We start from the raw sequence: 57671 nt of genomic DNA, 5'->3' as shown, positions 1-57671 counted from the left end.
ACCGTTTCATTCCACCGCAGGCACCCGCTTTTGAGCTGGCGGTCCGTGTGCCTCATCGGCGCCATTCGCGCCCGGTATGTCTCCCTTGGACTCTCTTTTCCGCAAGAGTCCTGTACCTTCCTTTCCAATCAACAGAGTTTTAGTAATTAGGCAGAACTCCATGTGCCAACAGTCTTTCTGCAACTTTTATTGAAACGCTTTCCATCCTATCTTAAGTAAAAGTTTCATTTAACGAATGAGTGCAGGGCATGTATTTGTTGATTCCATACATTCGTTTCATGCATCAGCAGACCGTAACAGATTTGTGTTGTAGACGATAGTAACACCGATTGAGAAAGTTGTTAATCTTGAAGCTGTTGCAGATGCAGCTTACAAAACCAGTACGCCTGATTATGTGTATGATGGAACTTATGATTGTTATTTCTTCCCCCACCGGGTGAGCTTTTAAATCCATTTCCCATCTTATAATCATTCAAAAAGGGTTTCGGAATGGAGGCCTTCTTTATTTTATAGTCCCTTTTATTCCTTATTTTTTAAAAACGGCCACCAATTCGCGTTTCCAAACGATGCAACCATCACCGGAATAAACAATGGCAAGATGACAAACGCATATAAAGCAAGCCCCACCAATATTAAAGTGGCTATTTCCAAGAGCGATAAAACTCCTGCTGGCATCATGGCAGCAAAGGTTCCGCCCAGTATGACAGCCGCCGAGATGATCACCGTTCCCATTTTTCTCATGGACAGTAACATCGCTTCCTTGACCGGCTTATCTTTCCACTCGTTAAAGCGATCCATCAAGAAAATGCTATAGTCAATGCCCAGAGCAATCAAGATGACGAAGGCAAAGAAAGGAACTGCCCAGCCGATGCCGGCATACCCGAGAATATTAACAAAAATCAATTCTGTAATGGCTGCCGCTGTATAATAAGTCAAAACGAGCGACACTATCAAATAGACAGGCATGATCAAGGATCGCAGCATGAAAAAGAGAATGATTGCAATACCCGACAGCATCAAAACGACCGTCCTTGAGAAATCCTCACCAGACATCATGCCCAAGTCATGATGTGTACTTGTGATTCCCCCTATCGCCACCTGCGCGTTTTCAAGCTTTGTATCTTTCGTTACTCTTTCAACGGTTTCCTCAATCGAATCGATTTGCTCGATTGCTTCATTGGAATAAGGATTCGCCTTGAATACCACATCCATGGTCATGATTTTACCGTCTTCAGATAAATACGCGTTCAAAGCTTCCCCGAATTCTTCGCTTTCCACTACTTCTTTGGGAATGTACATGCCTGTTACCGTTTTATCCGTTTTTGCCAGCCCTGATAAATAACCCTGTGCGGACGATAGTCCATCATGGACTTCATTCAGACCATCAGCACTTTCATTTAAGCCATCAGTCAAATCAGTAAGCTGCCCGCCGAGGCTTGAAAAACCATTTAGGAGTTCTTGCTGCCCATTACTTAAGCTAGTAAGGCCTCCTTTAAATCCTGACAGATTATTTATGACTTCCCCCTGACCATTAGCCATGGTGCTTAGACCCTTTTGTAAAGTGTCAACGCCTGAAACCAATTGGTTCAGGCCCTCCCCAAGAGAATTTTGACCCTTTACGATTTCTTCCATATTTTCATTCGCCGTATTCAAACCGCCGGACACTGAACCAAGATTCCTATTGAGCTCTGAAAGGCCTGCTGCCATGGGCTCCAAGCCACCCTGTGCCCCTTGCACTGTTTGCTTGATCGTTTGATAGGACTGATCAGCCTGTAATTCTGGATGAGTGGATTCCATTTGCTCAAAGGAAGGATTTAAACCGGCAAGGCTTTGTGATACACCCGTAAGGTTAGTTTGAATTTCTTTATATCGACCTGTGAGCTCACTTAACCCATTAGCTGATTGTTTATAGCCTTCGAGAAGCTGTCCGCTTCCGGCGGCGAGCTTATCCAAGTTTGCCTTGACCTCATTCAATCCGTTTTTTATGTCCCCGGTCCCTGAAGACCCATCACGGATGCCTGCTTCAATGCTTGTTAATGCCTTCTCCACCTGACCTACGCCGCTCTTTAATTCATTGGTCCCGGATATGAGCCCCCCTATTCCGTCCGTCGCTTGCTTCAATCGCGGTCCTGAATCGGAAAGCTCACTGCCTGCCGTTTTCAATCCATCGCTTATTTGTTTAATGCCTTCATTTCCTTCCCCGATTCCCTTTTCCAAGGTTTCGGCCTGGTTCGCTACAAATAAATCCTTAATCGGTTCACCTGTCGGGCGGGTCATGGATCGAACTACATCGACTTCATCCACCTTTACTACTTCCTGGCTGATTTTTTCAGCAAGTGCGACGTACTCTTCCGAATCCATGCGTTCGTCATTCTTTATGACAATCTGTGTTGGCATCGATTGTCCCGGTCCGAATTCATCGGAAATGATATTAAATGCCATGATGGAAGGGACATCATCACCCGCTTCTTCAAGGGAGTTATATGAAATCTTCCCATCATATATAAACAAAAAGGGAACACAGACGACTGCAACAATCATCAGCGCCAACAATGGACGGTTCAAGGAGAAGTTACCGAGAATTCCCCATAGTTTACTTTCACTATGCTCAAGTTTCCCTTTTGCCGGCCAGAATAGCTTTTTGCCAAGAACCGCCATGAAAAATGGAACGATCGTATAAAGGGCGATCATTAAAATGAAAACCCCTATGGCAACGGCCGCCGCAGATTGATAGAGCTTAAAAGTGGAAAAGCCAATTGCCGCAAAACCAATCATTACGGTCAGCCCGCTGAAGAAAACAGTCTTACCGGAGGTTCGGTACGTCTCAACGATCGCTTCATGCAAGGACTCCTGTGACGATAGCTCTTCCTTGAAACGACTAAGCAGCAGGATGCAATAATCAGTCCCGATTCCAAATAAAATACCTACCAGGAATATTTGGGTGTAAGATGAAATCGGAAAGTCCCATTTATCCACCAGGAATGAGACGATGGATTGTGAGCATAAATAAGTGAAACCTACCGTTACCAACGGAATGATCGGTGCCACCACTGAACGGAAGACTATCAGCAATACAGCCAGAATGAAGACCACCGTGATGCCTTCAGTTTTCTTCAGCCCTTCTTGGGAATTGGCATTAAGATCTTCATCGATCATCCAGCTGCTTGTGTAATAATGCTCGACATCCACTTGCTCCAGCTCTTTATAAAGGGCATCGATCACTTCCTTAGCTTCCCGGTCCCCCTTGACCATCGTGATGGATGTCAAAACCGTTGTTTCGTTCTCCGAGACCAACTGACCTTTTAGCGAGGGCTCTTTAAAATGGGTCATGACCTCTTTGATGCCAAGCTCTGCTTTATTCTTTTCAAGCTTTTGGATCGCTATCTCAATCTCTTTCAATTCCGGGGAAGACAGCTTCTTATCACCATGAAATACGAGAGCCACTTGTGACTCATCCTTATCCTGAATCTCTTTCATTAGCTCATTGGCCATCCCAGAGGAATACTCTGCCGGTACATCCAGCTGGCCCTTATTCCGGACAAGCTCCGCCATATCCGGTGCCGCAAGCAATAAACCTGCCGTAATGGCAACCCACGCGATAATGACCAGCCATCTTCCCTTTATGATCCCCCTCATTTATATTCCTCCCATTCCTCATTCTTCATTTGAATGAAAATTTGTGAAAGCTTCTCATATGTATCAAGGAATTTAACAATCTCTTCATAATCGAATTTCGTCATGATGCTCTCTACCAATTTATGAATCTTATTTTCCGTTTCCTGTAACAACGCTTCCCCCTCTTTGGAAAGCTTCAAATGAAAGACCCTTCGGTCAACCTGGTCCTGTTCCCGTTCTATCAATCCTTTGCCTTCCAGCCTGTTGATGTTGGACGTGACGGCACTCTTATTAATATAAAAGGCTTCACTGATTTCCGTCGATGTACACAACCGCTGTTGTTGAATGAACCGCAAAGTATAGTATTGTTCGTTCGTCAGCACATCACAAATCTGATCTTTTATTAAAAGCTCCCCCATCTTATTTACATAGAAAGAAACCTTCATATATCGATCAATCAATCCAGAAACTTTTTCATTAGACATCGTTGCACCTCCCAAAAAGTAGTTCAGTCATTTAACTATATGTAGAGTACTATTGTTTTATTTATCATGTCAATCCCATGATAGTTTATTATTTCCAGTTTAACTTATGGTAAATAAGGGAAAACCCAAAGTAAGCAAACAATCTACTATTCTAAAGGAGGAAATATAAATGACTCAAACAACTATCGAAACTCAAACGAATAGCAAACTTTTAAAAGGGATTTTAATCGGAGGGCTTGTCGGCGGTGCATTGACCTTGCTCGACTCCAACACGAGAAATAAAGTAAAGCGATCTGCCATCCTTTTAAAAGACAACTCCATGAATATGATTGAACAGGTCAAGGAAAATCCCGGCGAAATGAAGGAACAGGTGGTATCAGGAGTCAAAGGGGCAACGGAGACGATTAAAGAGGCAATCAATGACGTTGAAACACTATATGAAACCGTCAATGAAGACGTGGTGGGTAAAGTATCCGAAGTAAAGGATATCTCCACTGATGCCCTTGGTACAGCGAAGGACGCAACAAGTGAATTAAAAGACATCAGTTCAAAAGTGGTCGTTGCCGGTAAACAGCTGAAGGAAACGCCAGCATTGAAATCCGATAATGTTAAAGATGAAAAAGAGAGTGATGAAATCGTTAAAAAATCAGGATTATCCAATCAAAAGTCCATCTCATCCAACTTCTAATATATAAAAAAGCTGAGGCATTATGCCTCAGCTTTTATTATGGCTTGTACAATTTGGATGTTGATTTCCACTCCAGGCACTCGCTTTCCGCGGGCGGTCGTGGAGCCTCCTCGGCTTGGGCCTGCGGAGTCTCCCCTAGACGCGCTTTCCCCGCAGGAGTCTCGTACCTTCCGCTCCAATCAACTCTGTATAAAATTTAGACAGAACCATACCTATGGAGTTGAAGGTGTTGCTTTGGGCCAATTGGATTGGGGACATCATTCGATGAAAGGTACACCATTACCCTTTTGTTTTTTCATATATCCTTCACTTGATACCTTAGTTAGAGTCTTCCAATTTATTCGTTATATCATGGTCTTTTTTCACTTCGGCTAACCAAACTGGATATTCCTCTTGTAATCTTTCAGAAAGAAGCGTTTCTTTAATTACTTCTTTACTGTCTTCTAAATTAGCTTTTTTTGCTTCCTTCTTACCGGTTACTTTTATGATATGGTACCCATATTCGGTTTTGACTGGATCACTGACTTTATTTTTATCAAGATTAAAGGCAACATCTTCAAACTCTTCCACCATATCGCCTTTCCCAAAATACCCTAGGCTTCCACCGTTATCCGCCGTTTCAGTATCAGTGGAATATTCAGCTGCCAACTTAGCGAAATCACCGCCTGCTGCAAGTTCTTTCGCAACCTTTTTAGCCGTTTTTTCGTCTTCGACTAAAATATGACTAGCTTCCACTTGTTCCGCTTGAGCAAATGTATCTTTATTATCTTCAAAATACGTACTGATTTCATCGTCCGTAACGGTAATTCTCGGTTCGACCAGTTTTTTCGTTTGCAGGTAAACCACGATGTCCTTTTTTAAGGCATCCATTGAAGAACCGCTTGCTTCCAATTGTTCTTTTAACGACTTTTCATCACCATAGGACTCAACCATAACATCGATTTCTTTCTGGATTTCTTCATCCTTAATTTTGATTCCTGCTTTTTCCGCTTCCAATTCCACCAATTTATTCGTAATTAACAGGTCTAAAGTATCTGCTCCGTATCCCGCAACAAGCGCGTCATACAGCTCATCCTCATTGATTTTCTCGCCATCGATACTCGCAATTGTCTTATCCATGGACGAAATCATCGCAAATGCCATGATCCCGGCAATGATTAAAATGCTTCCTGCCCAAATATATGCCTTCGTGCTTTTTAATAGTTTCATGAATAATCTCCCTTAAGTTTTCTATTATGATAGCTTGGAAATATTAATTAATCCTTAAGATTTTAACTCAACCTTCAGTATGCACTAACTCAATCATTATACTAACATACTTATATCCCAACAGATATTTTAGAGTATCTCATTCTGCTACAGATTTTACATTTAAATTTTGGTTGATCATTATAAAAAACGGTATTATACCGTTATATCAACTTTTGATATATAGGTAACAGAGTGTAATTCGGCCTTTACTCGTGAGTTTCGAGCAAACGAAAAAGCATGGTGTACGGAGGGAATTCCTACACCATGCTTTATTTATTTTGTTATTTACGATGCATCTTGAATTCAAGGAAGAGTTCATTGTAACGGGCCAAGTTTTTCTTCCCAAGGTTTTCGTACACTTCCAGTTTCTTCGTGAGTTCAGGTGATGGATAGAACCGTTCATCCTTCACCACTTCTTCAGGCATATATTTAAGTGCTTCTTTATTAGGTGTCGAGTAACTTACATATTCAGCATTTTGAGCTGCAACTTTCGGGTCCAGCATGAAGTTGATGAACTGGTGGGCCGCATCTACATTTTTCGTTGTTTTCGGGATGACCATATTATCAAACCATAAATTGGACCCCTCTTTTGGAACAACGTATTCGAGATCTTCATTTTCAGCCATGATTTCAGAAGCAACTCCCGACCAAACAAGGCCAATCGCCGCCTCCTGGGCTTCCAATAGCATGCGGCTTTCATCTCCCACTATCGCTTTAATATTCGGGGTGAGGGCATCAAGTTTGGTTTTTGCCTCTTGAAGGTGTTCTTCATCTGTATCATTCAATGAATAATTCAAAGAGTTCAGACCCATGCCCATCACTTCTCTAGCGCCATCCGTCAAAAGGATTTCATTTTTTAAATCTTTATCCCATAAATCCGCCCAGGCCGTTATTTCTTTGCCACCGAGCATCTCGGAATTGTAAACAATTCCAACCGTTCCCCAGAAGTACGGGACGGAATATTTATTCTCCGGATCGAATGGCAGATCGATGAATCGCTCATCGATATTTTTCAAATTCGGAAGCTTGGAATGATCCAAGGGAACCAGCAAGTCTTCTTGCCTCATCTTATCGATCATATACTCAGACGGAATGGCAATATCATAAGTGGTACCGCCCTGTTCAATTTTAGTCATCATGGCCTCATTCGAATCGAACGTCTCATAAATGACCTTTATACCTGTTTCTTCTTCAAAACGATCGATTAGATCCGTATCGATGTAATCGCCCCAATTATAGATGGTAAGCGTATTGCTGCTCGTAAATCCCTGCGCTGAATTCAATCTTGAAATCGCATAAAGCAGCAAAGCGGATACGAGGGAAATGAGCAAAAACATTTGGAGAAGCCTTTTCATCGTTTCCCCCCCATTCCCGTTTGCCTAACACGTTGAGTTATAAAGTAATAGACGACAACCAACAGCAGTGTCACGACGAACAGCAGTGTCGATAGTGCATTGATATTCAATGATATTCCACGGCGGGCCAATGAATAGATTTCCACGGAAAGAGTGGAGAAACCATTACCGGTCACAAAGAACGTTACCGCAAAATCATCAAGTGAATAAGTCAATGCCATAAAAAAACCAGCAAAGACACCTGGCAAGATGTATGGAAGGATGACCTTCGTCAATACATCCCACCGGCTTGCCCCTAAATCCCGGGCCGCATCAATTAAAGTAGGGCTCATTTCCTGAAGTTTCGGAAGGACCAGCAGCACAACGATCGGGATACTGAAGGCGATATGTGACAACAGTACCGAGTAGAATCCAAGCTTGATCCCGGCCATTGTGAATAATATCAGGAAGGAAGCACCGATGATCACATCGGGACTGACAATCAATACATTATTCAATGACAATACCGTATTCTTAGCTTTACTGCTCGTAAAGGAGCGAATTCCAATTGCCCCTATCACCCCGATGATCGTTGCGATCAGTGCAGATAATAAAGCTATCACAAGTGTATTCAATACAATGATCAACAGCCTCGTATCTTGGAACAGCTCCTTGTACCACTCCATCGTGAACCCTTTAAAGTCATACATCGTTCCACCGCTGTTAAAAGAGTAAAAGACTAAAAAGAAAATCGGTGCATAGAGAATGAGAAAAATCAAAACGAGAAACGCTTTTGATATTGGTGATAATTTATTGCCCAATTTACACACCCTGCTTTCGGTTACCCGTTACAAACATAATCAGGAACATTATAATAATCAAAAATACCGCGATCGTGGAACCCATTCCCCAATCCTGTGTTACAAGGAAGTGCTGCTCGATAGCCGTACCAAGCGTAATGACTCGGTTACCGGCAATCAATCTTGTAAGCATGAACAATGAAAGTGCCGGGATGAAGACTACTTGGCATCCCGTCTTTACCCCATCTAACGTCAACGGAAAAATGACACGGCGGAATGTCATCCATCGGGACGCTCCCAAGTCATTGGCCGCATCCAAAAGGGTTGGATTCATTTCATCAAGCGCATTGAATATCGGTAAAATCATAAACGGTATGAAAATATAAACCGAGACGAATATGAAGCTGAAATCCGTAAAGAGAATCTGCTGCTTTCCGATTCCTACTGCCTCCAGAAAACCATTCGCCACACCATACGTGCCAAAAATTCCAATGAAGGCATAAGCCTTCAAAAGTAAATTGATCCAGGAAGGCACGATAATCAGCAAAAGCCACAACTGCTTATGCTTGGTTTTCGTTAACAAATAGGCTGTCGGGTAAGCGACTAAAAGGGATATTACCGTAATCAGGAATGCATACCAAAATGAGCTTAATGTCATTTTTAAATATACTGGCGTAAAGAACTTTTGATAGTTAATCAATGATAAATTGCCTTCAATGTCAAAGAAGGAATAGTAAAGGATTAACAAAATGGGTGCGATCACGAATAAAGCAATCCATAAGACATAGGGTATGAAGTAAATATTACGGGATATTTTATTCTTCATGACTTTCCCCGTCATGATACGCTTCCAGTCGCTTATCGAATTCTTCTTCAGTTTCACCCAATCGCATGACATGGATCGATTCCGGTTCGAAATAAAGACCTATTTCATCTCCGACTGCCACTTTTTTCGTTGATTGGACAAGCCATTCATTTCCATCATGGTCATAACAGCTGATTTCATAATGAACACCGCGAAATAGCTGGGAGTCCACCCGAACTTGCAGTTTTCCGCGATCGACGGAAGTAATCTCCAAATCTTCCGGGCGGATGACAATATCGACAGCTTCATTACTGTTCAATCCTTGGTCAACACACTCGAACTGTCTGCCGACGAATTCCACGAGGTAATCTTCAATCATTTTTCCTTTTACAATATTGGACTCACCGATGAAATCGGCAACGAATCGATTCAGCGGTTCATCATAAATATCCGTAGGGGTCCCGCTTTGCTGGATTTTCCCTTTGTTAAGGACAAAAATCTCATCTGACATCGCTAATGCTTCCTCTTGGTCATGAGTGACGAAGATAAACGTGATTCCCAGCCTCTGTTGCAGCTCCCGCAATTCATATTGCATTTCTGTACGCAATTTCAAATCGAGGGCAGATAGCGGTTCATCCAGGAGGATGACTTCTGGTTCATTAACAATAGCCCTCGCAATCGCTACCCGTTGCCGCTGACCGCCTGACATTTCCCTGATCTCCCGTTTTTCATACCCCTCCAAATTAACAAAGCTGAGGGCTTCCTTCACCTTGATTTCCACTTCCGAATTCTTCATTTTTTTGATCCGAAGACCAAATGCTACATTTTCAAACACATTTAAATGCGGAAACAGTGCATAATCTTGAAATACCGTATTCACTTGCCTTTTATTGGCTGGCACATCATTGATCTTTTTCCCTTCAAAGTAAATATCACCTTTGGAAGCTTCCGTAAATCCGGCAATCAAACGAAGGATCGTGGTCTTCCCACACCCGGAAGGACCCAATAGCGTATAGAACTTCCCTCTCTCGATTTCAAAACTAACATTATCGAGAACCACCGTTTCATCATCAAATTGCTTCGTAACCTGATCGAAGCGTATTATATTCCCATTTGCCATAGCTTCTTCCCTCTCTCCATTCCCTTACTCATCAATCTTCAACGATTGCATTTTTTTGAATTCTATAAGTATGATTCCGTCACCACGAGTAATAACTCGGACGGACCTTCAAAATCATTGATGATTTGATGTTCATCTGAAGCATGAAAATAAATCGATTCCCCTGCCTTGACGAAATACGTATGTGTACCCAGCTTTACAATGACTCTTCCGCTTAATACATAACCGAATGTTTCCGACAAGGATGGTTCAAATTGTTTGAACTCCCCTTTTTCCTGGAGAGTCAGGCGAATAGGTTCCATTTCCTTTTCATTCGATTCAGGCACGAGCCACTGAATTTGGTATCCCCGTTCTTCATCGATGAAAAATGTTTGTGCTTCTTCTTCATACACTACTTTTTGGACTTGATCCTCATCATCGAAGAACTGTTTCGGCTTGCAGCCGAGTACTTCTAAAATATTGAAAAGAGTTTCAATCGAAGGGGAACTAAGATCCCTTTCCAACTGTGAAATATATCCTTTGCTTAAATCCGTTCTTTCGCCCAATTCTTCCTGGGTCAATCCTTTTTTCAAGCGAAGGTTCTTTATTTTTTTCCCAATTTGCATTCCATAACCCTCAATCGGTTTACTTATAGTAAACACACAGTAGATAAAGTTTTATATAAGTAAACTTTCAGTTTAATTTTACGAATATCATTATACAGGAAATGCCGGAAACTTCAAACGGAATTTCCGGCATTCATTAAAAAAGGACTGCCGCCTGGCAGTCCCCTTTTTACAACTTCAGACATATCTCTTGCGCTTTCTTTTCCCCATCAGCAATACAATCCGGGATTCCGACTCCATTGTATGAACAGCCCGCAAGTAAAACATTCGGATAATTCTCGGAGATTTTCGCCTCCAGTGATTGAACGATTTGAGGATGCTTAATATGGTAGTTCGGCATATTTTCATGCCATTTCGTCACTTCACTTGTAATTGGATTCCCAGAAATGCTTAGACTGTTCATAATGTCGTGTAAAGCCACAGAGATCAATTCCTGTTTTGCAAGGGACTGTAATCGTTCATAGTCCGGACTAGAGCTTTTATAAAAAAGCCTTACCAAAAGCTGACTGTTTTCAGAAGTATGCTCCCATTTCCGGCTTGTCCAGGTGCATGCATTACAGATCAAATCACTATTATCGCCTGTAATGAAACCTGTCCCGTCTTTAGGAAGCATGCTGTCCGGGATATCGAATCCAAGATAAACGCTAATCATCGAACTATTGATCAAGCCGTCGAAATCTTCATCCAACTCCCGATCCCCCAATAATTTCTGGGCAATTGTATGCGGTGTACTCAATACGATAAAGTCCGTTTCCAGCGTTTCACCGTTTGCCAATGTAATGATGTACGCCTCATCATTTCTTCCGATTTCATCTACACTGACCCCTTTTAATATCTCGACCATATCGAGGCTTTCCTCTATTCTTTCCACCAATGTTGATAAGCCATTTTTAAACGAAAGGAACTTCTTATTCCCCTTGCTTTTATATTTCTGCTTATTTTCCGATAGGCCTCGTATTATACTGCCATATTCGTTTTTATAATCCAGCATCTCCGGCAGTGTTTTGGCAATGGTCAATTCATTTAATTTTCCTGAGTAAACACCTGATAGGACTGGCGATATCTGCTTTTGCACCAATTCCTTGCCTAAGAAACTTTCAAGAAATAAACCGATGGAGTCATTCTTCGTAAATGTCTCATTTTTTGTGTAGAAATCCTTTAAGGCGTCGACCTTACCTTGGGCGGAAACCAGATCACTTTTGGCCAGTGACTCCAGGCTCATTGGTATTCCGAATAGGGCATCTTCGGGGATTCCCTTCAGCATCCCATCAGTATGGATGAATGATTTTCCCGTCGCATTATAGACGACTTGATCCTCCAGGTTCAATTCTTTAAGAAATGGCTGTATATTCTGTTTCCTGGCAACGATCGAATCGGCACCCGCTTCAATTTTAAAAGGACCATCGTGCACAGTCCTTATTTTACCGCCTAGTTCCTCATTTCCTTCTATTAATATTAATCGTACGGAGAGACTCCTCGCTTTAACTGCCTTTTGTAAATAAAACATGGTTGATAAACCGGTAATGCCTCCACCTACGACTACGACTGTTTTCATTAGGACTACACCTCGATTAAGATTTTGCAATAAGTAAAGTGTACCATAAGGCAGCAGCATTATTAAAAGCAGCCCTTCTAAAATCATCGGATACATAACGAAACCTGTAACAAATTGGACAAAAAAGACCTCCCCTTTTGGAAAAGTCCATTAGCCAATTTTATTTGTTATTCCTCCCCTTATTCGATATCCTTGTTCACCATATCCAATCTATATTCCATTATCTCCATCAACCCGCTTCTGCCTTCCTTCTGAATGCCTGTATCCTGAAACCCCGATTTCGCATAAAGCGTTTTTGCGTTCACGTTCATGACGTCCACTGCCAGAATGATCGAATCCTTGTTTGGAAAAATCCCTTTTGCGAATTCCGGAAGGCTTTGCAAGGCTTTCTTTCCAATCCCTTTTCCCTGATGTTTTTGATCAACAAGGAATCCCCGGAGTAATATCGCTTTTTTATCGCTGGTGAAAGGGGGGATGTTTTCGCCAATGTGTAAAACGAAAAAGCCAACTGGGATACCCTTAGCCAATATTACGACTGGGTGCCTGTCGCAATCTTCCCGGCAATATTTCAGTTACTCATCCGGCAGAGCTGAAAAAGGGGTTTGTGTATTCGGTAAATAAAACTGGGAAAGCTGGTTAAGGTGTTCCGGTAAATAAGGCATTAAAGTTATGGTCTCGATTTCCTTTTCCATTAAGCACACTCTCTTTCATCAATTATTGGATACAATAATGATTCGATGCCCCGTCGGATATTCCCTTTCCAAACCGGAAGGAGCACTGTCGAATATATCGACAGTGCTCCTTCTGTATAATCAATGGGTATTTTCATTGATAGTCAGTGCTTCTCGTAAATTTATTTGCTGGCGGAGTATGTTGGCAACATCACGGGAGATTTGTCGTTTTTCAAACATATCCTGCACTTCGTCCCTTTCTGCCTGGATCGCTTTATAGAACAGCTCTCTTTCATACTCGGCCATTTTACTCGGGGTACGGCCTCTGTTCTCACGCTTGCATTTTAAAATTAACACTTTATACTCGTCTATGATCATCGAGGATGTCTTATGATTATCGGCTGTAATTCCGGCCTGTATCTCTTGGATGGCGGCTTTATACATCCTGATTTTAAGATCCCTGACCTTTTCCAATCTCTTAAGATTGATTTTTCTTATTTCACTTTTATTAGGGAAAAATAATTTTAAAACCCTCAGCATACTTCTCCTGAACAGCGTTACAGACCTAAAAAAACGGAACTTCAGTCGATTTGTTACGGCACCTTCCATACGCTGGATGTATTCCTTGCATATATACGCCGTCTCCCGGTCCACTTTTTCATCCTTAATGAGTTTATCCAGGAATCTTTGCTCTGCTTCAAGGGCCTTGAAGCGAAGATCCTTTTCTTCTTCCCTTAATGCAGCCGGTTCTTTCTCCTGTTCTACATAGGACAGTTCATTGATCTTGGTACAATACCTGGAAATGATCGACAAAGCCGCTTCCCGGTTTTCATCTGTCATTTGGGACTCAATCACCCGAATAGCGGCTTGATGTGATTGGATGGCAGCAGCTTTCGTTTTGTCAGCCTGCTTATCCACCACTTCCTCTTCTTCCGATCGTGCCACGATTGGCAGAAATACACTCGCAACAATCAGTGTCAGCAATATGACACCTGCTGCAATGAAAATGATTAACGAACGCTCAGGAAAAGGACTTCCATCTGCCAACACATATGGAATCGAGAACGAACCCGCTAACGTTACAGCTCCGCGAACACCGGAAATGGTAATGATCCCGGCCGCTTTGAAGTCCGGTTTTTGGGCTCCAGCTTTTTTCGTCATCCAGCCAATCGACCAGGCAGCCGTAAGCCAAATGAATCGTAAAGCGAAAAGGAAAAGTGTAATGATCACGATATAAAGGATCACTTTTCCATTATTGAAGGCTGGATCTTGAAAGATCGTTTTCGCAACGCTTGGGATTTGCAAGCCAAGCAAAACGAATACAAGACCATTCAATACATATAAAATGACGGACCAGGTACTCTTTGAAACGACTTGAAGTTCCACTGTTGGTGAAATTTCCCGATCTCGTTCAATGGCATGGACAATTCCCCCAGCCACGACTGCCAAAATCCCAGAAAGGTGGAAATGTTCCACAGCGAGGAAAATAATAAAAGGAGTCAGGATTTGGATAAGCATATGCATCGTGACATCTTCCATCCCTAAACGGCGAAGAAATACGCGAAGCCTGATAATGATGAAAGCTAGTACCGCTCCACCTACAAACCCACCAATTGCAATCCATATGAAACTGAAGGTTGCGTCGACTAAGGAGAAAACACCTGTGACTGTAGCTGCAACGGCAAACTTAAAGGCAACTAAACCTGAGGCATCATTCATCAGCCCTTCGCCTTCGAGAAGGTGCATGATGCTCTTCGGCAATTTGACCCGACTCGCCAAAGCGCTTACTGCCACTACATCCGTAGGTGACAAAATGGCCGCCAAAGCGAACGCTGCCGGCAATGGGATCGAAGGGATCATCCAATTAATTAAATATCCGCCTGCCCAAACCGTTATGAATACGAGGCCCAGTGCAAGCATCAGAATGGGCGCTCTCAACTTCCACAGTGCTGTTCGGGGTACATTTTTGCCATCATTGAACAATAGGGGTGCGATGAATAATAGCAAAAATAATTCCGTCTCCATCTCAACATGCATACCCAGGGGTAAAAGTGCCAATATGACACCGAGTGCTATTTGTATTAATGGTACAGGTATAAAGGGTATAAAATGGTTAATTACATTAGACACTCCAATCAATATAAGAAGCGCTAATATAACAAGAAAAAACTCCATACAAACATCTAACTTCCTCTCTCATCTATAATCATAACTATAAGCGTAACATATTTATACCCAGTCAATCATGCATTAACTATTCTAACCTGGAATCACTCTGAATAATGATACCTTTTATCAAAAGCGAAGGAGCTTACGATGAACACCCGCAAAGAAAAAAGCTGATTGGCTAAACCATGATCAGCTTTTCCACATGATGAATGAAATGGGGACTAAGCGACTCATTTAGTTCCCGGGACGAATAGACGAAGATGTTTATGCAGTACATTTGCCTGGAAAGGAAGAAGAATGCCTTCATCGCCATCGATATTGACTGCAAGTTCCTCTGACGTGCTTAAATGGAGCTTGGATGTTTTAATATATTCAACTTCGTCATTCCCCATGATCTCCCCCCTGATCAAACTGGGAATGATCTTGACGATGAGAGGAAGAGATAAATCCTTAATGATGAATGTGTGCAGCTTTCCATCATTCACTTCCGCCTCTGGTGCAAGTTGTTCAAAACCGCCGACAGAGTTAGTCATGGTTGCAATTAGTAAATGAGCCTCCCCCATCCACTTCCCGTGATCATGTTCAACCGTTAAAGGAAACGGAGTCTTTTTAATGATCGCTTTTGCTCCTTCAATGAAATAGGCAAAAGACCCAAGACGGGTTTTTTGTTCAACGGTAACATTATAGGGTGCCTCCGCGATTGCCCCTACCGCCAGCACATTCATGAAGTAACGGTCATTGATCTTCCCTATGTCCGATTCCTTAATATGCATATCCTTCAATATCTCGATGGCTGCATTGGGATTCAGTGGTATTCCCAAAGACCTGGCGAAATCATTGATGGTTCCTAGTGGAATGATCCCGAAGATAGGCCGATGCTGCTGCTCGCCCAAGCCATTCACTATCTCGTTCACCGTTCCATCACCACCCATGGAAATGACAGCATCGAATCTATCTGCACAGGCCTCCTTTGCAAAACCCGTCGCATCCCCCTCTCCTCCCGTTTTACGAACGCATACCTCATCAAAAAGTTCCCCTAGTGCCTTTTCCGCTTTCGGCAAAATCTTCCCTGCCTTTTCCTTGCCTGAAGATGGATTGACGATAATCATCGCTTTCGACATATGCTACCTCCCATTATTGTACTTCTACTAGCAAGTTACCTCTTTACTGAAGTATTAAAACCATACTGACAGGAACTTACATATAATCGCTGCCGTTTGGATTTGGCTGACACTTTAGAACAAGCTCTTTTATATTACATCGACTGTGAAACAGGCATTCAATAATCACTCAACTTCCTGTTTCCCATCTGTTATATTAATGCCCCACTCAACACATTGAAAATTGTTTGTCCGTTTCACTCCCTGATTGTTTTTTCGTTTTATAAAAAGCATTATTTCTTTCATTTCCTACTTGCCGCGGAGAAAAATAAAAATATATATAGATGATAAATCCCTTTCCAATAGGTTTTTCACACTACGGGTGAAAAAAATTTCAAATTTTCTGTAAAATACCTATACATTTTCCAGATTCGGGTATATACTGTATTATAACAACAAGCAAACAATAAAAACTGTACTATAAAGAGGGGGAGCGAGACATGCAAGCAAATCAATCAGATTTACTCATAATCGATTCATTTAAACATTGCCCGGAATGTGGTGAAACACAGGTGGACCATTCAAATTCCTATCTGATGGAATGCGATCGCTGCCTTTCCAAACGTGAAGAATAAAGCGACCGGAAAATATATCTAACATTAAAAGGAGGAAATCATCATGCAAATGAAAAAATCCATTGAGTTTTTTAACAATATCCCTGCTAAACATTGCCCTGAGTGCGGTGACCATATTATCGAGCATGCTGAATCCTACTTAATGGAATGTGACCGCTGCCTTTCCAGACGCGAAGACTGATTAAACCAAAATCAAAAAGGAGGAACCATCATGCAAACTATAAATCCACTGGAATTCTTCAGGACACTGCCGCCTAAACAATGTACGGAGTGCGGAACCCATATCGCTGAACAAGCTGAATCTTACTTGATGGAATGTGACCACTGCCTTTCCAAACGCGAAGACTGATTAAAACCAAATCATAAGGAGGAATCATCATGCAAACCAAAAATCCACTGGAATTCTTCAGGACACTGCCGCCTAAACAATGTACGGAATGCGGGACCCATATCATTGAACAAGCTGAATCCTATCTCTTGGAATGTGACCGCTGCCTTTCCAAACACGAAGACTGATTAAACCAAATCATAAGGAGGAATCATCATGCAAACCAAAAACCCATTGGAATTCTTCAGGACACTGCCGCCTAAACAATGTACGGAGTGCGGGACCCATATCATTGAACAAGCTGAATCCTACCTCTTGGAATGTGACCGCTGCCTTTCCAAAAAAGATGAATATTAATAAAAGATGCTGACATCAAGGAGCTATATAGGCCATTTTGATGTCAGCATTAACCTTGTTATCTGCCTCCCTTTCCTTGCATTCAAAAAAGGATGTCCCTTGGACACCCTTCAGTCTTACTATCTTTTCATCTCCCAATATATTTATCTACATACTTCCCGCTTATCTTCCTGCTGCTGTATTGTAAGAAGTCCAATGCAAAAATCATGAATTCAAGGGCCAGACGCTTATCGGAACGCATAAAATCAGAACCTAGCAGTTTCTCCAATTTTTCAAGCCTATGATATAACGTTTGCCGGACAATGAATAATTGTTTTGATGTCTCCTGTTTAGAACCGTTACAGGCAAGGTATGTCTTCAGGGTAGGCATTAGCTCTCCATTGTTTTGCTTGTCGTATTCAATGACAGGACCTAAATATTCATATACCGTTTCCTCCAGATTGCCATGTTTATTTATGAGTGAAATCATGCGATGCATATGTAAGTCCTGATAAAAGAAGCTCCTGTTATCCTCTGGTAATGTATCCTGAAGCAGCAACGTCTCACGGGCCGTTTCATAACTTTTATAAATCTCACTTAACCTTTGAACATGCTTACCAAAACCAATGGAAAGCAGCCCCATACGATTACGCCCGCTTACATCCATTTTCATGATTCGATCCACCGCGCTTGTAACCCTTGATTTCCAATCTTCGGATGAACGGTTATCACCTAAAATAAAAACAAGATGCTGATGTATTTCCATGGAAAATATCTGAAAGCCGTACTGTTCAAAAACAGTTCTAAACATTATCTTAAAATAGGTTCCATCTAATTTTGCAGAATTTTTATTATACTTTGGGTGTTGTTTGCAAATGCAAACAATTCCGCCATCCAACTGCATTTTCGGATCAATATAGGAAAGCCTTTCCCGGATTGCTTCGTCACTATATTCACCTTCAATCCAATTTGTAAGCCATATACTTTCTTCCGACATTTTCTTTTCTTCTATATATAACTCCCTTAATAGATGCTGTGCCAATGCGGTAGCCGTTCGATCCAAGATCAATGAATCAAAATCAGTCAACTCCCTGCCGTTGCTGCAAATGAGCAGTTCAGCATAATTTTCACCAAGCACTTGAATCGGCTGTCCAAGAACGGTTTTATCCAATTTCCGCTTCTCTTCATATATGTCCGCTACCATTTGATAGGTTGTTTTTTTCTTTATTTTTGGAATGCTGGCTATATCATTTTCATTAAAGATAAGAATAACCTGTACATTTAAATAGCTGTGGAGAAATTTTAGGATTGGTTCATAATGGTCAATTTCGAGGAGATTTTTATTTAACTGCTGTGAGTAGTTTTCTAAGTTGGAGATCATCTGATATTGTTTATTGATGATAAGGGAATGTATATCCTGCGTGATTTCCACGAAAGGGACTTCTTCATGAAATAGGATGATAGGGAATTGCCGTTCATTAGCGAGATCGATGGCACATTGCGGCACTGCCATGGTGTTGGCGCCGATCTCTATACAGAGTCCAGCTGCATCGCATTCTATTAATTGTCTTAAGCAGGATAGAAATGTGTCATCGCAGTCTTTCCACCCTAAACCGGTAGTCAGTATCAGTTCGTTTCCATTTAACAAATGGCTGATTTGGGTGACTTCCATGCAGTGGACCCACTTCACTTGACGCTTTATCCCACTGCTGCCTGCAATTATATCCGTCAGATTAAAATGCTTGCGTGTTAGAATTTCCTCGATTGTAATCGATGTATTCATCCAGCCACATCCTTTTATAAAACTGCTTTAAAATCTATTATAAACGGACAACCCTTAAATCTCCAGACACTTGTCAGAAAATCTAACGTCAAAATTCTACAAAAAACTCGAACAAAAAGGACCCATTCATGAGGAATAGGCCCGGTCCGCAACTATTTCAATTCAATTTTTTTTTGAAAAGCAATGTAGAGAAGTATTTCCTTCCTTCCGCGGTTTTGATGTTCAATTGCTTCCATTCCTGCTTCGTTCCTTCAATCAGTTCAAAATCGAGAAAGGCTCCACTTAAACTTTCGGAAACCCGGGTGATTCGATATCCTCTTTCAAGCAAAAAATCGATTTGTTCCCTTTCTAAGCGATACTCTTGATATTCGGACATTTCCATTCCCCCTTTTTCAAACGTTCTCCTTGCCGGTCGAAGCCGTAAAAACCATCTCTTCCTCAAGTTCTGGACCTTTTTCAATTATCCAATCCCTTCCAACTGAAATGCCTAAATATTTCTCATCGCTCGGATCGATGATTTCAGCTTGTTCATATCGCTTGAACCACCAATACTTAGCTAATATAAAATAACTAGCACCGCCGAGAAGAAAACCGATAATAAACGAATAATTTGAAAAAATCGTGGCACCGATTCCTCCAATCACCCAAGAAATGATTCCTGCCCAATTGACTCCATTCAAGTACTTATACTGGCCTTCACTTTCATAGAGTTCTTGTACATTCACTCTCCGTTTACGAAGGAAATAGTAATCCGCTACCAGGATGCCGACAATGGATGCCAGGATTCCACCTATTATTAATAAAACTTCTATGATGATGCCGAACAGGCTCCATGGCTGAACTACTATCCCAATAACCCCCGCTACAACGACTCCCGCCCAAAATGGCATTTTAGGACCCATGACATTGGAGAAAATGGTAGCTGCGGGAATGACATTGGCCGTAGTATTCGTCGACCATTGAGCAAATACGATCATGATCAAAAGGACGCCGAGGGCAATTCCATTTGCTGATCCCTGTATGGCAACTACAGGGTCATAATTGGAAACAGCCATATAAGAAACCGCTCCGATAATCACCATGAACGTCTGGGTGATGGGATAGGTGATAATATTCCCAATTATTTGCCCCTTATTGCGCTTGAACCAATTTTTTTCATTTTTTGGTGCCTTTATATAGCGGGAAAGCGTGGGCATATCTGCAGTCAATGTACCCCAAAATCCCATATTTGCCATAATGACGACCATGAAAGCTGTTGCGGCGGCCCCGCCAGTAACCGGACTTTCAATCCAGGACCATACCTCCCTTCCTTGGGCCACAGCCTGATCGGATAGAGTGAAATACATCCATCCAGAAATTAGAATGATGACGGGCGCCGCCAAGTCGGCGAATCGTTCAATCGACTTTATTCCCATTGCCGTGTTGACTAATTGTAAAACGGCAAAAATGAGGAAGCAGATAAACCAATTATCAAAGTCAAAAAGAGTTGTAAAGATAGCGTTCATTGCAGTGGCTCCAAAGTAAGTATTGAGGCCGAACCAGCATGACGCTACAAAACCGCGCACAACCGAAGGGATGTGGGTGCCAATCGTACCGAACGGCGCCCTCATATAGACTGGAAATGATATTCCATGTTCAACACCAATATCCCCTGTCATTGTCATCAAAAAGCCGAGAACCACACAGGCAATGACCGTTGCAAGAACGACCCAGCCTAAGGATAAACTTTGAACACCGTTCCCACCGATCGCGAAGGCAGCCAATACTACAGCCATGCCCACCCAAATGAAACCAAATCCGGCTGCACTTATGTTTTTCTCACTATGAGGTATAGGCAGCAAATCGGGAGACTTTAAATAATCTTTCTTCTCACTCATAAAAATCCCCCTAATTTAATTTGCAAGATTCCTTACCGAAGTTAGACTGTAAGCTTTTTCACGGTATCCGGCTTTAGCGCCGAATTATATTTTGCCCGTTTCAAGAATTGTCCTTTTCCAGCTTCGCCTACAAATTGTTTGTCTTTAATGACGAATTGACCTCTCGATAAAACGGAAACCGGCTCACCCGTAATTTCCATACCCTCAAACGCATTATAATCCACCGCCATGTGATGAGTATCTGCAGAAATGGCTCTTTCAACTTTCGGGTCAAAAATGACAATATCAGCATCCGAGCCTACGGCAATCGTCCCTTTCTTAGGGAATAACCCAAATAGTTTGGCAGCACGCGTAGAGGTCATGTCGACGAATTGATTCAAAGTAATGCGCTCTTTCATGACCCCTTCAGAAAAGAGGATACTCATGCGGTCCTCGATCGTTGGGCCGCCGTTCGGGATTTTCGTGAAATCTTCACGTCCAAGTTCCTTCTGTCCCTTAAAGTCAAAAGAGCATTGATCGGAGCCAATCGTTTGCAGCTGCCCCATTTTCAAAGCATTCCATAGCACTTCCTGGTTTTTCTTCTCCCTTAACGGCGGGGACCATACATACTTAGATCCTTCAAAATGGGGCTTTTCAAGATAAGACTGGTCAAGAACCAAATATTGCGGACAAGTCTCACCCCAAATATCCACCCCTTTATTCCTTGCCTCAGTGATCTTTTCAACCGCATCTTCACAGGTAACATGAACGACATAGAGCTGGCCATTTGCCATTTCCGTCAGTTTAGCTGCACGTCCAGTTGCTTCCCCTTCAAGCTCCGGAGGCCTTGTTAATGCATGGTAAATTGGATCGGTGTTCCCTTCGGCAAGCGCCTGCTTTGTAAGATAATCGATGACATCACCATTCTCAGCATGAACCATGACAAGTGCGCCAAGTTCCTTTGCATGCAACAAAGTGCGGTATAGCGTGGCATCATCCGCTTGAAAAACATTCTTGTAAGCCATGAACACTTTAAAGGACGAAATCCCTTCATTATCGATTATACTTGGCAACTCAGCCAATACTTCATCATTAATCTCACTGATCATTAAATGAAAACCATAATCTATGGCCGCTTTTTCATTGGCCTTTTCATGCCATGTTTCAATTGCTTTCTTTAAAGGCACCCCTTTTTCGGTCAGGCAAAAATCGATGATCGTTGTCGTGCCTCCATATGCAGCAGCGATTGTGCCTGTTTCATAATCATCCTTTGTCGTTGTCCCGCCAAATGGCATATCGAGATGGGTATGCGGATCAATGCCCCCCGGAAAAATATATGCGCCTTTTGCATCAATGATTTCAGCCCCCTCAGCCGACAGGTCCTTGCCAATCATTGTAATCTTCTCATTTTCAATCAATATATCCGCTTGATACGTATCTGCAGCCGTTGCAATCGTTCCATTTTTAATGATTTTCTTCATATTCGACCCCTCCATCATTTTACGAAATCAACACTTTCACTGCTTATGCCCCCAAGGAACGATTGGCGTTCATTCCACGTCATTGGCGGTAATTCATTTGTCAATTCGATCATATCGATCGCCCCATCTGCCGGACAGACGATCGAGCATAGATTACAGCCTACGCAATCCTCTTCTCGCACTCTCAAGAATGAGCTGCCTGACGTGTCCTTTAACATATCTATACATTGATGAGATGTATCTTCACACGCTATATGGCATTTATTGCAGTTAATGCACACATCATTATTAATGCGCGCAACGACCTTATAATTAAGATCTAAGTTCCCCCAGTCGGAATAGCGCGGTACGGACTTACCGACAATATCCACCACGGAGGATATCCCTTTTTCATCAAGATAATTGGACAGTCCATCGATCAAGTCTTCAACTATTCTAAAACCGTGATGCATGGCAGCCGTGCAAATTTGTACTCCAGTCGAACCCATCAGCAAAAATTCCACCGTATCCTGCCAATTTGAAATGCCGCCAATTCCCGAAATGGGAACATTGATCATTTTATTCCTTGCACACTCTGCCACCATATTCAAAGCAATCGGCTTCACAGCGGGACCGCAATACCCTCCGTGAGCACCCTTGCCGCCTACATGGGGAATCGTATTCCATGAATGGATATCCACTCCTGCCAGGCTGTTGATCGTATTGATCATGCTTATTGCATCCGCACCGCCGCGCACCGCCGCTTCAGCCGTAACCGTAATGTCGGTTATATTGGGTGTAAGCTTGACGATGACTGGTTTGGATGCAGCTTCCTTCGCCCAGTATGTTTGCTTTTCAACCAGTTCTGGAACCTGTCCCGAAGCAGCTCCCATCCCACGCTCTGCCATACCGTGCGGGCAGCCAAAGTTCAACTCGTAACCATCGACCCCTACATCTTCTATGCGCTTGATGATCTCATGCCACTTTTCCTGTTGTGGCTCCACCATCACCGATGCAATGATTGCATGATCAGGGAACCTCTTCTTCGTTTCATATATTTCCTTCAGATTCACTTCCAGCGGGCGGTCCGTTATCAATTCTATATTGTTGAACCCGGCAACTCTTTGTCCATTAAAACTGACCGCTGCAAAACGTGATGAGACATTCAGGATGGGGTCACCCAATGTCTTCCAAACAGCTCCTCCCCAGCCAGCTTCAAATGCACGCTGAACTTGATAACCCGAATTAGTAGGTGGTGCTGAAGCAAGCCAAAAAGGATTGGGAGATTTAATACCTGCAAGATCAATTGATAAATCAGCCATGATAAGCCTCCTATTTTTCATAGTTATTTAAGCAATATCCACCGCTTCGCCCATCAAAATCGAGTCAATTTCATAGGCTGTCTTTTTCCCTTGCTGGGCAGCTGAAACAACCATTGCCTCACCTTGGCCTTTTCCGAAGATCACGTCACCGCACGCAAAGATCTTTTCATTCGATGTCCTGTAGGAATCACCCTCCAATGTTACGACGCCATCATCATGTTGGATGCCGAACTGTTCAATCAATCCTACATACCTTGATTGGCCTATGGCACGAATGACGCCATCGACCGGAATGACGAACTCTGATCCGGTAATTTGGACTGGACGGCGCCGGCCATCTTCACCTGCCTCGCTAAGCACCATTTTTACGCACTCGATACCCGTTACCAGACCGCTTTCATCCGATAGGATCCTGGAGGGGGCAGTCAGCCAGTGAAAACCGACACCTTCTTGTTTGGCAAACTCATATTCAAAATCATAGGCAGTCATTTCCTTTTGGGTACGACGATAAATAATGCTCACCTGTTCGGCGCCCAGGCGAATGGAACAGGTCGCGGCATCGATCGCCGTGTTTCCAGCCCCAATCACCGCCATCTTCTTCCCAATGAATTTATCAGTGATTGTCCCTGTTTTCGTTGCCTTTACGAAATCGATTGCATCATAAACTTCAGCTAAATCCTCCCCTTCAATCCCAAGCTTAGGAACATCGGACATGCCTATCGCTAAAATGACCGCATCATGGTCGGCAATCAGCTGATTTGCGGAAACATCCACCCCGACCCGTGTATTCGTTTTAATATCAACATCCAAACTCTTTACTTGTTCGACTTCCCAATAAGAAATGCTCTGAGGTAAACGGAACGATACAATTCCGTAAGTATTTAATCCGCCTGGATTCTTTTCAGCTTCGAAAATGGTTACACTGTAGCCAAGCAAGGCTAGCTCCCTTGCTGCAGACAAACCCGCCGGACCGCTTCCTACAATGGCAACTTTTTTGCCATTCTTCTTCCCGGCCTTGAATAGGGCTTGTTTATTTTGGATGGCCCAATCTGTGGAATAACGCTGGAGATTGCCGATCATGATCGGCTTTGTAGAATGGTTCAGGACACATGCCCCCTCACATAACTCTTCAGTCGGACATACCCGCGCACAGCTGGCACCGACAGGATTGGCCGTCATGATTGTCTTGGCCGATCCTTTAAAATTACCTGATGCTATCTTCTTGATAAAACCGGGAATATCTATTCCTGTCGGACAGGCTTGGATACATGGGGCATCATAGCAGTATAAACATCGATTTGATTCTTCCAAAGCTTCCCTTGGGGATAATCCCCTCTCCGCTTCCTGAAAGTTAATCTCTAGACCACCTTTTAACGGGCTCGTCATACTCATCCACTATTTCTCCTTCCAAACATTTATTTTTGAAAAATAAAAAGGGAGGAATTGCGTGCATTCTCTCTACTGTCCTCATATTTAAACGATTGAAAGCATTGCCAACATGGTTTCCATCAATTTAATCACCTAACAAGTCATGGCGATTTCCCAGCCAAAAATCTCTCATTTTGTTTATTATTTTCTCTCTCATTCTCTCACTGGTCACGCCCCGGTCCCTGTTTCCTTCAAACACAAAAAGCCCCCCCTACTAATCTTAAAAACTCAAATCCTGCTGATAAATCAGAGAATTGAGTATTCTTTATTCTATAATGTTGAAAAGCAAGTTACATTATACAAAGTGTAAAGTATTTCCAGTCACTAAATTTGCAATATGTAATATTCATGTTATATTTCCTAACAATAAGTGATAAACCTCGTCATTTTTCTACATCCAACCTTACTTTTCATCATACTTACTGATATTTTTGGCTGATTTGTTCCGATTACCTGCTTATCAACACTTTGTCCACATAAAAAAAAGCCCAGAAACGAAAATTCTTGGTTTCCTGGGTCTTTTCACTTTTATCCACAACTTATTCACATATTATATGGCGTTATTCTCTTTGTTTTTGCAGAACAGAGGCACTTCACCAAAAGTTATCCACATTAACGAATCGACTTTTCCACTTATCAACAACCCATTAACAATTTATCAACAGGCAGGCTCATTCCGGATGTATAACGTATCGTTTATATTTCTCATAATCCGTTTTCTTGCACTCAAGCTTTATTCGATATCCGAGCGCCTCATATTCAGTTTCCGTTATGTGGCCATTTTCATTGAAATAAGAAACCAGCTGCCCTTGATCAAATGGAATCAGCATTTCACAGTGAGTATAGTCGACAAAAATATGCTTGCGAATTTGATTTATCAATTCCTCGATGCCAACTTTGTTTTTTGCTGACATATATACAGAGCCACGATTCACCTGAGGGATAACCAAATCGGTAAGGTCCGATTTATTATACGCAAAGATCGTCGGAATCCCTTTAATGCCTATATCGTTTAAAGTCTTTTCCGTTATCTCTATTTGCTGCTCATGATTAGGATTGGAAAAATCGACAACATGGATCAACAGATCAGCTTCTACCACTTCTTCCAATGTGGATCGAAATGCCTTCACTAGATGATGCGGCAATTTAGACACAAATCCCACCGTATCCGTCAATAAGAATTCCTTTTTATCCGGCAGCGGAATGTTTCGGACGGACGTCTCAAGCGTAGCGAACAGCATATCCTTCTCCAACACCTGCTTCTCTGCATTTGGATGGAACATCTCAATCAGTGCATTCATGATCGAAGATTTACCTGCATTGGTATAACCGACTAAGGATACGACAGGGATGGCATTCTTTTTCCGCTGTTTCCTCTGCGTTTGCCTGTGTGCAACAAGGTCTTCCAGTTCTTTATTCAAAACACTTATATTTTCCTCGATCCTCCTGCGGTCAAGCTCTAACTGCTTTTCACCTGCTCCTTTGTTTGTACCAACCCCGCCGCTCTGACGCCCTAGTGACTCCCTTAAACCAACGAGACGCGGGAGCATATACTGCAGCTTTGCCACTTCTACCTGAAGCTGTGCTTCCTTCGTTTTCGCCCGATGCGCAAAAATATCCAGAATCAAGATTGTCCGGTCAATCACCTTGCAATCCATGTCCCTCTCCAGATTACGAAGTTGCGAAGGGGAGAGCTGGTCATTAAAAATGACGACATTAGCTTCTTTATGCTCAACGAGATTTTTCACTTCCTCGATCTTCCCGGTACCGATAAAATGTGATGAGTTCACCCGATGCAAATTTTGTGAGATGGTCCCTGCAACCTCTACCTCACATGCTTCCGTTAAATTGGCCAATTCCTCCATCGAATACTCAAAATCCTTTGAACCGTTGAGATTGACTCCAACCAAAATTGCCCTCTGCTGTAATTCCATCATTTCAAATCCCTTCCGTACATACCTTACTCCCTATATTATACTTAAACAAACTGTCATGCTGCCTAAAAGCCAGCACATTGTAGCATACCAGGCATCGCTTGCATAACGGTTGCTGCCCTTAGCAAAGTGTTTTTATTGGACTTCCTTTTACTTTCTACAAAAAAATATGACGACCGACTACTTTTTTCAAAGTTTCACATGAAACAATTGGAAAGCTCAAAATAAAAGCTCCCTGGTGCACCTTAAGATGCACCAGGGAGCCCATATTATTCTATTCTTTTATTCTCAATAACCTAAGACTGTTCAATGTAACTAATAGCGTCGCACCCATGTCGGCAAAAATCGCCATCCAAAGTGTTAACCAGCCCGGCGCTATCAATAATAAGGCCAGGACTTTAATCACCAATGAAAACGTGATGTTCTGCTTAATGATTTTTAATGTTTTGCGGCTTAAGCGGATTGTATAAGGCAGCTTCGATAAGTCATCACCCATTAAGGCAATATCGGCTGTTTCCAGGGCCGTATCCGTGCCCGCCCCTCCCATTGCGATTCCTACCGTGGAAGCTGCCAAGGCCGGAGCATCATTGACACCATCGCCTACCATGGCCACTCGATCGTATTTTTGTTTCCATCGTTTGATGATGGTCAATTTATCCTGCGGCAATAGCTCCGCCTCAATCTCATGAACGCCAGCTGCCGCTCCAATCGCTTTTGCCGTTCCGATATTATCGCCAGTCAGCATGATCGTTTTTTCAATGCCTAAAGCATGCAGTTTCCGAATGGCTTCCTTACTGCTTTCCCTTATTTCATCAGACACCGCGATGAGTGCCAGGAGCTTCACTTGATCGCCAAGCACCATCACCGTTTTCCCTGTATTTTGATAGCCACTGATTAATTTAAGCACATCATCAGAGAAAACGAAACCTGCCTCTTCCACAAAAAGGTGGGGTTTACCAATGTAATAGATTTCTTGATTGATTTTCCCCTTTACCCCTTTACCCGTGATCGCAGTAAAATCCTCCACCAATAAAGAATGATAGTCCACATCGGAGGTTTCCGCCTTTTGAAGAATGGCCGTGGCAAGGGGATGCTGTGATCTGCTTTCTAAAGCAGCGGCGATAGCCAGCACGTCCTGTTCATTCAACACATCAGATAACATTTTGAAATCGGTCACCTCAGGTACGCCCTTTGTTAAAGTACCCGTTTTATCAAACGCGATTGCCTTTAAGGCTCCCGCTTCCTCCAAATGGACCCCGCCTTTAATCAGCACACCATGTTTCGCAGCATTTCCGATTGCTGTCACGATGGCGATGGGCGTGGAAATGACCAAAGCACAAGGACAGCCGACAACCAGTACAGCCAATCCCCGATAAATCCATTCACTCCAATCCCCGTTCATCACGATCGGGGGTAATACCGCAATGGCCAGGGCAATGAGCATGATGGCCGGCGTATAAAATTTTGCGAATTTATCCACGAAGGCTTGGGAAGGAGCCTTTTCGGCCTGTGCTTCTTCAACAAGGTGGATGATTTTTGCAATCGTCGTATCCTCGACCCGCTTCGTGACCTCCACTTCGAGCAGCCCTTCACCATTTAGGGTTCCGGCAAATACTTCACCCTCAACCGTTTTAAAAACCGGCTCGGATTCACCAGTAATGGCTGCTTGATTAAGTGTCGAGGCGCCCTTCATGATCCGGCCATCCATTGCAAGCTTTTGACCAGGTTTAACGATCATGATGTCGCCCACTTCAATCTCATCAACAGCAATCATCATTTCATGATGCCCTCTGCGGATCAAAGCTTCTTTAGGTGCGATGTTCATTAATGATTCGATGGAATTACGTGCCTTATCCATCGAATATTTTTCCAATGCTTCACTTATCGCAAATAGAATGACGACGGTCGCGCCCTCGCCCCATTCACCAAGCACGGCCGCCCCGAAAATGGCAACCGTCATAAGGGTGTGCATATCAAAGCGAAGCCTTACAAGGTTTTTCAAACCATTGACAAATAATGAATATCCTCCAACTATGATTGCAGCCGCATAACCGATTACCGGCATGATGCTTCCATCAGCATATCGATTATCCAATATCCAGCTTACCAGCAATAAGATAACCGAAAATACCACTTTAATATTTTCCCTTTGCTTCCAAAATGGTTCCTTTTGAGTTGCCTGTTCCTGTTCACCGCGGATCTTCAGGTTATCGAAAGCTCCCGCCTTTTCAATCTGTTCAATGGTCGCGCTGCCCTGTACCGATATCTTCGAGGCGCCAAAGTTGATTTTGGCATCCTTCACACCCTCTAGTTCACGGACATTGTTCTCGAATTTAGCCGCACAATTCGTGCAGGATAGACCCTGGATACGATATGTTTTCATTGGGGACTCAGCCATCGGCCCTTACCTCCTGCTGATGTTCTAATGCAATGAGAATCAATTGCTTAATATGGTGATCATCCAAAGAATAAAAAGCCAACTTACCTTCTTTTCGATATTTTACGATTGCATGTTTATAAAGGGTACGAAGATGATGTGACGTCGTCGCCATCGAAGCACCAATGATATTGGCCAGATCGCACACACACAATTCCTCGTCCGTACAGAGCGCATAAGCTATCTTCGCCCTATTTTCATCGCCTATAACCTTAAACAGCTTCGACATGCTGGATATATCCACCTGGCCCATTTCCTCTTGAATGCGATTGACCTTCACTTCATCATGCAGGTGAACATCACATATATCTTTCAGTTCCGTCATCTTCTCACACCTCTCATTCAAATATTCGTTTGATTATAATATAACATAATTCCCTGAATATTCAAATCCATATTTGAATGTATAAGATTCTTTTCCACTTCCCAAAGAAATGAATGAAAGTGCCCATATGTTTTTATATGTGGGCCATCGTTTTTTTGTTTCCCTTTTTGCTAACAAAAAGTTCATGCTGCCCTCTTCCCTGATCTTCAGGCGAAAAAAAGAAGGGACATAAATTCCTTTACGCCCCTTCAATCAATGATTTCAGTAATTACCTATCGTTACCTCGATACGTATAATATATTTAATTTAGTATTTTTTAGAAAAACTATGATATACTTAGTCAAACCTTTTTAAGCGTTTTACTTTATTTGTACCATTTACCCTGCTTATCGTTTAGCAGGGTTTTTTGTTATGTATTTTCACAAAACAAAAAAGACGGACCCTTTAAAAAGGATCCGTCTTTTTTGTTATTGAAATTATGCTTTTTGAACGTTAGAAGCTTGAGGTCCACGTTGACCTTGTTCTACTTCAAAAGTAACTTCTTGGCCTTCGTCTAAAGATTTGAAACCTTCGCTTTGGATAGCTGAGAAATGTACGAATACGTCGTCTCCGTTTTCGCGTTCGATGAATCCAAAACCTTTTTCTGCGTTAAACCATTTTACTTTACCTTGTTCCATTGTTGTTGCCTCCTAGTGCATCTAAGCACAATGTATTACTATCCTTGCTCTAAGTCATCATCGAAAACGAAAAGTAGTACTTTTAGTATCCTTAGTACCGAACAAAAATAATTAAGACTAAGCATAACATTAAATGGTAGCGATTGCAAATAGTTTGGAGAAACTTTTTTCCTGCAATTTTTAATACTCTCTCAATTCGATTAAAAAATAAGCAGCAACGAAAGTGACTCTATCTATTACACATGAACTCTTACATGCATTACTCCAAACAAAAACCTCTCGTTTAAAGAGGTTTCAAACTGTAGATAAACTCGATATTATTTATGATTGTCTACATTTTTTTGAAGGAGTGTAAAACGGAACGTTGATTTCCTCTCCAGGCACTCGCTTTCCGCGGGCGGTCCGCCCTCGGCGCGCTTAGAGCCTGTGGGGTCTCCCTTGGACCCCCTTTCCCGCAGGAGTCTCGTACCTTCCGTTCCAATCAGCTATGTTTAAAAACTCAGATAGAACCCATTTTATCTCCAAAAACCTCCCGTAAACAAAATTATGAAAGGTTTTTGTAGATGTTTACTTCAAATATTTATTTTTCCGTAATGAACTTTTCTACCATTTCTTCTAAAATCGCCGATTCTTTTGCTAAATCTTCATTTTGTTCCTTCAATCCAGCCATTATGGTACTTTGTTGAATGGCAGCTGCCGAGATTTGCTCCGTTGTTGCGACTCCTTCTTCGGAAATCGCTGCAATTTCCTGTATGGATGCCAGGCTTTCATCCGAAGACTCATTGATTTTTTTCGAATGGGTGGCCAATTGTTCTGTGCCTTTCAGCAATTTCTCTACGGATTCGAATATCTTATTGAAAATCTCGCCATTGTTTTCCACTAAGGAAACACCATTTAGTATATCCTGAAAACTCTCATCATTATTTTGGATGACCTTGGCTGTTTGTTCATTAATCCGCATAATCGATTCTGAAATGATATCGATGGATTCATCGGTTTGCACAGCCAATTTTTGCACCTCTTGAGCGACTACGGCAAAACCTCTACCAGCATCACCCGCCCGTGCCGCTTCTATGGACGCATTCAGGGACAGCAGGTTCGTTTGGGAAGCAATCACCCTTATTAGGCCAATCACTTCATTTATCTTCACTACATCCTCTTCCAGGCTCACCAAATTGGCTTTATTCGCTTGGCCGTTTTCCATGATTTTATCCATCTGGCTCGTTACATCTTGCACTTGGTTACTCCCTTGTTCAGCAAGTGTATTTGCATGCATCGTAAATTCATTCATTTCATTCGTTTGCTCGTTCATTAAACGGATCGTATCCGTTAAGTCACTGATCATATTGGAAATCCGGTCAATATGATGGGCACGTTCTTCCGAAGCCTTTGCTTCTTCCGTTGTCCCCGTCACTATCTGGCCATAGGATTCCACCATCTCTTCAAAGGATTGCTGAATGGAAACTGTCGTTTGATTCATCGTTTGGGCGTGTTCACGGACATTCTGGATAATATGGGACAAACTTAATCTCATATCTTCAAATCCATTTGACAGATCGCCAATCTCATCCTCTCTGCCAACGGGAATCGATTTACTTAATTCCCCTTTTGCCATTTCATTCGTGTAACCAACAAGTTCATTGACGGGTCCCGAGATCTTTTTCCCGATGACAACGGCGCATAGCACACCCAATATAACGGCACTTGCAAGAAATAAGATATTATAGAATATCATTGTGCTTTTCAATTCATCAATGAAGCTTGCATCCATATCGATTCCGACAATCGCGTCCGTTCCTTCGATCGGCGTAAAGTACGACTTGTGTGTTCCCCACTTATCTTTATATATTTCACTCAAGACGTCTTCGCTTCCCTTTATCGATTTTGCCTGTTCCGGTGTGAAGGGGGATTCCACCATATAGTCATCGCTGCCGCTCAAGGCTACAATCATGTCGGCATCATTCTCCCGCTTCAAAACATAAACATATTCAATTCCCTTTTTACCTTCAACAAAGGCATCCAGTTTCCGCTTAATCTCTTCGCCCCGTTCGGAAGCCTTGTTTATCAAAGTGGGATTGAGGCTCGCTGCTAAACTGTGGGCATTTTCAGAAAGGCGATCATCGAATTGCGGAAGGACATTCTCATTGATCATTTTATTAGTAATATAGGAAAAGCAAAGGCCCATGGCCCCTGCGAAAATCACGAAAGGAATAATATAAAACAAGAATAGTTTTGCCAATAGAGATTTTTTAGGATTCAGCTTTGAAAATCTCATTTCCATGCCCCCCTTAGTTGAAAACCAGGTGTTTTATAGTCAAATATGGTATTAAATCCAAATGAAGCAATTGGAGATTTTCATTCAAATCCTCACTTCTATAAAAGATGATGGCCATGCTCCGGTCATTTTGAAAAGGAAGCTGCCTATATTCCAAAACATGTTCGAATTCATGACGAAGTCCATCATGATCAATACGTGCAACATCTTCCGGATTTATTTCAAGCGGAACCTCTGCAAAGAAAAAGCTATATATTCGATCGTCCATCTCTTCCAATATCCGATTCCAATCGGGTTTCGTTCCTGAAAAATAGTGTTCATACATATTCATTCCATAGGCATGGTAACCTAGATCTGTTGTACCCGCCCCAGCAAAACGCAGGGGATTGATTTCGATGGGTATCACCCGGTTTCCCTTTTTGCGGATTTCAAAGTGTACAGGATAATTCCTAAGCGGAAGGACCGTTTGGATATTCTTCATGAACTTCAGTGCTTCATGATAGATTTCATCAATGGCCAACTTCGAAGTATAATAAATTCGATCGGAAGTATCGTAATCATCCTTGAATAATCGTTTGAAGACACTCAAAATGACCGGTTCACCATCTTGATTGTAATAACCATCAATGGCATACTCTTCACCCTGAATCCACTCTTCTATAAAACGGTCTGGGAACCGACCACTTCTGAATCATATAATCCATCCGAATGAAGTAAATCCGCTTTAAGCTGGTTCACGGCTATATCCCAATCCTGTTCATTCTTGACTTTGTGCACACCTACACTGGAATAGCCAATATTGGGTTTGATAACTACCGGAAACGTTATTTGATTTATATCCAGCTCACTTATCATGGATAAATCGATATCTTGGAAATAGAAATCAGGATATAAAGATTTCGTCAAATTTCGCACCTGACTCTTATCCTTCAATAACTTTGACCAAATGTATTCATTGCTATCCGGTTGAAAATGCCCTAATAGTATTATGCCATTTTCAGAGTTTGTAAGAATTCTTTTGTCCTTTTCCATGGACTTGAAAAATTCTGTATCCTTTTGAATGTTTAGCTTTTCTGATGTTAATGTGTCTCCCCATTGACCTTGTTCCAATACTGGAATTTGCTGTTCCTCTAACACCTTTAGAAGAATTGGCGACACAATCGACTCATTCAAAATAATCATTTTTTCCACCTAACTTATACTGTTTTTTGTATCTCCATATTTAATCGGTTAAAACGGGTAATTTTTTAGCTTATATAGGTATTTATTATTAAAAGTGGATGGAAAAGCAAGAAAATCTATACCTTTTCACCTATCTACCTCTAACATAAAAATCATTGGGAACATAGGAAAAAGCCCAGTTCATTAGCCCTGAGCTTTACCTATATTCATGCTGAACGAAATACTTTCATTAGTGTACATCTACAGTAACAACTTGACGGTTTATCGATGAAGAGACTTTGAAATGACATAACCTAGCATTCTGCCAAACGTGTTTACTAGAAGATCATCCACGTCAAAGGTACCGATGGAAAAGACAGCCTGAGATACTTCGAAACATAAACTTACTAGAATGGACGTACTGCATGTTTCCATCCGATATCTTGATATAGTCCATATCCCACTTTCTCCAAATGCAAAGCACCCACGTCAGCAATTTTCGTCTCATCACCAGCAATCATTATGGTAATCCGCTTCATCTGTATATTACTCATTTATACAAGTTGCCCAATACTACAATTGTACTCCATTCCCCTCCGATTTTACTGCTATGGACTGAAATTGGTGGCGAATTCAAAAAAAGCGGAACCTGCCAAGCATCGATAAAAAACTACTGATGACTAAACATAACCTGATAAATCATTCCAAATAAAGAAGGCGAGATATCACTATCTCCCCTCATCTTTTCGTCTCTTTATGATTAACATGATGAACACCAGTACACACGGTAAGCCTACCACTAATGAAACCCAAAGGAAATAAGTAATATTTGAATGCCAAGACGGATCTGTACTCATTCCGTATCCATACTTTCCCTCGAATTCAGCCTGATTGGAATTATCACTCGTATCTACTAATTCTGCTGTAATTATGACACGTTTGTCCGTATCGATCCCCGTAACATCACAAGTGATCAGAGTAAGTTCAGGACTACCTGTATCTTCAAGAACACTAACGTCCGTTTCCTGGACAATCTTCTTTGCTTTTACTTTATAGGTGAAGATTTGCCGTTTATTCGTTATATGAATATATGTCCCTTTTTCGATCTTTAATAAAGGTCCAAACAACAGGCTGTCATCTCTCATATGATGTCCAGCCAGCACATAATTGCCTTTACCCATTACTTGATCATTTTTTACTGTCGTGGCCCCTACAAGTAAATTTTGTGTATTCGTTCCATGTAAGATCGGTATAGATACTATATTACCCCCAATTACTATTGCACCTATCACGTCTTCACGTTTCACTGAAGAAATATTCACTAATACCTTTAGAAAATCAGGAGCTTCTATACTGGCATTCTCAGCAAAGGGCTTTTTATTATCAACATTATCTTGGATTTCCTCTTTAGAAAAACTAACTATACTGTACTTTTCGATTTCCTTTTTAATTACCGCTTCCTTTAACCAAGGTGAAAGAACCAACAAAAACCCCATTAATAAAAGAACAATGAATATAATAATGGATAAAAGATCACATATTTTAACTTTCTTTTTTTTTAGCATCTCAAATGGAATCATATAACATCATTCAGCCTATTCATCAACATTGGCTATTTGTTTTTTATTCTCTTCATTCTCTTTTTTCTTTCTTCGTATAAAAATGACCCATAATATGAAGGCCAACAATATGACGATGCCCCCTATTATTACGTAGAGCCACGTATAATCCTTCTGAATGGTCACATCACTATCATTAAGCTTCTTTGCCACATCCCCATCAATCTTAAAATCGCGTGTCCAATGCCATTCTTCTCCCATTGAGGCAGCAGTCATTTCTAATGTATATTCACCAGCCTCAAGCCTTTCACCATTCAAAGAGATCGGATAATCAAAATTAGAGTTCGGGGCCATCTGCATGCCCTCTTTATTAGACTCATACAGAACTTGACTATCATCCTTTTTGGTCACTTTCGATTTCACAGTCATTTGATTCATATACATGGGCATGGTATTTTGGATATTAACATTGATTACGTTTCTTGCATTTACTTGATCTGGGAATACATCATTCAATTGAAGTTCTGGTTTGATTTCATCCTCATTTTCCCTTAATAAAATGGCGACGATATAGGCGAACTCATTTTTGATCGATAATCCTTTATTAACCTGATTCTTATTTTGTTTTTCATCAGTACCTTCAGTATCTTCCTGAAGGATGATCCCACCAGCCACTACACCATCGAACTCTTTTTTGGGTAACGTTACATCCAGCTTTAATACGTAGTTTCCTTTTGCCGGAATGATAACTTCCTCTTCCGTCTTCACTATGTCTTCCATCTTGTACAGCAAAGTCGAATCCGCTTCTATATCATTCTCTCCATATTCAACTACACCATTAAGGTTTGTCGTTGCACTATGGATAAGCGGGTTTATTTTAACATCATTATCTGTATCATTACGCAAGTTAATTTCCAGTATTTGTTTTTGACCTGGTTCCACCATCAAATCAAAGTATGTCTTTTTTTTATCAACTTGATTCTTTGGAACGACTGTCTCAACGCCAAAATTAAATTCCGCAGCCGAACCCTTAAGTATAGTAAAAGGGAAAATGATGGATAGTGAACTTACTAACAATAAAGTACATATAGCTTTCCTTTTCATCTGATAACCCCCAGTTGATGAAAATCATGCATCGTATCCTAATTACCATGTATAGTCTTCTTTTCTTTATACATCCGCCAACAGGTAAAGCTTTGCCGGGGCATTGTTGGCAGTATTATTAAAATATCAATTTCTACTAAGGTTAATTTGATGAAGATTCTTTGACGACCTCCATCCATTTTCATTCATTTGCTGGAGTATCTTCCAATGACCATTTAATCTTTGCCTCATATTCCCCGACTCTAGCTTCTCCAGCCTTCGCCTCGACAAACAAGCCATTTTTTGTGTCTCCGTACCATAAGTCATTTATATATAGTGGTTCATCATCGGTACTGAGATGTTCATAAATAAGCGACCCTGTATGTGAGAGCACTGTGTCACTACCGTTATTTGAATAAACCAGTGATAACGTACTATCATAAGAAGAGTTGTAAAGTTCATCCACTAACGCTGCTTTCAGCTTCCAAGTGGATTTATGTTTCCGATTATCCTGTACACCAAGTTCCTGATCCATCGATTCAATTTGATAGCGTTTATCTTGTGGTGATATCCGAACATCACTGCCAAAAGATAAAGAGTCTGGTGCAAGCAATGTTAAACTTCCTGAGTATTCGACCACAGCAAGTAATGGACCTGCTTTAAAAATGGCATCATGATATTCAGTTGATGCAGTCGGGTTTATATTCCCCATATAATTGTTCGTTAATGGGACATCGGATAACCCTGTAATTTCACCGGTATTATCATTCAATAAGATTTGAACAGTTTTGCCTGTGGTTAATGGTGTTGGTAAATCAATGGACCACCTTCCATCTTCGGCTACTGTCGTTGTTATAAGATTTCCCCCAGCATCCTTTAACGACTCCCCATCCACTTCAATAAGAACGGTTGCTCCCACCTCATCAGCAGTTCCCATGATCTGATATGTTCCTTCTTCAATCTCTTGAAGTGATACCTCTGCCGGTGTTGGTGGGGTTACATCATATACCGTCGTTTCGGATTGTCCATCTTGTACCCAAGGCCCTCTTGTTGCCATTCCAGACATCTTTTGGCCGCCAACATTAAAAATCGGATCCATATACTGCACATAGCCATTTGCATCCGTTTTTAAATCCCCATGAACTATACCATGGGTATCAGTGATATCAACACTGGCCTGGTTTTCGGAAGCATATACATCCATATAATGAACGACACCGTTCTCATCCAGGCCATCATTATCAGGTGCTTCCCCAATTTTCACCCTTGCCTTAATGGTTAAATCAGCATCCGTCACTGGTTCAAACTCTACTATAGGTTTTGTATTCATTCCCGCAATTCGCCTATAGTACGTTGTTTTAAACCCGGTTTGTAATGCCGGTTCAGAGGAAACTACCGTTTGACGGCCAGTGGTACCAGAGTGACGGCCAGTAGCAGTAAAGCTTTCGACTGCCGCATATGAAAAGTCGGATGGCCCCAATGCTTTACTGCCAGTTTTCCATAAATCGATATCGGATTCATTGATTTCAAAAGTATTTGCATATCCTGATGCAGAGGTATCTGCCCCCAAACCGACCGCAGTATTATTTCCCATATTCCGCAAATCATATTGTTTGGGATTATCCAATGTGAAGGTATTGCCCCTATGGCTAGTGGCAGATCCTAAATTAATTAATGGCGTCGAACTTTTCCCAATAACATATAATTCAGCATCGGGAGCAACATAGAACGAATTATTACTTGATCTGTATTCAACAACAGATCCAGAAGATTGCCTGCTCGTTAAATTGATGTACGAGCCGCTTTTTGCAGTAAATGAGCCATTTCCATACTCTAATCTAACAGCATTTCCTGGCATGTTGATATCTAGCTTAGAGTTCTCCCCTACCGTGATATCTTTGTAATACAGATAGACTGCGGGATAGGTTACCCCTTTTTTTTGAGACTGAGTCAGTTGAACGATACTTTCATCACCGATTGTAAATTCCTTGGATTCACCAGTATCCCCTGATCTTGCAGGGAGATTGTAATAAAATATCGAAAAATCATAATAATTCACATTCCCTAAGTATTTTGTGCCATTTTCCATTTGGAGGCTACCCAGATAAAAATTTTCGGCACGTGTATCAATATTCATTTCTCCATAAATGGTTACTTCTGCATATTGAGCCCTAGCTAGTCTTTGTACGGAGGCCTCCGTAGTAATATTACCAAATCGATATTTCCATTTTCCTGTGTATGAGGCTATAAGCCTTGAGCCGACTATATCTTCTGAGTATGCACCTGCATAGCTTTGTGCCAATACGATATCGTGCATATGGAAGTTACCCCTACCATTGATTGGATTCCCTAAATAAATGGATGAGTTTTTAAAGGAAAGCCGATATCCATTTCCGTTAATCTCCAAGTCTCTGGTTACCTGATAAGTCCGTAACCCTGGAGTATCTCCAGAAGCACTTGGATTTTCAATATCTTTAGTTAAATTTATTTTAGATATGGAAGTGTTTTTCACCGCCGCTACAAAAGTATCCCAACTATCAACATCTATTTCGTCAGCAGCTAAAGCAGCAGCCATAATATTTCCTTCAATACTATTGGAAGGATCCATTTCTGAAAGATCTTCTTCCTCTTTAGCTAAAACTTCATGACCCTGTTCCGTCTCTTGACCACCCTGATCAATTGATGCATCCTCTTGCTTAGCATCTACATTTACACCATCTGTTTTTTCGTTTTCTCCTTTTTCTTCCACAACTTGGCCGGATTCTTCAGGCTCTTCTTTCTCTCCAACAAATTGATCGGATTCTTCAGGCTCTTCTTTTATTTCTCCAACATCAGCCTTTGCCTCATCCTCTTCTATCGTTTCCCCCTCTATATCTGGTACATCCTTTTCTATGGCCTCTATATTTATGCTGATCTCATTTGATTGGTTCTCATCTGATGTAGCAACTACCACAAAATTTCCGGCCGTTTGGGCCTGAAAGAATAAATGAACTTCATTTTCACCTATTTGTTGTTCACTATACGCTATAGTGATTTCCTTTTTAGCAGATTCATAATCCACTATGGGTGGACTACCATTACTTTGCATTGATTGCCTTGTAGCGTCTTGGTCATATGCCAACCCTTCAGGAACTTTTACTGAAATAATTCCGGCTTCTTCTATGGCCGAGTTCACCTCTAGCCTTATTTGGTCACCTGGACTTACAGTACTTTGTTCCGATGAAAGCCTTACAGTAGCTGCGGCGGCTGCGGATTTAAGATTGAAAAAACCATTTATATTCATTTGCTGCAGCATAATAACCAATATGATGCCCCATATCCCTATATATGAATAATCCTTTAAAGCCCTTCTGGATCTCCGTTTATATGTTAGACGTCCTTTTCTCATTTCTCTGTTTCCACCTCTATTCCCATTGAAAAAGTGTTGGTTCATGATCTTCTGCTAAACAATTAATTTTTTATTCCACTTCTTTCCTTAGAAGTTTAATCCAGTGAACTATTTTACAAGTCATAAAATAGTGATACACCGTATTTTCATTCATACGATGTATCATTTCCTTCACTCTATTACACCACGACCACTTTAATTTGCTGGTGTGTCAGTCAGAATCCAGGTAAGCGTTGTATTATACTCTTTAGCATATTTTGTAGTACTGCCTGGAACTGATAATTGAACACTTTTATCCATGTTGCCATCATTTGCTTTACCAAAACGAGAAACGTAAGTACCGGCACCTTCAGCATCTTTTGCTGCCACTACCGTTGACGGTGTACCTGGTACTAAGTCGATTTCAGCAGGGACTGTACTTGGTACTGGAGAAGTCGACGATGTGTTTACATTATTATTTAAGATTTTTATGGCTGCACCATCCAATACATCATTATCAGCGGTTTCGAACTGTGCATCTTGTCGTACTTGCAGTGTCCAGCCTGTTTCAGTTCCTCTATTGTCACTGACTTGTACATAATTAGGTCGTAACTCTTGCGTAGTCACTCCTTGATCATCCGTAATATTCACTTTTTGTGCAGCAGAATTATAAACCATGTCTTGTGTTGTGATTTCCTGAATGCCAAAATCAAATGATGAAGCGAAATCAATGCTTAGTGGACCACTTGTCCCTGGATTCGGAGTAGGTTCCGGGTTAGCCCTTTCACCTGGATTTTCTGGGTCAACGGGAGGTGTGATACCTGTATATGGCGCAAATGTAATGGTAACATTAGAATCATATTCTCCGCCTTCTGCTGATGCCCCTTGTCCTGCGATTCCGAAACCTGTGACCAAAAACGTTGAAGCAACAAGATATTTTGCAATTTTCATAGTGAACTCTCTCTTATTAGTTTAGTTATGTGTCGGTGAATCGTTATTTGTCGGTGAATCCGTTAAAACCCATGTTAGTTTCGTGCTATATTCGACTGCATCTTTTGGCGTGCTTCCAGGTACGGATAATGTAATTGCAGCATTCTTAGGTTCACCGCCAACATTTACTACTGTCCCAAAAACATCAAGCCATTTTCCTGCACCAGTATTCTCAGCCGCTGTCATCACTAATGATTCTGCTCCTGAGGGATCTAAGGTGATATCGGAAGCGGTAGGCGCAGTTACATTTTCCATATTTGTTACTGGCACACCATCAACGAATTTTATTTGAGATCCTGTCAGAACAGGGTTCAGTGTAGCATCGTTTTCAAATTGGCCTTCCTGTTTCACTTTTAAGGTCCAACCTGCATTGCTTCCACGATTATCGGAAATTTGAACATAATTTGCTCTATTTTCCTGAGTCACTGCACCTTGATCATCTGTGATGTTAACTTTCTGGGGTGCTGCATAATATACTTGGTCCACGTTTGAAATTTCATTTTCCCCAAAGTCTAAACTTGAAGCGAAGTCGATACTTAATGGACCATTCGTTCCTGGATTTGGATCCGTTCCATCCGGATTTTCAGGTTTCACTTCTTTATCTGGGTCATTCGGGTCAACAGGCTCCGTTATTCCTGTATACGGTTTGAATTTTACTGTACCCGAGGAATTATACTCCCCACCATCTGCAGCAAATGCTGAAATTGACCCCCCTAAAATTAGTGATGTTGCTAAAGCCGAGCCTGTAAGTACTTTCAATCGCTTTTTCAATGTATTTACCTCCATGACTTTTATTTATCTATGACTCTTAATGACTTTCTTTGCAAAAGAAAGAAAGCTAATAAAATTACTAGAACTCCAAAAAACATATTTTGAGTGCTCGATTGATCACCCGTTTGAGGTAATTTTTCAAGCCCTACATCATTTGATGGCCCATTTTCATTTGATTCATTTCCAGATACACCTGATTCGGGGGATTTATTACTGTCAGAATCTTTTTTATGAATATATTCTCCAAAGAACCCTACATTTGAGTCAGAACCATATGAACCGCTTGATTCGGCATGTACATTTGAAAAATTAATACCAAGTAAAACCATTAATATACTTATATATATAATTGATTTTTTCACCATTCCACCCTCCTTCAATCATTTGGTGGACTTTCTTCTAATGCCCTGAAAACGATGCCATTTAGTTTCATTAATAATATGGCCCTAAAAGACCATAACGGTAAGTCCTGAGATCTGCCGGTTGTTAAAACCCACTATCATACTATTTAGGAATAAGACCTATTACTCTCCCTTTTCAGAAAGATCCTTTATTGTTGTTCTTCCATTCGTTCGTTTGGCTCCTCATTACTTTTCATCTCCATTCCTGTAGAAAATTTCTATGATCCCTGCAGGGTTTCTACAACTCAATCATAATTACAGTTCATTGCGATATACAATAGAATTTGATGATCATATTTAGTACCTTAATTAGCATTTTTCGAAAAATGCCAACTTTTCAATCAACAATATTCGACTGAATAATCGAGTTTTTTCAAATTAGGGAATCTTTAAGTACAAGATATGAACTCTATATCAATCAAGTAATAAAGATACCCCTGCCATGCCGGAGTACCTTTCAAGCTCATACTCAATACTTCCTACAGCACAATATTCACTTTTCAGGCCATCACATTACGTTACTCGCCATTTTTATCCCGATACCATTAATCCGGTACTTAAAATGGCTCCTTATTTCATTATTGACTCTTGGAGCCCATTAAAAGGCATGATTCTACAATACCTGATTCTTGATCTACAGTTCCGATTTCCTACATGTGTCAGTTCTAGTATTTACACTAAGTCCCATACGCTCAGTTCATTTCATATTTCCTGAAAACAGTTAAAAAACCGATAAATAGATAACGGTTCATAGCTTATTATATGGTTCTATGTCATTAAAAAGTGGTTAATTTCCTTTTTTGTGGAAATAAATGAAAAGAATGAAAGGTAGTTTCCATTGATAAAATTATATTATTTTGCAATTGTAGAAGATGGTGTTTCTGGTATAAAAGAGGTGGGTAATAGGAACTAATAGGGATAAAGTTTTCGAACGATTTAGGGGGAGGGGAAGTGATTGGGTGTATTACTTTTTAGATCGTCCTGTTTATCAAAAAGTACGGATTTTAATCCACTTGCATTCAATAAATCAATTTTGTTCCATTTCTGATATGGCAAAAAGCTTAAATGCTTCAGATAGGACAATTCTAAAATTTATTGGCGAACTAAAACATGACTTAAAAGAAATGGAACCAGAAGCAGATATCATTGAACGTGAGCATAAAAACTTTTATTTGAAGACAAAAGACAATTTCTCAATCAAAACGGTCGAGAGGTGGTATTTAGAACAGTCATTAACCTATAAGGCGTGTGATCAGATATTTTATAATACAATGGGTGACATACATGCCTTCGCAAAAAAGAATTATACGAGCTACGCATCCATGTACAGACGAGTCAATAAAATTAAACCGCTTCTAGATCAGTTCAAATTACAATATACAACACAGCATATGGCGACTTTCAATGGTATGGAAAAACAATTTCGATATTTTTACTACTTGTTTTATTGGAATTCATGCTGGGGCGAGGTTTGGCCATTCTCATCTGTCACCAGGGAACAAATCCTTGAGCTTTTAAAAGGAGAGAAGGAAAGCATGCCTGAGCAGATGTTGTATTGGCTAGCCATCTCCATTACTAGAGCTAAGTTGGGGTATGTCATTGAAGAAGATCCTACCTATGAATCATTCACGAAACATCATCATTTATTTAAATCATTTTCAAGATTGGCAGAACCTCTATTTAAAGAGTTAACAACCTTAACGGAAGAGCAAATCACTTTAGAAATAATATTTTCCTTTACTGTAATTAGTTGTTTTGAATTTTATGATAAAAAAAATCCCCAAATCAGTTTAATCATGAATTTTGCCCAGCATCATAACCAAGATCTTTTTGTACAAACAACCATACACTGGTTGGAAACTTTCACGGAATTTTTTTCAATGGAAATTAACGCGGAAGAGTATGGTGCCTTGTTTGCCAATCTCTTATACCTTCATTACTATACTCAGATTTTTGATGGGCCTACCTTTCTATTTAAAGAGGATCCATTTAAGATAGCTTTTGAACAGGATCCCCCAAATCAAGTGGAATTAATGAACCGTTTCTATGATCAACTTGCCAAGAAAAAGGCGCTTACGAAAATATTGAAACATCGGGAGAGATTATTGGGTAGGTACCATGGATTACTTAAGCGCACAATTAATTTTAAAGTGGACAACCAGCCAATCAAGATTAAAGTCTTTTCAATTCTGGAAGGAAATCCAAGTGAATATATCATTAATCAAATAAAAAGGATATCCAGTCATATTCAACTCTGTAACGAAGGTGAACATCCTGATTTAATAATCACTGATCGCTTATATATGTCTATTGAAAAATACGATGCAAAAGTATTTGTGTGGAGTTCCGTTCCAAAAAGAAATGATTTTGAGAGACTTAGAGACTGTATTGAGAGAATACGCTTGGTAGAGCCATCAGAACGATGAGTTTTATAGATTTTAAAGATACAAGATCTTCCAAACCAGACAACGAATAAACAGAAGTAAAGAGAAAGAAACTCATATCAGGCATCCATAACGAATCCGATAATGGAATCGGCATTGCTGAAAAAGACCAGTTTCATATATTCGAGCGATACTATAAAGCAGCCCTGGCAAGGGAACGCTCAAAAATCGGGAGCGGTTTAGGACTATCCATCGTGAAAAAGATTATAGAGATGCATGAAGGGACCATATCCGTGAAAAGCGAACTCGAAAAGGGAACGACCTTCACCATTCTGCTTCTTATTTCGTGAAGGGTTTTGTGATTTTATAGTTCATTTTTAATTTTCGGTAATAAAAAACAGCTGCAATGGCAGCTGTTTTTAAAATCTATTTGTTGGTTTTCACCCTTAATAATCAGCTTTTATTATTTCCGCCAAAAAGTTGAACAATCTGCCTTATCAAAAATATTATACTCTATCATTTTCTCAAGTAATGAGTAATCAACCGGACTGTCCCACTTGATACGTACCAACTGCTTGGTGTGATCATAGCCAGCCTGCACGATTTCATCAGAGAAATGATCGACCCCTGCCTTTTCAGGGGCAACAGCCAAATGATGTTTGGCTACGCTAAAGCCAATAATATATGTGTCATGATCGGTAAACATAGGCTGATTCCACGCAATCTTCGGCATTAGATGTGGAAATTTCTTAGTTACCCAAGCCAGGACTTCTTCCGTTCGTTCCCTATGTTGCGGGTTATCAATATTCGCTAAAAACTCTGCAAAGACTTCCATGTCATTCTCTCCTAAATTAAAAAATTTTTATGAAGACTTCATTTTCAACATCACCTAAATTTAATGCCAATATGGGTTTCTTTCAACAATGCACCATAGGAAGATCATTAACATTGCTATAATGGGTGCCATGACTACCAAATGATGAATTTGATAGATTGCATTACACTGCCACCGATTCTTATTACCTTGGTCTTCTAATCCACTTGTCAACTTGAGAGGTTCTCGTTGTTTTAAACATAAAAAATACCCCTTTGGCTAATCATAGCCAAAGGGGTAAAGCTTCGCAACTTTTTATAATCTACATTGCATTCATTCCAACTTACTCAACCGTTACACTTTTCGCAAGATTACGCGGTTTATCCACGTCACATTCGCGGTGCAAGGCTGCGTAGTAGGCAATGAGCTGCAGCGGGATAACAGAGATAAGGGGTGTTAATAGTTCATTCACTTCCGGGATGACGAAACGATCATCCTCTTCTTCCAGACCCTTCATGGAAATGATGCAAGGGTTGGCGCCACGGGCAACCACTTCCTTCACATTACCACGGATGCTTAGGTTGACGCCTGCTTGAGTAGCAAGGGCTATGACAGGTGTACCTTCTTCAATCAAGGCAATCGTTCCATGTTTAAGCTCTCCGCCAGCAAAGCCTTCCGCCTGGATGTAAGAAATCTCCTTCAGCTTAAGTGCCCCTTCAAGTACAACATAGTAGTCAAGGGAACGGCCGATGAAGAAGCAGTTTCTTGTAACGGACAAATATTCACGGGCGATGTCTTCCATCTCTTCTTTCGAATCACATAGGGCTTCCATAGCCGTCGCAACGATTCCAAGCTCTTTTACAAGGTCGAAACCGTACTCCATGTTACGGAATTGGCCAGTTACATTCGCCAAGATGGATAAGACTGCCACTTGGGCTGTGTAGGCCTTTGTAGAGGCTACGGCAATTTCAGGACCAGCATGCAGCAAGAGCGTATAATCCGCTTCACGTGACAATGTAGAGCCAGGTACGTTCGTGATGGTCAGGGCTTTATGACCAAGCGCTTTGATGGACACTAACACGGCACGGCTATCTGCAGTTTCACCACTTTGTGAAATGAAGATGAATAGCGGTTTTTTCGATAATAACGGCATATTGTAAGTGAATTCCGATGCCACATGGACCTCAACCGGAATTTCAGTCATTTTTTCGATGAATTGCTTACCAATCAACCCTGCATGATAGCTGGTTCCGCAAGCGATGATATAAATACGGTCAGCCTCACTTACGGCTTCAGTAATGTTATAGTCGATTGCAAGTTTACCTTCTTCATTTTGGTATGCTTGAATGATTTTACGTATTACGGCTGGCTGCTCGTCGACTTCCTTGAGCATATAGTGAGGATACGTACCTTTTTCAATATCACTTGCATCCAGTTCAGCCGTGTAAGGAGCACGCATGACTTCTTCGTTGGAAAGGTTCTTGATCGTTACCTCTTCATTTGTCACGATAACCATTTCCTTATCCATCAGTTCAAGGAATTGATCTGTGACTTGCAGCATCGCCATTGCATCCGAAGCGACAACGTTAAAGTCTTTTCCGACACCGATCAGCAGCGGGCTTTTATTTTTGGCGACTAAGATGGTTTCATCATTTTCAGCATCCAATAGGGCAATGGCATATGAACCCTCTAATAGAGTGAGTGTTTGACGGAACGCCTCTTCCACTTCCATGCCCTCGTTCACGAACTTCTCTATGAGTTGAACGATGACTTCCGTATCCGTTTCACTTTTAAAGGCAACATCCTTCAAATATTCACGTTTTAGAATCGCATAGTTTTCAATGACCCCATTATGAACTAATGTCAATCGACCTGAATTACTTTGGTGAGGATGGGCATTTTCACGGCTTGGCACACCATGTGTAGCCCAGCGCGTATGTCCTATTCCGGTATGCGCCATAGTATTTTCATCCACGGCTGCTCGTAAGTCCGCAATTCTTCCCTTTTCCTTAAAGATTGTCACTCCTGCTTCATTTCGCACAGCAATCCCTGAAGAGTCATAACCGCGGTATTCAAGTTTTTCAAGACCTTTTAATAAAATTTCCTTTGCATCGTTAAGTCCAATATATCCAACAATTCCACACATAATTTCTGTTCCTCCAACCGATTCGAGGGAACAGGAATGCACGGGGGCATCCCTGCCCCCTCATCTCTGATATATATTTTTATAAAGGAAATGCCCTAAAGCACTTTTTCCCATTGTGCATTTCCGACCCTTTGTGCAGTAAGTTGCCCTACTGTTTTAAGATTGGAATTACTGCGGCTGTGCACTTCAGCCGGGAGGTATCCGCCGATCATTCGATAAACCTCCTCCTCGTCAACTAAGTCATTTCTCGTCCAGACTTAGTTCAGGCGCTTTTGTGAATCCATTCTCTCCTTGCCTACCCTCCTTTTTAGAACAACCATTTTTAGAAAATGAGTTGTAAATCAGGATAATCATACCTTAAACAAGGGACATAGGTCAATTCTTAATTACCTTTACCAACAAAAAAGACTTCTTTATAAAAATATGCATAAAAGGAAATTTCGTTCCTTTTATGCATAGGATTAGTTATTCGTTCATTCCCATTTCCGCTCTTACAACTGCGACGATGCGATCTACATAATTAGTGCATTCCTCAGCTGTCGGTGCTTCAGCCATAACACGGACTAGAGGTTCAGTACCGGATGGTCTCACCAAAATGCGACCGTTTCCGTTCATTTCCCCTTCGACTGCCTTGATGACTTCCTGTACCTTTTCATTATCTGTTACAGCGTGTTTATCGGTAACTCTGACATTGATCAGCGTTTGTGGATATTTCTTCATCTCTCCAGCGAGCTCGGATAAGGTTTTTTGGGTGTCGCTCATGATGTTCACAAGCTGCAAGCCCGTCAATAAGCCATCTCCTGTCGTGTTATAGTCCAGGAAGATGATATGTCCGGATTGCTCTCCGCCAAGGTTATAGCCGCCTTTACGCATCTCCTCGACCACATAGCGATCCCCCACTGCCGTCTGGGCGCTTTGTATACCATGCTCTTCAAGACCTTTATAAAAACCAAGGTTACTCATAATCGTAGAAACCACTGTTCCCTGTTTCAAACGGTTATTATCTTTCAAGTATTTCGCACAGATATACATGATTTGGTCGCCGTCCACTATATTACCTTTTTCATCTATTGCAATGACGCGGTCTCCGTCGCCATCAAATGCAAGCCCAACATCCGCACCTTTTTCTTTTAAGAATTCAGCAAGTGCCTCAGGGTGGGTGGAACCTACCTTATCATTAATGTTCAAGCCATTGGGCGATGCCCCCATTGTAGAGATGTCTGCATCAAGATCTGCAAACAAATGCATGGCCAAGGCAGATGTAGCCCCATGTGCACAATCAAGAGCAACATGAATGCCTGTAAAATCTTCATCCACTGATTGTTTCAAATACTGGAGATACTTTTGCCCTCCTTCGAAATAATCGTTCAAATGGCCTAAATCTCCGCCAACCGGGCGTGGAAGCTCATCCTTTTCCTTATCTAATAGTGCTTCAATTTCCGCTTCTTGATCATCGGATAACTTAAACCCATCCGGTCCAAAGAATTTAATGCCATTATCCGCTACCGGATTATGCGAAGCGGAAATCATGACACCTGCTTCAGCACTTAAGGCCTTTGTTAAATAGGCTACTCCCGGTGTCGAAATGACACCCAGGCGCATCACTTCAGCCCCAATGGATAAAAGACCTGCAACAAGCGCACCTTCCAGCATTTCACCTGAAATACGAGTATCGCGTCCTATAAGCACTTTGGGTTTTTCTGTATTTCTAGTAAGGACGTAGCCACCAAAACGGCCTAGTTTAAATGCCAACTCCGGTGTTAACTCGCTATTCGCTATACCCCTTACTCCGTCTGTTCCAAAATATTTACCCATCTTTATCGCTCCTTCTTCGAATCGTTACTGAATTTAATGATGATGTTAAAGGAAGGTCATGTCTCTTCGTCTTTTTGTGTGATGGTGACCGAAACCGTTTTAGAATCCAGTTCCCATTCCACTCCCTCAGGCACTGTTACCGCCAGATCCACATCATGCGTACCTTCATCTAAATTACTCACATCTACTGTAAGATTAATGTCGTCTTTAGTTATTTTCTTCAAATCATCCGCCTCACCAAGCAAAGTGATGCTGGTTACATCGGATTCCAATTCGGCATCTTGGTCATCCCGTATGCCCACAGGAACTATTTGTATATTGTTGAAAGTTTTGGACTCAATGGCAGCCGCTTCATCTTCTTCTTCTGGTTCTGGTTTTTCTTCGACTACTTGTTCTTCTTGTTTTTGTTCGGTTTCTGGTTCTTCCTCTTCCACGACTGGCTCTGCATTCTCTTCATCTACATCAACTTTTTCTGTACGAATCTTGACCTGCGCCTTACCCAAGGACATTTTTTGTACACTATCCGGTTTATTAAGATCGAGTTCCAGTTCTGTATCACCATCAATTTTCGAGATATTTACAGGAAGATTTATTTCATCTATTTTCTCCAGGCTCGTTTCCGAACCAAATAAGGTGACCTCTTTTGGATCGACACTTATACTCGTGATCCTGATGCCATCCTTTGCCTTGCCGGTTTGCTTCGGTGCTATCGACACCGTCTTGGAAGGAATGCTCACTTTTAAGGAAACGGCAACAGAAGATGGCTCGATCGTCACATCCAGCTTATTCAAATCCCTGTCCAAGGCTTTAACGGTTGCCTTACTGTTCACCGTTTCGTTAAGTCCCTTACTTATTTCAAGGTTTGCCTTTACATAGGAGATTTGTTCAATTGCATCTTTAGCACCCGTTATTTTAACAGTTTTCGGGCTGACTGTTGGCTGACCAGCTGTATACCCCTCTTCAAGTAAAGAGCTGTTATACTCGGCTTCAACGGAGAATTCCTTCGTCACCCGTTCCTGAACGTTGACTTCCGCATATTCCGGATCGATCGTCGCCACTAACTTTTCATTCAACTCACTTATTTTAAATGTGACAGTTCTGTCCCCCATTGAGATTGCAGGATCAGAAAGGTCTACATACACTTTAAAATCCCTCTGGTTTTTCGCATTAATCAATAGGCTTTTTGCTCCCTTTAGAGTAACATCAACTGTCTCAGGCACCCCGCTCACCACTAGATTCTCGCGGTCATAGTACACTTCAACCGGTACATTTTCAATGGTCTCCGTACTGATTTCAGGGGCAGTCGATAAACCAAGGGATTTTTTATCCGACTCCATCTCAAAGTTAATGGAAATGAACAAAAGTGCTGCCAAGGCAAAAGCTACGATTCTCATAAACCAAGCGCTATTGGTGAATTTATCCATTCTTTTTCCCCCTCCAGTTAAAGATGCTTGAGGAAGTCGATTTGATATTTTCCACTACCAGTTCACTTGTAAGCATGGCCCTAAATGATTCTTGATTCAAATCCCGGTAAAGTTCCCCGTTTTTAGTGACGGATATTCCTCCCGTTTCTTCTGATACGACGATCGTCAGACTATCCGTAACTTCACTCATGCCTATGGCTGCCCTATGCCGTGTGCCAAGTTCCTTTGATATGAATGGACTCTCTGATAATGGCAAATAGCAAGCTGCAGCTGCCACCTGGTTATTTTGTAAAATAACTGCGCCATCATGGAGCGGCGTATTAGGGATGAAAATATTAATGAGCAGTTCTGAAGAAATATAGGATTTCAGGGGTATCCCCGTTTCAACATAATCCCCCAGCTCCGTACCTTTTTCTATCGTAATCAAGGCACCAATCCGCCTTTTTGCCATATAGGTGGACGCCTTTAGGATTTCCTCGACTAAACGCTCTTGCTGATTCTCTTCTGGAACGGTGCCCCTTGCAAAGAGCTTCCCGCGTCCTAATTGTTCAAGTGCCCTTCTCAGTTCAGGTTGAAAAATGACGAGAATTGCCAATACTCCCCAATTCATGACTTGTGCCATTAACCATCCGAGTGTATTGAAACCAAACAGGTTGCTTAAGCTTTTTACAATGACAATTACAAAAATTCCTTTTAGCAGCTGAATAGCCTTCGTGCCTCGAATAATAGTTAACAATTTATATATCACAAACCATACAAGGAGAATATCAATGAAATTTACTACATAGTCCCAAACAGTCAAATTGGTTAAAGACATGTTGTTTCCTCCAGTCAGTATTACTCCAAATACCAATTACAATCTTTATTTACAATAACCTTAATAGTATACCATTTTTTAAATGATTCATCTAAAAACTAGTGTGAGAAATTTACACAGGAAAAAAGAACCATTAAAAATGGTTCCCCTTCCTTTAAAAAATAAAGCTGGGCGAAGTCATCGTAAATCAAAAACGATGCCCCTGCCCAGCTTCTATTCCTTATTCCTTTTTCTCCTCTTTAGCAGGAACCAACGAGGTTGCAGTGTCCTTCACTTTATACCACATCCACTCAAAAGCTTGGTCAATAACATGGATGCTTCCGGTCACATTACCTGCTTTAGACATATACTTATGCCCATTTATGACTGTCACATCTCCCTCTACTTCACCATCTATTTGAATATTACCATTTTGAACTACCACATTTCCCTTGATTGTCTCACCCTCAGGCACAATAACCGTTTCACCTTCGACCACTAAGTTAGGCTGCTTTGATACTGAAAAATGTTCGTCCTGATTATAAGTGGAAAAAACAGATCCTGTCATCAATATGATGAACATCGCTGCCGCTGTCATGAAAGGATGGCTTTTGAACCAACGTTTAGCACCTGTTGTTTTCGTTTCCTTTGGCAATTGAGCCATAACCTTCGCTGTAAAGTCATCCGGGGCCTTTATATGGGAAGTGCTTTGTACAAGAGCGACCGCCTTTTTCATTTCATGAAAGTAATCCCGGCATTCAGCACAGTCATGCAAGTGCTCCCGTAAAACTTCTTTATGCTCCGGTTTGATGTCCTCATCTAAATAATCATGCATATATTCAATGATTTCCTCATGGCAGTTCATTTTTCTCACCTTCTTTTTATAAATGGCGTAGTTGTTTACGCAAGGCTTCGCGACCGCGATGTATCCTCGTCTTAACCGTACCGACCGGCAAATCGAGTATCTCACTGATTTCCTTTAGAGATAACTCTTCAATATACTTCAATACGATTACCGATCGGTATTTCTCGGGCAATTTCATTATTTCCACTTGAATGGTTTCCTGCAGTTCTAATGATTCAACCTCTTCCTCGGGTTTCGCCATATCCGATGCAATTTGGGAATACATATTCAATCCCTCTGTTCCTGCCACCTCTGCATCCAGATAGTAGTCCGGTTTTTTCTTGCGAAGCCGGTCAATACAAAGATTGGTCGCAATCCGATATAACCATGTAGAAAATTTCATTGTTATATTGAAACTTCGAATGTTCACGTAGGCCCTTACAAAGGCCTCTTGAGCCAAATCTTCTGCTTCTTGCCTGTTTCCGAGCATCCTGAAACATATTTGGAAAACTTTGTCCTTGTAAATTTCGACAATTTCCCCAAAGGCATTATGGTCTCCTTTTAATACTTGATTAATTCTCTCTTTAATGAGTGCATCCATTTTCCGGTATTACCCCCGCTCATGCGGCTATACGATTACTACGAATCGTAAGCTGAAAGGTTTCAAAAATTTAATACATTAATTTTAACAAAGTTTTACATTTTATGTTTAAGAAAAAAAAAACAGGGCTATATAGTAAGAAATTGTAAAATTCAAAGGAGTGATTCTCTATATGAGTACTGAACAAATTTTAGACCATATTGAACAATGCAGACAGAAAATGATGTTTTTGGCTTCCCGTTCTTCGATGGTGGATAATGAAGTTATTGAAGTTAGCAGCAAACTGGATTCTTTAATCATTCAATACATCCATTTAACTAAAAATGAAGATCTCATGGACAGACGTGCTCTCAAGTGAATATGGATAGAAAATTGCAACCATTTATCTATAAATATGTTTTTGTTACATACACCCTGGTAAATAAACCTATGTCTTCTAGCATATAAAAAACAGTAACCCATTACAAGCCGGTTACTGTTTCTTTTAATTATTAGTTATACTAATTTTTCTCCAAATAGCGAACCCATTAAGGCCACGGCAACGATTGCCGTTTTATTTCGCTCATCTAAAATGGGATTCACTTCAACGAATTCAGCGGATGTAATCAAGTTGGATTCCGCAAGCATTTCCATGGCCAAATGACTTTCCCGATAACTTATACCACCAATTACCGGTGTCCCGACTCCGGGTGCATCTGCTGGGTCCACTCCATCCAAATCCAGTGAAAGGTGGACGCCATCCGTTCTTTCCCTTAAATAATCAATGCATTCTTCCATGACCCGTGTCATTCCCAACCGGTCGATCTCATGCATCGTGAATACTTTAATCCCTTTCTCACGGATAAGTTCCTTTTCCCCTTCATCCAATGACCTCGCTCCGATGATTACGATGTTTTCCGGTTTCACTTTTGGAGCAAAACCATGGATATTGATCAGGTCCGGATGTCCAATCCCAATACTGACAGCCAAGGGCATCCCGTGTATATTTCCTGATGGTGAAGTATCTTCCGTATTTAAATCGCCATGTGCATCGTACCAAATCACACCTAGATTCTCATAGTGCTTTGCGACTCCTGCCAGTGTGCCTATTGCTATTGAATGGTCTCCTCCCAATATAAGCGGAAAGGAACCTTCTTCTATTATTTCATCAACTCTTGTAGCTAACTGGGTGTTACCTTTTGCTACAAGCTGTAAGTTTTTTAAATTTGTCCCGGGCTCATCTGCATTTTCAGGACGCCCTACAATTATATCCCCTAAATCCTCTACTTCTATATTCAACTTTTCAAGACGCTCGACAATCTCTGCGCAGCGGATGGCACTAGGTCCCATATCCACCCCTCGCCTTGCTTGACCAAGGTCCATAGGCAATCCGATGACGGAAATTTTCTGAATAGACATACAATTCCCCCTTTCCACCATTTTATATCGTATATGCCAATTGGTTCAACTCGACATTTCCATGTATAATGATGCACGTTTTCCGATAACATATGTTTTTTGTGAAAAAATATCTTTCTGGGGATTAGTTTACCCAATTATGCCTTAAACAAAAAAAAGTCTTAAACCATTTTTGGCTTAAGACGTAAGTTTTGGTGTATGTAGTTGATGGTGGAGCCTAGCGGGATCGAACCGCTGACCTCCTGCGTGCAAGGCAGGCGCTCTCCCAGCTGAGCTAAGGCCCCTAAGGAATTTAAAATATATTAAGCGGAAGACGGGATTCGAACCCGCGACCCCAACCTTGGCAAGGTTGTATTCTACCACTGAACTACTTCCGCAAATGGCTGGGCTAGAAGGGATCGAACCTTCGCATGACGGAATCAAAATCCGTTGCCTTACCGCTTGGCTATAGCCCAATATATGATATGCAATGATTAATGTACAACAAAATAAAAAGGTGGTAATCATATATTTCCCCAATATAGAGAATATATAACTGATCCACAGGATTTTATTAAAATGGTGGAGGGGGGCAGATTCGAACTGCCGAACCCGAAGGAGCGGATTTACAGTCCGCCGCGTTTAGCCACTTCGCTACCCCTCCGCAATATATGGTTGTAAATGGTGCCGGCAAGAGGACTTGAACCCCCAACCTACTGATTACAAGTCAGTTGCTCTACCAGTTGAGCTACACCGGCAAGTAAAGAATAAAATGGTGGAGGATGACGGGATCGAACCGCCGACCCTCTGCTTGTAAGGCAGATGCTCTCCCAGCTGAGCTAATCCTCCGGATTAATGATTTAAAATGGTGACCCGTACGGGATTCGAACCCGTGTTACCGCCGTGAAAGGGCGGTGTCTTAACCGCTTGACCAACGGGCCGAACTGTTTTTTTTGTTCATAGATAGATCGGGAAGCTCCCAAGCGGATTCGAACCGCTGACCTCTTCCTTACCATGGAAGTGCTCTACCTACTGAGCTATGGAAGCATATGGCTCCGCAGGTAGGACTCGAACCTACGACCGTTCGGTTAACAGCCGAATGCTCTACCACTGAGCTACTGCGGAATAATATAATGTTTCCTAAAACCCATTAAAGATTTAAATGAACAGCCTGGCAACGTCCTACTCTCACAGGGGGAAACCCCCAACTACCATCGGCGCTGAAGAACTTAACTTCCGTGTTCGGAATGGGAACGGGTGTGACCTCTTCGCCATCATTGCCAGACTATATTCATTTTTGAAGAATTCATTCCTTCAAAACTAGATAATAAGAAGAAGGTATTTCATTTTTTTAAAGCGTTGGTTAAGTCCTCGATCTATTAGTATCAGTCAGCTCCACATGTCACCATGCTTCCACCTCTGACCTATCAACCTGATCATCTTTCAGGGATCTTACTAGCTTGCGCCATGGGAAATCTCATCTTGAGGGGGGCTTCATGCTTAGATGCTTTCAGCACTTATCCCGTCCGCACGTAGCTACCCAGCTATGCCTTTGGCAAGACAACTGGTACACCAGCGGTGCGTCCATCCCGGTCCTCTCGTACTAAGGACAGCTCCTCTCAAATTTCCTGCGCCCGCGACGGATAGGGACCGAACTGTCTCACGACGTTCTGAACCCAGCTCGCGTACCGCTTTAATGGGCGAACAGCCCAACCCTTGGGACCGACTACAGCCCCAGGATGCGATGAGCCGACATCGAGGTGCCAAACCTCCCCGTCGATGTGGACTCTTGGGGGAGATAAGCCTGTTATCCCCGGGGTAGCTTTTATCCGTTGAGCGATGGCCCTTCCATGCGGAACCACCGGATCACTAAGCCCGACTTTCGTCCCTGCTCGACTTGTAGGTCTCGCAGTCAAGCTCCCTTGTGCCTTTACACTCTACGAATGATTTCCAACCATTCTGAGGGAACCTTTGGGCGCCTCCGTTACTCTTTAGGAGGCGACCGCCCCAGTCAAACTGCCCACCTGACACTGTCTCCCACCCCGATAAGGGGCGCGGGTTAGAATTTCAATACAGCCAGGGTAGTATCCCACCAACGCCTCCACCGAAGCTGGCGCTCCGGCTTCTCAGGCTCCTACCTATCCTGTACAAGCTGTACCAAAATTCAATATCAGGCTGCAGTAAAGCTCCACGGGGTCTTTCCGTCCTGTCGCGGGTAACCTGCATCTTCACAGGTACTATAATTTCACCGAGTCTCTCGTTGAGACAGTGCCCAGATCGTTACACCTTTCGTGCGGGTCGGAACTTACCCGACAAGGAATTTCGCTACCTTAGGACCGTTATAGTTACGGCCGCCGTTTACTGGGGCTTCGGTTCAAAGCTTCGCTTGCGCTAACCTCTCCCCTTAACCTTCCAGCACCGGGCAGGTGTCAGCCCCTATACTTCGCCTTGCGGCTTCGCAGAGACCTGTGTTTTTGCTAAACAGTCGCCTGGGCCTATTCACTGCGGCTTTTCTGGGCTATTCACCCTAAAAAGCACCCCTTCTCCCGAAGTTACGGGGTCATTTTGCCGAGTTCCTTAACGAGAGTTCTCTCGCACACCTTAGGATTCTCTCCTCGCCTACCTGTGTCGGTTTGCGGTACGGGCACCTTACATCTCACTAGAGGCTTTTCTTGGCAGCGTGGAATCAGGAACTTCGGTACTATATTTCCCTCGCCATCACAGCTCCGCCTTAATGGAAACGGGATTTGCCTCGTTTCCGGCCTAACTGCTTGGACGCGCATATCCAACAGCGCGCTTACCCTATCCTTCTGCGTCCCCCCATCGTTCAAACGATGTATAGGTGGTACAGGAATATCAACCTGTTGTCCATCGCCTACGCCTTTCGGCCTCGGCTTAGGTCCCGACTAACCCTGAGCGGACGAGCCTTCCTCAGGAAACCTTAGGCATTCGGTGGAAGGGATTCTCACCCTTCTTTCGCTACTCATACCGGCATTCTCACTTCTAAGCGCTCCACCAGTCCTTCCGGTCTGACTTCAACGCCCTTAGAACGCTCTCCTACCATCGACACCATACGGTGTCAATCCACAGCTTCGGTGATACGTTTAGCCCCGGTACATTTTCGGCGCGGAGTCACTCGACCAG

At 41.8% G+C, this 57671-nt stretch carries 48 protein-coding genes, 9 tRNA genes, 2 rRNA genes and 1 pseudogene (1 of these 60 only partly in view); 9 read left to right on the top strand and 51 right to left on the bottom strand.

Translation table 11 applies throughout. From position 1 onward, the window contains the following. Window positions 1-519: 519 nt before the first annotated feature. Window positions 520-3636 carry an MMPL family transporter gene (locus MHB45_RS25760; RefSeq protein WP_202186568.1) on the bottom strand — a complete coding sequence of 1039 codons (3117 nt, stop codon included), beginning with the start codon at window positions 3634-3636 and terminating at the stop codon, window positions 520-522. After that, the gene (locus MHB45_RS25755; protein ID WP_072274035.1) at window positions 3633-4100 is read right to left on the bottom strand and encodes a MarR family winged helix-turn-helix transcriptional regulator; all 468 of its coding nucleotides are present in this window, start codon (window positions 4098-4100) and stop codon (window positions 3633-3635) included. Before MHB45_RS25755 ends, MHB45_RS25760 begins: the two co-directional genes overlap by 4 nt. Window positions 4101-4269: 169 nt before the next feature. Here MHB45_RS25755 and MHB45_RS25750 point away from each other — a divergent pair, with 169 nt between their 5' ends. Continuing rightward, window positions 4270-4788, top strand: coding sequence for a hypothetical protein (locus MHB45_RS25750; RefSeq protein ID WP_072274036.1), 519 nt, complete (start codon window positions 4270-4272; stop codon window positions 4786-4788). 318 nt (window positions 4789-5106) lie between these two features. On the opposite strand, the gene MHB45_RS25745 is transcribed toward MHB45_RS25750, so the two are convergent. The 10 genes from MHB45_RS25745 to MHB45_RS25700 form a co-directional block, all read right to left on the bottom strand. Continuing rightward, window positions 5107-5997, bottom strand: coding sequence for a peptidylprolyl isomerase (locus tag MHB45_RS25745; RefSeq protein WP_072274037.1), 891 nt, complete (start codon window positions 5995-5997; stop codon window positions 5107-5109). Window positions 5998-6320: 323 nt separating this feature from the next. Then, window positions 6321-7394, bottom strand: coding sequence for an ABC transporter substrate-binding protein (locus MHB45_RS25740; RefSeq protein WP_072274038.1), 1074 nt, complete (start codon window positions 7392-7394; stop codon window positions 6321-6323). Further along, entirely contained in the window at window positions 7391-8194 is an 804-nt protein-coding gene (locus MHB45_RS25735) for an ABC transporter permease (RefSeq protein ID WP_072274039.1), read from the bottom strand. The genes MHB45_RS25740 and MHB45_RS25735 overlap by 4 nt, the downstream gene beginning before the upstream one ends. A gap of 1 nt (window position 8195) precedes the next feature. Further along, window positions 8196-8999 (bottom strand): ABC transporter permease, encoded by an 804-nt coding sequence (locus tag MHB45_RS25730; protein ID WP_048688824.1) that lies wholly within the window; start codon window positions 8997-8999, stop codon window positions 8196-8198. Next, window positions 8989-10098 (bottom strand): ABC transporter ATP-binding protein, encoded by a 1110-nt coding sequence (locus MHB45_RS25725; protein WP_034304875.1) that lies wholly within the window; start codon window positions 10096-10098, stop codon window positions 8989-8991. The genes MHB45_RS25730 and MHB45_RS25725 overlap by 11 nt, the downstream gene beginning before the upstream one ends. A gap of 62 nt (window positions 10099-10160) precedes the next feature. Then, on the bottom strand, window positions 10161-10703 hold the full coding sequence (locus MHB45_RS25720) for a helix-turn-helix domain-containing protein (protein ID WP_034304877.1): 543 nt from the start codon (window positions 10701-10703) through the stop codon (window positions 10161-10163). Window positions 10704-10872: 169 nt separating this feature from the next. After that, entirely contained in the window at window positions 10873-12258 is a 1386-nt protein-coding gene (locus tag MHB45_RS25715) for a protoporphyrinogen oxidase (RefSeq protein WP_202186565.1), read from the bottom strand. A gap of 179 nt (window positions 12259-12437) precedes the next feature. Next, window positions 12438-12830: a GNAT family N-acetyltransferase gene (locus MHB45_RS25710; protein ID WP_260088882.1), complete on the bottom strand. Its 393-nt coding sequence runs from the start codon at window positions 12828-12830 to the stop codon at window positions 12438-12440. A gap of 240 nt (window positions 12831-13070) precedes the next feature. Further along, the gene (locus tag MHB45_RS25705) at window positions 13071-15104 is read right to left on the bottom strand and encodes a Na+/H+ antiporter (protein WP_048688720.1); all 2034 of its coding nucleotides are present in this window, start codon (window positions 15102-15104) and stop codon (window positions 13071-13073) included. A 224-nt stretch (window positions 15105-15328) separates the two neighbouring features. After that, window positions 15329-16219 (bottom strand): diacylglycerol/lipid kinase family protein, encoded by an 891-nt coding sequence (locus MHB45_RS25700; protein WP_340908142.1) that lies wholly within the window; start codon window positions 16217-16219, stop codon window positions 15329-15331. Between the two features lie 479 nt (window positions 16220-16698). Between MHB45_RS25700 and MHB45_RS25695 the strand changes: the two genes are divergently transcribed. From MHB45_RS25695 to yhfH (MHB45_RS25675), 5 genes are read left to right on the top strand one after another with little or no spacing between them, the layout of a single operon-like run. Beyond that, on the top strand, window positions 16699-16833 hold the full coding sequence (locus MHB45_RS25695; RefSeq protein WP_260088880.1) for a hypothetical protein: 135 nt from the start codon (window positions 16699-16701) through the stop codon (window positions 16831-16833). A gap of 43 nt (window positions 16834-16876) precedes the next feature. Continuing rightward, window positions 16877-17014 carry a protein YhfH gene (yhfH, locus tag MHB45_RS25690; protein ID WP_082162914.1) on the top strand — a complete coding sequence of 46 codons (138 nt, stop codon included), beginning with the start codon at window positions 16877-16879 and terminating at the stop codon, window positions 17012-17014. 30 nt (window positions 17015-17044) lie between these two features. Further along, the gene (yhfH, locus tag MHB45_RS25685) at window positions 17045-17182 is read left to right on the top strand and encodes a protein YhfH (protein ID WP_072274042.1); all 138 of its coding nucleotides are present in this window, start codon (window positions 17045-17047) and stop codon (window positions 17180-17182) included. A 29-nt stretch (window positions 17183-17211) separates the two neighbouring features. Next, on the top strand, window positions 17212-17349 hold the full coding sequence (gene yhfH / locus MHB45_RS25680; RefSeq protein WP_072274043.1) for a protein YhfH: 138 nt from the start codon (window positions 17212-17214) through the stop codon (window positions 17347-17349). 28 nt (window positions 17350-17377) lie between these two features. Then, a complete protein-coding gene (gene yhfH, locus MHB45_RS25675) occupies window positions 17378-17518 on the top strand; it encodes a protein YhfH (protein WP_072274044.1) in 141 nt (46 codons plus the stop codon). Between the two features lie 127 nt (window positions 17519-17645). Here the strand turns inward: yhfH (MHB45_RS25675) and MHB45_RS25670 are convergent, their stop codons facing one another. The 20 genes and pseudogenes from MHB45_RS25670 to MHB45_RS25575 form a co-directional block, all read right to left on the bottom strand. Then, window positions 17646-19280 (bottom strand): PucR family transcriptional regulator, encoded by a 1635-nt coding sequence (locus MHB45_RS25670; RefSeq protein ID WP_340908141.1) that lies wholly within the window; start codon window positions 19278-19280, stop codon window positions 17646-17648. A 157-nt stretch (window positions 19281-19437) separates the two neighbouring features. Beyond that, entirely contained in the window at window positions 19438-19656 is a 219-nt protein-coding gene (locus tag MHB45_RS25665; RefSeq protein WP_340908140.1) for a hypothetical protein, read from the bottom strand. A gap of 16 nt (window positions 19657-19672) precedes the next feature. Next, on the bottom strand, window positions 19673-21157 hold the full coding sequence (locus MHB45_RS25660; protein ID WP_048685766.1) for an NCS1 family transporter: 1485 nt from the start codon (window positions 21155-21157) through the stop codon (window positions 19673-19675). Between the two features lie 41 nt (window positions 21158-21198). Further along, a complete protein-coding gene (gene hydA / locus MHB45_RS25655) occupies window positions 21199-22617 on the bottom strand; it encodes a dihydropyrimidinase (RefSeq protein WP_048685764.1) in 1419 nt (472 codons plus the stop codon). A gap of 14 nt (window positions 22618-22631) precedes the next feature. Then, window positions 22632-23918 carry an NAD-dependent dihydropyrimidine dehydrogenase subunit PreA gene (gene preA / locus MHB45_RS25650; protein ID WP_048685762.1) on the bottom strand — a complete coding sequence of 429 codons (1287 nt, stop codon included), beginning with the start codon at window positions 23916-23918 and terminating at the stop codon, window positions 22632-22634. 27 nt (window positions 23919-23945) lie between these two features. Next, entirely contained in the window at window positions 23946-25304 is a 1359-nt protein-coding gene (locus tag MHB45_RS25645; protein WP_373689779.1) for an NAD(P)-dependent oxidoreductase, read from the bottom strand. A gap of 713 nt (window positions 25305-26017) precedes the next feature. Next, window positions 26018-27283, bottom strand: a complete 1266-nt coding sequence (gene hflX / locus MHB45_RS25640; protein ID WP_072274048.1) for a GTPase HflX — start codon at window positions 27281-27283, stop codon at window positions 26018-26020. A gap of 271 nt (window positions 27284-27554) precedes the next feature. Next, complete coding sequence (locus tag MHB45_RS25635; protein ID WP_340908139.1) at window positions 27555-29678, bottom strand: heavy metal translocating P-type ATPase; 2124 nt, start codon at window positions 29676-29678, stop codon at window positions 27555-27557. After that, window positions 29671-30042, bottom strand: coding sequence for an ArsR/SmtB family transcription factor (locus MHB45_RS25630; protein ID WP_048685756.1), 372 nt, complete (start codon window positions 30040-30042; stop codon window positions 29671-29673). The genes MHB45_RS25635 and MHB45_RS25630 overlap by 8 nt, the downstream gene beginning before the upstream one ends. A gap of 476 nt (window positions 30043-30518) precedes the next feature. Next, complete coding sequence (locus tag MHB45_RS25625; protein WP_034304915.1) at window positions 30519-30719, bottom strand: cold-shock protein; 201 nt, start codon at window positions 30717-30719, stop codon at window positions 30519-30521. A 580-nt stretch (window positions 30720-31299) separates the two neighbouring features. Next, window positions 31300-32994 (bottom strand): methyl-accepting chemotaxis protein, encoded by a 1695-nt coding sequence (locus MHB45_RS25620; protein WP_340908138.1) that lies wholly within the window; start codon window positions 32992-32994, stop codon window positions 31300-31302. 13 nt (window positions 32995-33007) lie between these two features. Beyond that, window positions 33008-33849: pseudogene (locus MHB45_RS25615) on the bottom strand (ATP-grasp domain-containing protein). A gap of 588 nt (window positions 33850-34437) precedes the next feature. Beyond that, window positions 34438-34590: a VanZ family protein gene (locus MHB45_RS25610; protein WP_081088831.1), complete on the bottom strand. Its 153-nt coding sequence runs from the start codon at window positions 34588-34590 to the stop codon at window positions 34438-34440. Beyond that, complete coding sequence (locus MHB45_RS25605; protein ID WP_338564942.1) at window positions 34563-34694, bottom strand: hypothetical protein; 132 nt, start codon at window positions 34692-34694, stop codon at window positions 34563-34565. The genes MHB45_RS25610 and MHB45_RS25605 overlap by 28 nt, the downstream gene beginning before the upstream one ends. Before the next feature lie 189 nt (window positions 34695-34883). Then, window positions 34884-35639, bottom strand: coding sequence for a class A sortase (locus MHB45_RS25600; RefSeq protein WP_161798625.1), 756 nt, complete (start codon window positions 35637-35639; stop codon window positions 34884-34886). 111 nt (window positions 35640-35750) lie between these two features. Then, window positions 35751-36818, bottom strand: a complete 1068-nt coding sequence (locus MHB45_RS25595) for a DUF916 and DUF3324 domain-containing protein (RefSeq protein ID WP_072274052.1) — start codon at window positions 36816-36818, stop codon at window positions 35751-35753. 181 nt (window positions 36819-36999) lie between these two features. Continuing rightward, on the bottom strand, window positions 37000-40185 hold the full coding sequence (locus MHB45_RS25590; protein ID WP_340908137.1) for a pectate lyase-like adhesive domain-containing protein: 3186 nt from the start codon (window positions 40183-40185) through the stop codon (window positions 37000-37002). A 195-nt stretch (window positions 40186-40380) separates the two neighbouring features. After that, complete coding sequence (locus MHB45_RS25585) at window positions 40381-41115, bottom strand: WxL domain-containing protein (protein WP_072274055.1); 735 nt, start codon at window positions 41113-41115, stop codon at window positions 40381-40383. A 21-nt stretch (window positions 41116-41136) separates the two neighbouring features. Then, window positions 41137-41925: a WxL domain-containing protein gene (locus tag MHB45_RS25580; protein ID WP_318285129.1), complete on the bottom strand. Its 789-nt coding sequence runs from the start codon at window positions 41923-41925 to the stop codon at window positions 41137-41139. 20 nt (window positions 41926-41945) lie between these two features. Next, window positions 41946-42287 carry an LPXTG cell wall anchor domain-containing protein gene (locus tag MHB45_RS25575; protein ID WP_340908136.1) on the bottom strand — a complete coding sequence of 114 codons (342 nt, stop codon included), beginning with the start codon at window positions 42285-42287 and terminating at the stop codon, window positions 41946-41948. A gap of 998 nt (window positions 42288-43285) precedes the next feature. Here MHB45_RS25575 and MHB45_RS25570 point away from each other — a divergent pair. Both MHB45_RS25570 and MHB45_RS25565 read left to right on the top strand, forming a co-directional pair. After that, window positions 43286-44752 (top strand): helix-turn-helix domain-containing protein, encoded by a 1467-nt coding sequence (locus MHB45_RS25570; RefSeq protein ID WP_048685738.1) that lies wholly within the window; start codon window positions 43286-43288, stop codon window positions 44750-44752. Window positions 44753-44826: 74 nt separating this feature from the next. Beyond that, complete coding sequence (locus tag MHB45_RS25565; protein WP_309247785.1) at window positions 44827-45060, top strand: ATP-binding protein; 234 nt, start codon at window positions 44827-44829, stop codon at window positions 45058-45060. A gap of 113 nt (window positions 45061-45173) precedes the next feature. Here MHB45_RS25565 and MHB45_RS25560 read toward each other — a convergent pair whose 3' ends face one another. From MHB45_RS25560 to sigW, 7 genes are all read right to left on the bottom strand, one after another. Then, window positions 45174-45545: an iron chaperone gene (locus tag MHB45_RS25560; RefSeq protein WP_253348969.1), complete on the bottom strand. Its 372-nt coding sequence runs from the start codon at window positions 45543-45545 to the stop codon at window positions 45174-45176. A gap of 322 nt (window positions 45546-45867) precedes the next feature. After that, complete coding sequence (glmS, locus tag MHB45_RS25555; protein WP_072274057.1) at window positions 45868-47670, bottom strand: glutamine--fructose-6-phosphate transaminase (isomerizing); 1803 nt, start codon at window positions 47668-47670, stop codon at window positions 45868-45870. 465 nt (window positions 47671-48135) lie between these two features. Next, entirely contained in the window at window positions 48136-49485 is a 1350-nt protein-coding gene (glmM, locus tag MHB45_RS25550) for a phosphoglucosamine mutase (RefSeq protein ID WP_034304929.1), read from the bottom strand. 56 nt (window positions 49486-49541) lie between these two features. Then, on the bottom strand, window positions 49542-50909 hold the full coding sequence (locus MHB45_RS25545; RefSeq protein WP_340908135.1) for a CdaR family protein: 1368 nt from the start codon (window positions 50907-50909) through the stop codon (window positions 49542-49544). Continuing rightward, window positions 50902-51726, bottom strand: a complete 825-nt coding sequence (cdaA, locus tag MHB45_RS25540; RefSeq protein ID WP_034304935.1) for a diadenylate cyclase CdaA — start codon at window positions 51724-51726, stop codon at window positions 50902-50904. Before cdaA ends, MHB45_RS25545 begins: the two co-directional genes overlap by 8 nt. Before the next feature lie 220 nt (window positions 51727-51946). Then, a complete protein-coding gene (locus MHB45_RS25535; RefSeq protein ID WP_048685729.1) occupies window positions 51947-52570 on the bottom strand; it encodes an anti-sigma factor family protein in 624 nt (207 codons plus the stop codon). Between the two features lie 16 nt (window positions 52571-52586). Further along, window positions 52587-53150 (bottom strand): RNA polymerase sigma factor SigW, encoded by a 564-nt coding sequence (sigW, locus tag MHB45_RS25530; RefSeq protein ID WP_048685727.1) that lies wholly within the window; start codon window positions 53148-53150, stop codon window positions 52587-52589. 172 nt (window positions 53151-53322) lie between these two features. Here sigW and MHB45_RS25525 point away from each other — a divergent pair, with 172 nt between their 5' ends. Next, complete coding sequence (locus tag MHB45_RS25525; RefSeq protein WP_048685725.1) at window positions 53323-53508, top strand: aspartyl-phosphate phosphatase Spo0E family protein; 186 nt, start codon at window positions 53323-53325, stop codon at window positions 53506-53508. A gap of 137 nt (window positions 53509-53645) precedes the next feature. Here MHB45_RS25525 and rocF read toward each other — a convergent pair whose 3' ends face one another. The 12 genes from rocF to MHB45_RS25465 all read right to left on the bottom strand — a co-directional run. Next, window positions 53646-54548: an arginase gene (rocF, locus tag MHB45_RS25520; protein ID WP_048685723.1), complete on the bottom strand. Its 903-nt coding sequence runs from the start codon at window positions 54546-54548 to the stop codon at window positions 53646-53648. 208 nt (window positions 54549-54756) lie between these two features. After that, window positions 54757-54832, bottom strand: a tRNA-Ala gene (locus MHB45_RS25515). A 21-nt stretch (window positions 54833-54853) separates the two neighbouring features. After that, window positions 54854-54925 (bottom strand) — tRNA-Gly (locus MHB45_RS25510). A gap of 3 nt (window positions 54926-54928) precedes the next feature. Continuing rightward, window positions 54929-55003 (bottom strand) — tRNA-Gln (locus tag MHB45_RS25505). Window positions 55004-55107: 104 nt separating this feature from the next. After that, window positions 55108-55191: transfer RNA gene (locus MHB45_RS25500), tRNA-Tyr, on the bottom strand. 18 nt (window positions 55192-55209) lie between these two features. Next, window positions 55210-55285 (bottom strand) — tRNA-Thr (locus tag MHB45_RS25495). A gap of 15 nt (window positions 55286-55300) precedes the next feature. Then, a tRNA-Val gene (locus MHB45_RS25490) sits at window positions 55301-55376 on the bottom strand. 17 nt (window positions 55377-55393) lie between these two features. Further along, window positions 55394-55468: transfer RNA gene (locus MHB45_RS25485), tRNA-Glu, on the bottom strand. Window positions 55469-55501: 33 nt separating this feature from the next. Next, window positions 55502-55574 (bottom strand) — tRNA-Thr (locus MHB45_RS25480). 3 nt (window positions 55575-55577) lie between these two features. Then, window positions 55578-55652: transfer RNA gene (locus tag MHB45_RS25475), tRNA-Asn, on the bottom strand. 44 nt (window positions 55653-55696) lie between these two features. Beyond that, window positions 55697-55812, bottom strand: a 5S ribosomal RNA gene (gene rrf, locus MHB45_RS25470). Window positions 55813-55886: 74 nt separating this feature from the next. Next, a 23S ribosomal RNA gene (locus MHB45_RS25465) occupies window positions 55887-57671 on the bottom strand (it continues 1148 nt past the right edge of the window).

Source organism: Peribacillus sp. FSL K6-5616, assembly GCF_038008245.1.
GTDB classification, from domain to species: Bacteria; Bacillota; Bacilli; order Bacillales; family DSM-1321; genus Peribacillus; species Peribacillus frigoritolerans.
The sequence above is the reverse complement of the archived record's forward strand: the minus strand, read 5'-3'. Positions and strand labels throughout refer to the sequence as shown.

Bases quoted from the DNA above. Each gene is read 5' to 3' on its own strand.
- MHB45_RS25610 (WP_081088831.1), bottom strand. From the start codon at position 34,590: ATGGAAACATGCAGTACGTCCATTCTAGTAAGTTTATGTTTCGAAGTA.
- MHB45_RS25585 (WP_072274055.1), bottom strand. From the start codon at position 41,115: ATGAAAATTGCAAAATATCTTGTTGCTTCAACGTTTTTGGTCACAGGT.
- MHB45_RS25700 (WP_340908142.1), bottom strand. From the start codon at position 16,219: ATGTCGAAAGCGATGATTATCGTCAATCCATCTTCAGGCAAGGAAAAG.
- hydA (WP_048685764.1), bottom strand. From the start codon at position 22,617: ATGAAGAAAATCATTAAAAATGGAACGATTGCAACGGCTGCAGATACG.
- MHB45_RS25715 (WP_202186565.1), bottom strand. From the start codon at position 12,258: ATGAAAACAGTCGTAGTCGTAGGTGGAGGCATTACCGGTTTATCAACC.
- glmS (WP_072274057.1), bottom strand. From the start codon at position 47,670: ATGTGTGGAATTGTTGGATATATTGGACTTAACGATGCAAAGGAAATT.
- MHB45_RS25750 (WP_072274036.1), top strand. From the start codon at position 4,270: ATGACTCAAACAACTATCGAAACTCAAACGAATAGCAAACTTTTAAAA.
- cdaA (WP_034304935.1), bottom strand. From the start codon at position 51,726: ATGTCTTTAACCAATTTGACTGTTTGGGACTATGTAGTAAATTTCATT.
- MHB45_RS25745 (WP_072274037.1), bottom strand. From the start codon at position 5,997: ATGAAACTATTAAAAAGCACGAAGGCATATATTTGGGCAGGAAGCATT.
- MHB45_RS25760 (WP_202186568.1), bottom strand. From the start codon at position 3,636: ATGAGGGGGATCATAAAGGGAAGATGGCTGGTCATTATCGCGTGGGTT.
- MHB45_RS25755 (WP_072274035.1), bottom strand. From the start codon at position 4,100: ATGTCTAATGAAAAAGTTTCTGGATTGATTGATCGATATATGAAGGTT.
- MHB45_RS25535 (WP_048685729.1), bottom strand. From the start codon at position 52,570: ATGAACTGCCATGAGGAAATCATTGAATATATGCATGATTATTTAGAT.
- MHB45_RS25705 (WP_048688720.1), bottom strand. From the start codon at position 15,104: ATGGAGTTTTTTCTTGTTATATTAGCGCTTCTTATATTGATTGGAGTG.
- yhfH (WP_072274044.1), top strand. From the start codon at position 17,378: ATGCAAACCAAAAACCCATTGGAATTCTTCAGGACACTGCCGCCTAAA.
- MHB45_RS25665 (WP_340908140.1), bottom strand. From the start codon at position 19,656: ATGTCCGAATATCAAGAGTATCGCTTAGAAAGGGAACAAATCGATTTT.
- sigW (WP_048685727.1), bottom strand. From the start codon at position 53,150: ATGGATGCACTCATTAAAGAGAGAATTAATCAAGTATTAAAAGGAGAC.
- MHB45_RS25545 (WP_340908135.1), bottom strand. From the start codon at position 50,909: ATGGATAAATTCACCAATAGCGCTTGGTTTATGAGAATCGTAGCTTTT.
- yhfH (WP_072274042.1), top strand. From the start codon at position 17,045: ATGCAAACTATAAATCCACTGGAATTCTTCAGGACACTGCCGCCTAAA.
- MHB45_RS25590 (WP_340908137.1), bottom strand. From the start codon at position 40,185: ATGAGAAAAGGACGTCTAACATATAAACGGAGATCCAGAAGGGCTTTA.
- hflX (WP_072274048.1), bottom strand. From the start codon at position 27,283: ATGATGGAATTACAGCAGAGGGCAATTTTGGTTGGAGTCAATCTCAAC.
- MHB45_RS25720 (WP_034304877.1), bottom strand. From the start codon at position 10,703: ATGCAAATTGGGAAAAAAATAAAGAACCTTCGCTTGAAAAAAGGATTG.
- MHB45_RS25740 (WP_072274038.1), bottom strand. From the start codon at position 7,394: ATGAAAAGGCTTCTCCAAATGTTTTTGCTCATTTCCCTCGTATCCGCT.
- MHB45_RS25525 (WP_048685725.1), top strand. From the start codon at position 53,323: ATGAGTACTGAACAAATTTTAGACCATATTGAACAATGCAGACAGAAA.
- MHB45_RS25725 (WP_034304875.1), bottom strand. From the start codon at position 10,098: ATGGCAAATGGGAATATAATACGCTTCGATCAGGTTACGAAGCAATTT.
- rocF (WP_048685723.1), bottom strand. From the start codon at position 54,548: ATGTCTATTCAGAAAATTTCCGTCATCGGATTGCCTATGGACCTTGGT.
- MHB45_RS25625 (WP_034304915.1), bottom strand. From the start codon at position 30,719: ATGGAACAAGGTAAAGTAAAATGGTTTAACGCAGAAAAAGGTTTTGGA.
- MHB45_RS25605 (WP_338564942.1), bottom strand. From the start codon at position 34,694: ATGAAGCGGATTACCATAATGATTGCTGGTGATGAGACGAAAATTGCT.
- glmM (WP_034304929.1), bottom strand. From the start codon at position 49,485: ATGGGTAAATATTTTGGAACAGACGGAGTAAGGGGTATAGCGAATAGC.
- MHB45_RS25730 (WP_048688824.1), bottom strand. From the start codon at position 8,999: ATGAAGAATAAAATATCCCGTAATATTTACTTCATACCCTATGTCTTA.
- MHB45_RS25560 (WP_253348969.1), bottom strand. From the start codon at position 45,545: ATGGAAGTCTTTGCAGAGTTTTTAGCGAATATTGATAACCCGCAACAT.
- MHB45_RS25635 (WP_340908139.1), bottom strand. From the start codon at position 29,678: ATGGCTGAGTCCCCAATGAAAACATATCGTATCCAGGGTCTATCCTGC.
- MHB45_RS25660 (WP_048685766.1), bottom strand. From the start codon at position 21,157: ATGAGTGAGAAGAAAGATTATTTAAAGTCTCCCGATTTGCTGCCTATA.
- preA (WP_048685762.1), bottom strand. From the start codon at position 23,918: ATGGCTGATTTATCAATTGATCTTGCAGGTATTAAATCTCCCAATCCT.
- MHB45_RS25670 (WP_340908141.1), bottom strand. From the start codon at position 19,280: ATGAATACATCGATTACAATCGAGGAAATTCTAACACGCAAGCATTTT.
- yhfH (WP_082162914.1), top strand. From the start codon at position 16,877: ATGCAAATGAAAAAATCCATTGAGTTTTTTAACAATATCCCTGCTAAA.
- MHB45_RS25645 (WP_373689779.1), bottom strand. From the start codon at position 25,304: ATGACGAGCCCGTTAAAAGGTGGTCTAGAGATTAACTTTCAGGAAGCG.
- MHB45_RS25595 (WP_072274052.1), bottom strand. From the start codon at position 36,818: ATGAAAAGGAAAGCTATATGTACTTTATTGTTAGTAAGTTCACTATCC.
- MHB45_RS25620 (WP_340908138.1), bottom strand. From the start codon at position 32,994: ATGAGATTTTCAAAGCTGAATCCTAAAAAATCTCTATTGGCAAAACTA.
- MHB45_RS25630 (WP_048685756.1), bottom strand. From the start codon at position 30,042: ATGACGGAACTGAAAGATATATGTGATGTTCACCTGCATGATGAAGTG.
- yhfH (WP_072274043.1), top strand. From the start codon at position 17,212: ATGCAAACCAAAAATCCACTGGAATTCTTCAGGACACTGCCGCCTAAA.
- MHB45_RS25695 (WP_260088880.1), top strand. From the start codon at position 16,699: ATGCAAGCAAATCAATCAGATTTACTCATAATCGATTCATTTAAACAT.